The following is a 57,671-nucleotide window of genomic DNA, read 5'->3' on the forward strand; positions in this document are numbered from 1 at the left end:
CCGGCCGAGTACCGGCGCCGCGCCCGCGCCGCCCTCCGCGGAGCCGACGCGCCAGCCGCAACGGAGCGCCTGGTCACCGAGGCCGACCTCGCCGCGCTCCCCATCCCCGTCGCCGGCTACCTCCGCGCGACCGGCACCGTCGGGCGCCCCCGGGTCCGAGGTTTCCGCGCCACCATCCACGGCCGCATCCGCGCCACCGCCGACGAACTCTGGATGCCCTGGACCGGCGAGCAGGTCGACACCTTCGGCGAGCACCCGCACCGGTACTTCCGGATGGACGCGACCATGCGCGGGCTCCCCGTCGCCGTGCTGCACACGTATGCCGATGGCGCGGCCCGGATGCGCGTGCGCGCTGCCGGAGTCGTCCCGGTTGTCGACCAGGGCGGTGACATTCTGCTCGCCGCGGAGACCGTGACCGTGCTCAACGACCTGTGCGTGCTCGCCCCGGCCGCCATCCTCGACGCGCCCATCACCTGGTCCGACGTCCGCGACCGCAGCGTGGTGGCCAGGTACGCCACTGCCGACGCGACCGTGTCCGCGACCCTGGTCTTCGACGACCAGCACCGGCTCGTCGACTTCGTCTCGGAGGACCGCTACCGCGACCGGGCCGATCACTCCGGCTTCGACCGGGTCCGGTGGTCAACCCCCCTCGCCGACTACGCCGAGTTCGGCGGGCGCCGACTGAGCACCCGCGGCGCCGGCCGCTGGCACCCCGACGGCTCAGAGCCGCCGTACGACTACCTCGAGTTCCACGTGGACGACATCGCGTACGTCCCTGCGGGAGCGCAGGAACCGGCCGTCGCGGACCCCATGGCTGCCAGGATCGGCGCGTGACCCTGTTGGTGCTGGACGCCGCCGCCGTTCGCTCGGGCATCACCCCCGCCGCCGCGTACGCCGCGCTGCAGCAGCGGCTGCGCGCCGACCCCCCGCGCCCGGACCGTCCACTGCGCGCGCGGTACGACCTCGACGGCGGGTTGCTGCTGGTGATGCCGGACCAGTCGGCGACGTACGCGGGCGTCAAGCTCGTCACCGTCTCCCCCGACAACCCGGCCCGTGGGCTGCCGACCGTCCAGGGCACGTACGTCCTGATGGACGCTGCCACGCTGGAGCCGCTCGCCGTCCTCGACGCCGCCGAGCTCACGCTGGTGCGCACGGCCGCGGTGTCGATGCTCGCGGTTCGCGCGCTGGCACCGCCCGAGGACCCGGACGTCGTCGTCATCGGGTCCGGGCCGCAGGCGGTCGCCCACGCACTGGCCGCCCGCGCCCTGCTCGGTCCCGCCGAGGTGCGGCTCGTCGCCCGCACCGCCGCGTCCGCGGACCGGGCCCGCGCACTGGCGGCGGCGCGGGGCCTGGCCGACCTGCGCGTCGACGTCGGCGGCTCGCCGGCCGGCGCGGACGTGGTGCTGTGCTGCACGTCCAGCCACGTGCCGGTGCTGGCCTCCGCCGACGTCCCCGACCGCGCCGTTGTCGTCGCGATGGGTGCGCACACGCCTGACGCCCGGGAGGTCGGCACGGACCTGGTCGACCGGTCGTACGTCGCGGTCGAGTCCCGCGCCGCCGCCGCGGCGGAGTCCGGTGACGTCCGGCTGGCCGCGGCCGAGCTGGGTCGCGAGGTGGTGGCCGCGGAGCTCGGCGAGGTGGTCCGCGGCGAGGCCGCGGTCCCCCCGGACCGGCCTCGGCTGTTCGTGTCCCTCGGCGAGGCCTGGGAGGACCTGGCGGTCGCCTCCGTCCTCGCCCCGGGCTGACCCTTCGGGGGACAGGGCCCGGTCCGCGAGGCGCCGCCCGCCGGGGCCGTCGTCCACAGCCCACAGGCTTCGGCCCACCCCGTCCACAGCCGGCCGCGCCGGTGCGGCGCGCGGTCGGACCGGCTGCGTACGGTGGCCGCCATGACCGTCCGGGACGCCCGCCGCAGCGCGGTGTACGAGGCCGAGCGCGCGGTGGAGTCCGTCCTCGGCCGCGACCGGGTCGGACCGGTGACGGTGTCCCTGCACGGGTCGTCCCTCACGCTCCCGGTGGAGCGCCGGTTCGGCGACGCGGCCGGAGTGCAGCGGTACGTCGACGCGGTGCTGGACCTGGACTGGGTCACCGCGCGCTGGCCGGGGCAGCGGGTGGCGGTGCGCGCCCGCCGCGGCCAGCGGATGGCCCACTACGAGCCCGCCCCGGAGCCCGTGATCGCCGTACCGGTCGAGACCACGTGGGCGCTGCGGGAGCTCGTCGTCCTGCACGAGGTGGCCCACCACCTCGCGCGGGTCAGCGTCGGCGGTGCCGAGCCGTCCCACGGGCCCACCTGGGCCGGGGTCTACCTGAACCTGGCCGCGGTCTGCGTCGGTCCCGAGGTCGCGCTGCTGCTGCGGGCGTCGTTCGCCGACGCCGGCGTGCCCGCGGACGAGTCGTTGTCGTACGTCACCGAGGGGGCGGTGTGAGCAGTCTGGACCGGATCGCGGCGCTGCTGGCGAAGGCCGAGCGCAGCGACAACGAGCACGAGGCGGAGGCGTTCCTCGCCAAGGCGCAGAGCCTGGCGACGGTGCACTCGGTCGACCTCGCCGTCGCGCGTGCGCGGATCGCGCACCGCGAGCGCCGCGAGCAGCCGACCACCAAGGTGGTCCGCATCGGCGAGCCGGGCAAGCGGGCCAACCGCTGGCTGGTGATGCTGTTCCTGGCGATCGCCGACTGCAACGACGTGCGCTGCGACATCGCGCGCAACTCCACGTCGGTGTGGCCGTTCGGGTTCCCGTCCGACATCGAGGTCGTCGAGATGATGTGGGCCTCGGTGGCCACGCAGATGACCGTCGCGGCCAACGCATGGCTGGCGACCGGCGAGTGGCGCACGGAGACCTACCGCGCCCGGACCAAGGCCGGGTGGGACCGCTACGGCCGGACGGTGTGGGGCTACCAGACCAAGCCGCACACCGCGACCACCGCGCGGGCCGCGTTCTACCAGGCCTACATCCCCCGCATCCGGCAGCGGCTGATGGCCGCGCGGGAGGCGGCGATCGCCGCGGCCTCCGCCGTCGCGGTCGGCGCCGAGGACTCCTACCCCGACGTGCTGGACCTGCGGGACGGTGCGGACCGGCCGCGCGCGGTCTCCGCCGCCCTGGTGCTCAAGGGCAAGGCGGAGGAGGTGGCGGCCTACTACCGGCAGGCCTCCGAGGCGTCGGGGTCCTGGCGCGGCTACGGCGGGTCGGTGCTGGCCACCCCGGGCGCGGCGTCGCGGGCCGGCACGGCCGCGGCCGAACGGGCCCGCCTCACCTCGCAGCGGGGTATCGCCGGACCCGCCGGCGACCTGCCGGCCGGCTGAGCGTGCAGCCGGCACCGGGCCTCACGCGTCCCCTCGAACCGGGCCTCACGTGCGCCGCACGCACGGCCTCACGCTGGGCCTGCTGACGAACCTCACACGGTGCTGACGAAGGCCTCGACATCGCGCGGCCTGCCGACGATCAGGATGTCGTCGCCGTACGAGAGGACCGTGTCCGCGTCGGCGTGGGTGAACTCGTCCGCGCCCTCCTTGCGCACCGACACGATCGTCACGTGCTGGGACGCCCGCAGACCGGTCTCCCCCAGCGGGGTGCCGACCAGGTACTGCGGCGGGTGCGCCTTCGCCAGCACCCACCCGGAGTCGATCTCCACATAGTCGAGCATCCGCCCGGAGATCAGATGGGCCACCCGCACGCCCATCTCGGCCTCCGGGAAGATCACGTGATGGGCGCCGACCCGGGCCAGGATCCGCGCGTGCAGCTTGCTCATCGCCTTGGCCCAGATGTTCGGCACGCCCAGGTCCGCCAGCAGCGAGGTGGCCAGGATGCTCGGGGTCTGCTCACCCCCGATCGCCACGACCGCGTTGTGGAACTCGTCCAGACCGAGCTCCTCCAGCGCCTCCGGGTCGGTCGGGTCGGCGGTGACGACCCGCTCCAGCCGGCCGGCCATCTGCTGCACCAGCACCGGGTTGGGGTCGATCGCGAGCACCTCGGTGCCCAGGTGGGTGAGCTCCTCGGCCAGCGCGCGGCCGAAGCGACCCAGGCCGATGACGGCGACGGGTTCGGTGTTCCTAGCCAACGATCATCCTCTCCTCGGGCAGCCGGCGACGGCTGGCCCGCTCCCGCAGGGCCAGGCTGGTGGCCGCCGTCAGCGGCCCCACCCGGCCGATCAGCATCACCACGGCGAGCAGGGCCTGGGCCGGGTCGGACAGCTCCGGCGTCAGCCCCGTCGACAGCCCCACCGTGCCGAACGCCGACACGGTCTCGAACACCACCCGGTTGAACGCCACGTCGCTGAGCAGTAGCAGCCCGAACGCCGCCACCACCACGACCGACATGCCGAGCACGGCGACCGTGAGCGCCTGCCGCTGGTTGGCGGCCGAGACGCGTCGGTGGCCGACCTCCACGTCGTCGCGGCCGCGCATCTCCGACCACACCACGAAGGCCAGCAGGCCGATCGTGGTCACCTTCACGCCACCGGCCGTCCCGGCGCTGCCGCCGCCGATGAACATCAGCACGTCGGTGGCGAACAGGGACTCCTCGTCCATGGCGCCGATGTCCAGGACGTTGAACCCAGCGGTCCGCGCCATCGTGGACGTCGCGAAGGCCGCCAGCGATGCCGTACCTAGACCCTTGTCCTGCAACGTGTTCGGGTTGTTGATCTCTTCGAACATGAAGAACACCGTCCCGCCCACGAGCAGGACGACGGTCATCGCGACCGTGATGCGCGTCAGGATGGACCACGAGTGCGGGTGCCACGCGGAGCGCGCCAGCTCGAACACCACCGGGAAGCCGAGACCGCCCAGCACCACCGCCGCGCACACCGGCAGCAGGAACCACGGGTCGGCCACGAACCCCATCAGGCTGTCCGAGTAGATCGAGAAGCCGGCGTTGTTGAACGCCGACACCGCGTGGAACAGACCCGAGTACGCGGCGGCGCCCGGCGTCTGGTCGTACCCCAACCACAGTCGCAGCCCGAGCAGCACCGCGACCACGGCCTCGGCGACGAGGCTGAACGCCACGATCCGCAGCACCAGCCGCCGCAGCTGCCCGGGGCTGGTCGAGCGGGTCTCGGTCTGCAGGGCGAACCGCGCCCGCAGCCCCATCCGCCGGGCGAACGCCAGCGCCAACAGCGTCGCGACCACCATGATCCCCAGGCCGCCGACCTGGATCAGGACGAGGATCACGCCTTGGCCGAAGCCGGACCAGTACGACCCGGTGTCCACCGTCACCAGGCCGGTGACGCAGACCGCCGAAGTCGAGGTGAACGCGGCGTCGAGCAGCGGTGGCGAGGTGCCCGACGCGGTCGACCACGGGAGCATGAGCAGCCCGGTGCCCACGACGATGGTCCCGACGAAGGCCGCGAGGACCAGCTGGCCGGGGTGCCGGAAGCGTGCGAGCGGTGCCATGTCCCTCCGACGCCGGACGATCCAGCCCGTCGCGCGCAGCCTCCCACAGGGCACCGGTGGAGTGTCGAATGCTCGCCCGTGGGGGTTTCAGGACGGTCCTGCAACCCCCACGAGCGAGCACTCGCGGACGCTTACAGGGCGGGGAGGCCCATGGGGACGGCCACGTCGCGCTCCTCGGCGACCTGGCAGGCCAGGTCGTACCCGGCGTCCACGTGCCGGATCACGCCCATCCCCGGGTCGTTGGTGAGCACGCGGGCCAGCTTCTGCGCGGCCAGCGGGGTCCCGTCGGCGACCGACACCTGGCCGGCGTGGATCGAGCGGCCCATCCCGACGCCACCGCCGTGGTGGATCGACACCCAGGACGCGCCCGAGGACACGTTCACCATCGCGTTGAGCAGCGGCCAGTCCGCGATCGCGTCGGAGCCGTCGAGCATCGACTCGGTCTCGCGGTACGGGGAGGCCACCGAGCCGCAGTCCAGGTGGTCGCGGCCGATGACGATCGGCGCGGACACCTCGCCGGAGGCGACCAGGTCGTTGAACGCCAGCCCGGCCTTGTCGCGCTCGCCGTACCCGAGCCAGCAGATCCGCGCCGGCAGCCCCTGGAACGCCACCCGCTCCTGCGCCATCGTGATCCAGCGCCGCAGGTGGGTGTTGTCGGGGAACAGGTCGAGCACGGCCTGGTCGGTGCGCCGGATGTCCTTCGGGTCACCGGACAGCGCCACCCAGCGGAAGGGGCCCTTGCCCTCGCAGAACAGCGGGCGGATGTAGGCGGGGATGAACCCGGGGAAGTCGAAGGCCCGGTCGAAGCCGCCCTTGCGCGCCTCGTCCCTGATCGAGTTGCCGTAGTCGAAGACCTCCGCGCCCCCGTCCATGAAGCCGACCATGGCGGCGACGTGCTTGGCCATCGACGCCTGCGCGCGCTCGGTGAACTCCTCCGGCTTCTTGTCGGCGTAGTCCGGCGCGTCCTCGAGGTCGATGCCCTCGGGGATGTACGTCAACGGGTCGTGCGCGGAGGTCTGGTCGGTGACGATGTCGACCGGCACGCCGCGGCGCAGGATCTCGGGCACCAGGGTGGCCGCGTTGCCCACCAGCCCGACGGACAGCGCGCGACCGGCCTGCTTGGCCGCCACCACCCGCTCGATCGCGTCGTCGAGGTCGTTCGCGATCTCGTCCAGGTAGCGCGTCTCGACGCGCCGGACCAGCCGGGTGGGGTCGATGTCGATGATGAGGCAGACGCCCTCATTCATGGTGACCGCAAGCGGCTGGGCGCCGCCCATGCCCCCGCAGCCGGCCGTGAGCGTGAGCGTGCCGCGCAGCGTGCCCCCGAAGCGCCGCTCCGCGACCGCGGCGAACGTCTCGTACGTGCCCTGCAGGATCCCCTGCGTCCCGATGTAGATCCACGACCCGGCGGTCATCTGTCCGTACATCGTCAGCCCGAGGTGCTCCAGTCGGCGGAACTCCGGCCAGGTCGCCCAGTCCCCCACCAGGTTCGAGTTCGCGATCAGGACCCGCGGCGCCCACTCGTGGGTGCGCATGATGCCGACCGGCTTGCCGGACTGCACCAGCATCGTCTCGTCGTCGCGCAGGTCGGTGAGCGTACGGATCATCGCGTCGAACGCGGACCAGCTGCGGGCGGCGCGTCCGGTGCCGCCGTACACGACCAGGTCGTCGGGGTGCTCCGCCACCTCGGGGTCGAGGTTGTTCTGCAGCATCCGCAGCGCGGCCTCCTGCTGCCAGCCGCGGGCGGTGAGGGCGGTGCCGCGGGGCGCGCGGACCGGGCGGGGACCTGAGGGCGTCACGGGGGCGGTCGTCATGCGGACCATTGCAGCGCTCCGAGACCGTCCCGGCGATACCCTGCTCGCGGTCGGTGTCTCAGATACGAGACTCAGCGCCCGGCGAGTGGAGGGTTGGGGGGGGGGGGGGGGGGGGGGGGGCCCACCCCCCCCCCCCCCCCCCCCGGGGGGGGGGGGGGGGGGGGGGGGGGGGGGGGGACCCTCCACTCGGCGAATGTGCCGGCGGCGCGGCGGGCGCTGGCGATCCTGCGGACGCTGGCCGGCTCGCCGACCCCGGTCACGGCCGCGACTCTGGCCCGCGACCTCGGCCTGCCCCGCTCGTCCACGTACCACCTGCTCGCCGCGATGGCGGAGGACGGCTTCGTCGTCCACTACCCGGAGGAGCAGCGCTGGGGCATCGGGGTGTCCGCGTTCGAGCTGGGCACCGCGTACCTGCGGCACGACCCCCTGGAGCGGCAGGCCCGACCGGTGCTGCGCGCACTGGTGACCCGGCTGCCGCACGACCTGCCCGCGGTCGCGCACTGCGGCGTCCTGCGCGGCCGGGAGACGCTGTACGTGGCCACGGAGTCGACCGCGCTGCGGGTGAGCGTCGTCGCGGAGGTGGGCGTCCGCCTGCCCGCCAGCCTCACGGTGTCGGGACGCTGCATGCTCGCGGTGCTGCCTGCGGCCCAGGTCCGGGCGCTGTTCCCGGACCGCGACGCCTTCGTGGTGCGCACCGGCCGAGGGCCGTCCAGCCTGGCGCAGCTGCGCGCGCTGCTCGCCACCGAGCGACGGGCCGGCGTCGCGGTCGAGGACGGGATGGTGACCGAGGGGTACGCGTCGGTCGCCGCGGCTTCCGTCGACCGGGCGGGCCGGCCGGTGGCCTCGATCGGGGTGACCGTGCGCTCGGAGGACCTGGCGCCGCCGCTGCTGGCGCTGTGCAGCAGGGAGGTACGGCGCACCGCCGGCGCGCTGACCCGGCGGTGGGGCGCGGTCCCGGCGCCGACCTGAGCGGGCGCGCCATCCTGGGGTCATGCTGCCGCCCGAGGTGATCGTGTTCGACGTCAACGAGACCCTGTCCGACCTGAGCCCGTTGGCGGCTCGGTTCGCCGAGGTCGGGCTGTCTGCCGAGACGGCCCGGCTGTGGTTCGCCTCGGTCCTCAGGGAGGGGTTCGCGCTCACGGCCGTCGGCCAGCCCGCGTCCTTTGCGGGGATCGGGCGAGAGGTGCTGCGCGGGCTGCTGGTCGATGCGGGCGCGGTGCCGGCCGAGGAGTCGGTGGAGGCGGTGATGGCCGCGTTCCTGGACCTGGACGTGCACCCGGACGTGGCGACGGGGGTACGGCGGCTCGCGGCCGGCGGCACCCGCCTCGTCACGTTGAGCAACGGTGCCGCGGCGGTCGCCGAACGACTGCTGGACCGTGCCGGGCTCCGGGAGTCCTTCGAACACGTGTTGTCTGTGGACGACGCGGGCATCTGGAAGCCCGCGGTCGGTGCGTACCGCTACGCCGCGGACGTCTGCGGCACGACGCCGGACCGCATGCTCATGGTCGCGGTGCACCCCTGGGACCTGCACGGCGCCGGCCTCGCGGGTCTGCGCACCGCCTGGGTCCGGCGGCGCAGCGAGGAGGTGTACCCCTCCTACTTCCGGACTCCCGACCTGGCGGTGTCCGGGGTCGATGACCTCGCGCACCTCTTGGCGGCGGATCCCCCTCCTGGCCCGTCCTGAGAGGTCGCGCCCGCCTCCGACGCCACCGCCCTCGAGATCCCCTCCGCCCCGGGACGGAGTGGGCCGAGCCGAATCCGCCTCCCCGGCCGGCATCGCCGCTAGGCGACGGCGACCCACGCGGGCGTGGGGGCCCCGCTTCCACCGGGACCCCCACGTGGTTGTCGTACGCGAGGACTACTTCAGGGTGACCACCCCGTCGTGGTCCCCGTACACGTACCCCTGCAGGGAGGTGACGCGGACCTGGTACGTGCCCGGCTTCGCCGGAACGGTGATCACCAGGGACGCACCCTTCGACACGACCTTCGCGGCTGCCACGCTGACCCCGTTGCGCGTCAGGTGGATCGGGGTTCCTGGCGACCAGTTGCCGGTCGCCACGGTGAAGGCGGCCTGACCCGACGTCACCGCGGCCGGCGGCATGATGCCGAACGGCGCCAGGGAGAGCGAGAACGTCGCGCTGGTCGCCTGCGTCGGACCACAGGTACCGCCGCAGATCCGCACCGCACAGTCACCCGCCTCGGCGGGGATCCACTGCCCCCCGCCTCCTGACGTACCGTCGAACCGAACGCTCCCGTCGGCCCGGACGGTCGAGCTCGCCTTCGCCCGTCCGTCCAGCGTGGCGTAGGCCGTGGTCCCGGGCGCCACACCGGTCGTGGTGGCCGAGACACCGAACAGCCCGCCGGTGGTGATGGGCGACCCGTCGTGCGGCGACGTCACCGTCACGGTCGGCCCGCTCGGCGGGGATGTGGGTGGCGAGGTCGGCTCCGAGGTGTAGGTGACGGTCGCGATGGCCGCGATGCCCTGAGCGGTGAAGGTCACCGTGTCCGTCATCACCGTGGACGAGGACGGGGCGGTGTCCTTCAGCGCGTAGGCGACCGTGCCTGCGGCGGTCGTCGTACCTGCCGTGGTGGCGCCGAAGGCGTTGCGGCCGGCGGAGGACACCGTCACCGGCTCACCGGCGACCGGGGTCCCGTCCGTCGTCTTCAGGGTGACCGTGAATGCGGTGCTTCCGCCCACGGTCGTGGTTGCTGACGACGGGCTGACCGTGAGCAGGTACCCGGACCCGCCGGAGGGCAGCTGCACGACAGTGTGGCCGACCGACTTCGTGTCGAACGCACCGGTCGAGTCGGTGACCCGAACGGTCGCGGTGAACACCCCGGTGCTGCTATACGCGTGGGATGCCGCGCAGGTCGACCCGGTCACCGTTCCCGGCACCTGCGTCCCGTCACCGAAGTCCACCAGACAGGTGACCGGCACGTCGGGGTCGGTGAACTCCGCGGTGGCGCTGGCCATGGAGCCGATGAACGAGGTCGACGGGGTCACCCCGAACGACGCGATGACCGGCGGGTTGAACATCAGCCGGCCCTCGATCGCGGGGCTGATCGGTTCCGACTGGGCCTGTACGTGCTCGATCACCGCGTCGCGGACGTAGTACTGGGTGTCGGCCACGATCTGGCCCAGCGGCCACAGCGACGTGCCACCGTCGTTGAAGTTGCACGAGCCGGCCGCCAGGTAGTTCACCGTCGAGACCCGGTAGTACGTCGAGGCGTCGGTGAAGTCCACCTTCGTCCCGCCGATGAACAGTCCGGCGACGTTGTCACCGTCGGGCAGCGTCGGGAAGGTGTCGCGGTAGGCGATGTGGTTGCCTGCGTCGGTGTCGAGCATGCAGGTCGTGTAGTACGAGTAGCCGCCGTAGCCCGGCACATACTTGTAGTAGTAGTAGTTGCGGTAGGCCCGCTCGAGGACCGCCTTCAGTTGCGGTCCGTTCATGGTCATGACGACGAGCGAGTTCTCGTACGGCATGAGGGTGAACATGTCCGCGACCCTGAGGGTGAACGGCGTCCCCGGGGTCGCGCTCTCCGCGATCTTCCGGTTCGTCATGGCCCCGGACAGGTGGACGTCGACCGCGACATCCTCGGACTCCAGCTTCCAGACGGAGGCGTCGGCCTGCAGGTTCGCTGCGTTGGTCTCCTGCGTGAACGCCGACAGCGCGTCGACTGGAACCAGGGTGGAACCGATCACGGTGTCGTTGTAGGCCGCCAACAGTGTCGCGTACGGGTCGATCAGCGCCTTGATCGTCGGGTCCTCCGGAGTGCTCGCGGACACCGACGTATAGCGGCCGGCCCGCGACACGACGTCGTACCCCCCGCCGCCGTCCGGCAGGAGGCCGAGGACGACCTCGCCCAAGGTGTTGTTGTAGCGGTAGGCCTGGGTGACGAGGACGGCGTGGTCCGGTCCGGCGACCTGTGCCGGCAGGTACTTGTAGGCACCGAAGCCGTACGCCGGGTTGGTGTGGCTGTGGCCGCCGACGACCGCGTCGACACCGGGCACCACCGACGCGAAGTAGGTGTCGACGTTGTCGTCGACCTCCACGCTCGCCGGGTTGGTGGTGAAGCCGATGTGGGTCAGGGCGATCACCACGTCGTCGTTCGCCTGCAGCGTCGGGGCGTAGTCCTGCCCCGCCTGGATGGGGTCGGTGAACGTGAGCCCGGGGATGTTGCTGGGTAGCTCGTAGTTCGGGACCCGGTGGTTGCCGATCCCCAGGATCGCGACCTTGATGTTCTCCGGTCCGATCGTCTCCTCGACGTACGGCTCCACGGGCACGCTCGCCAGCCCGTACGCGCCGGTGTCGGCGATGTTCGCCTGCAGGATCGGGAAGGTGGCCTGCGCCAACGTGCCGAAGATCTGCGAGCCGAAGTTGAACTCGTGGTTGCCCAAGGTCATGGCGTCGTAGTCCATCGCGTTGAACGCCTTGATCAGGGGGTTGATCGACAGCTCGGGCGGGAGCGGTGTGCCGTCTGCTGCGTAGCCGAGCCCGGCCGACTTGAAGTAGTACATCATCGCGTCGCCCTGGATGTTGTCGCCCGCGGTCAGGAGCAGGGTCCGCTGCGGGTTGTGGGCGCGCGCCTGGTTGATCAGGGACGCCAGCTGGGTGTAGCCGACGTAGGTCCCCTTGAGCAGGTTGCCGTGCGAGTCGTTGTGGTGCAGCACCGTGACCGGCACGACCTCACCCGGGTCGTAGGTGTCGTCCCCGTTGCCGTTGCGGGTGATGCGCCCGTCCAGCGTCCCGTCGCCGTCCGGCCCCTTGTACGGGTCGGCGAAGGTGTAGTGCGCGGACACGTACGCGTTGACCGCGTTGAGCATGTCACCCCAGTACGTGATGTCGGTCATGTACTTGAACGGGGTGAACCCGTCCTGGCCCGCCGGGGCGAGGAACTCGTTGGTGCCGACCTTGTAGGTGGCCGCGGGGTCGATGGCCTCCCAGATTCCGCTGGACCTGTTGTAGAACTCGACGTCGTACGAGCCCCAGCCCCACGGCTGCGGCCCGGGCAGCAGGTCGGAGTACCGGAAGAACGTGTATCGGACGCCGGACGGCTGCAGTGCGCCCTTGAACAGCGTGGCCGACTGGTTGAGCAGGTCGATGATCTGCGCGCCTGTCATCGTTCCCACGATCGTGGCGTTGCCGAACGGCAGGATCTGGAACATCTGGCCGTACGTGAGCAGCATCGGGTCGTGCGCCCAGACCCCCGGTTGGCAGTCCGCCGCACTCGAGCTCCAGACGTAGGTGCCCGGGTTGAGCGGATCCTCCTTGTCGCACCAGTCGGTCCTGATCCCGCCGGGGTTGTTGAAGAACATGTCGACGTCGTTGGCCGGATTGGCGTCCTCGTTGAGTGCGCCGTAGATGGCATCGTCGACGAAATCGCCCATCATCGAGTCGCCGTTGTAGTTGCGCAGCAGGTCGGTCTGCGCGTATCCGATGGGCTCGTTGATCAGCGCCAGGTACGCCGGGTCGCTGGCGTACGACTGGACCAGGGCGTCGATCGGCGGGTACTGCGCGTCAGTCGTGCCGACGACGAGGGACTGCCAGGAGATGGAGGCGTTACCGGTGTCCGGGTCGAAGGTGACGTCGGCTCGTCCGACACGGCGCCCGGCGTAGTAGGCCTGGACCACGGTCGTGGAGCCGACCACGGTGGCCGTGGTCAGGTTCGTGTGGCTGTGACCACCGATGATCAGGTCGACCGGCTTGCCGGCGGAGTTCAGCATCGCCGCCAGGGTCTGGTCGCCGTAGACGGTGAAGCCGTAGCCGTAGCCCCCGTCGGTATACCCGTTGTGGCTCAGCACCACCATGACGTCGGACGCGGCGGCGAGCTCGTCGTAGTAGTGCAGGATCGTCTCCGCCGGATCGCGGAAGCACAGACCGGCCGTGGCTGAGGCCACCGTGATGTACGGGGTCTCGACCGAGCCGACGCCGATGACGCCGACCCGAACGGTGTTCGGCGCCGTGCCGACGGTGAACACCTCGTACGGCGCGACCGCCGGGTTGAAGGGATCCCAGGTGCAGGCGTCACCGGACTTGGTGGTGATGTTGGCGACCACCATGTCCATGGGAGTCTCGGTGGCCGTTGCCGGGGACTCGGCCTGGGCGATGCGGGCCGCCAGGACGGACTGCCCCCAGTCGAACTCATGGTTACCGAAAGTAGCGGCGTCGTAGCCCATGGCGCGGTAGGTGGCGATCGTGGGCACGCCCTGCTGGAGGTTCGACAACAGCGTGCCCTGCATGATGTCGCCCGCATCGAAGAGCAGAGTGTTGGCGTCACCGACCGCGGTGCGGACGTCCTGGATCTTCTGCGCGACCCGAGCGGCACCGGGGTTACTCCCCGCAGCCTCCAGGTTGCCGTGAAAGTCGTTGGTGTGCATGATCGTGAAGCTGATCGGCGCGGCCGCGGAGGCCGGCGCCGTCATGGTGAGCGGGCCAGCGAGGCCGACCACCAACGTCAGGGCCGCGAGCGCCGTGAGGCGCCTCCGCGGCCCGTGCCACACGTCGTTGAACTGACTCATCGTGACCACCCCCGAGTGGTGGCGGGCGCGAGGCGGACACCCCGCGCCGTCGCATCTCCACCCTCACGTTGAGTAGCGGTCTCCGCTAGGGCAGAGAGGCCGTTCGGGTGTGTTCCGCATCACCCGAGCGTTTCCGGCTCGCCCTCCTCCCGAGCCCGGGTCGCCGAGCCGGCCGCGGCCGCACGTGCGGAGTCAGCACACGGACCGGACCTGCCGTGGGGCGGCAGGCCCGGTCCGAAGGTGCGGCGACTGGGTCGGCTACAGCCGGGCGGTGATGCGGCAGGTGGTGCTGCCGCGTCGGGCCACCACGGTCACCGTGTCGGTCCCGCTGCCGTCCGCGGTCACGACCCGCCAGCCGAACGACCCGCTGGGGGCCCGGGTGGTGCGGGTTGCCGTGGCGGCGACGGTGCCGTTGTGGACCAGGCGCAGCCGCCAGCGCTGGTCGTTGCGGTTCTGGTCGAGCTCGTACTCGACCTGCAGGCCGTGGTCCTCGGCCGAGAGCTTGAGCTTCGTGGCGATGCTGCCGCACGAGGCGGTCTCGATGACGCGGGGGGACTTCGCCTGCGCCGCGGAGGGGAAGGCCACGGCGGAGGCGATCACGGCGGTCGAGGCGAGCAGGACGAGGGGGCGTCGCAGGGGGGTCATGGCAGGTCCTTCCGGGGGGAGGAGGAATGGGGCAGGGAGCACGGGACGGGGGGAGGCAGACGGGTCCAGTGCCTCACGAGTGGTTCGGGCCGTCGTCGTGCCCGCCGCCGTGACCCGAACCGGAGCCCGAGCCCGATCCGCCGTCGCCGCTGCCCTGGTCCGGGGTGCCGTCGTCATCTCCGGCGGTGGTGCCGGCGGTGGTGCCGGAGCCGGCGTCGCCGCTGCCCTGGTCGGGGGTGCCGTCGTCGTTCCCGGCGCTGGTGCCGCCCGTGGTGGTGTCGGTGGTGGTGCCGATGGCCACGTCGCCGGGGCCCTGGTCGGGGGTGCCGTCGTCGTTCCCGGCCGTCGCGACGCTGGCGGTCGGTCGCGGGGCGGAGTCGTCGAGCGCGGCACCCATGACGTCATCGGCTCCGTGCCGGTGGTGCTGGCCACGGTGCTGCCCGCGGTGGCGGTGACCGTGGTTGCGGTGCTTGCCCTTGCCCCGCGCCTTGTGCCGGCCGTGCTGGCCGTGGTCGTCGCGCGAGCTGGACGCGGACGACGAGCTGCCGGTGCTGCCGTCGTCCGCGCCCTGCCGGGCCTGCGCCACCGTGGCGCCGCTGACGGTGGCCAGCGCGATGCTGGTGACGAGGATGAGCGCGCGGGTCGCGGTCCGGCGGACGGACGAGGTCTGGTGCGCTGCCTGGGTCATCGGGACTCCTTGGTCGGGGGCCGGGGGTGGCCGTACCGCAAGGCTGCGAGGGGCCGCGTCGAGGTCGCAATGACACCTTGGTCGTACGACCGGTCAGGCCTGACCCGGCTCCGGCAGGTGCTCGCGCGCCCACAGGGCGGCGCTGGTGCGGTCGGTCACGCCGATGCGGCGGAAGATGTTGCCGACGTGGAGCTTCACGGTGCTCTCGCTGATCCCCAGAGACCGTGCGATCTGCTTGTTGGCCAGGCCTTTTCCGACGAGGTTCAGGACCTCGCGCTCGCGCCCGCTGAGCTCGTCCAGCGGCGACGGCGCCTGCTGGGACGGCAGCAGGGCCCGCGCCACCCTCGGGTCGATCGGGGCATGTCCCTGCGCCGCCGCGCGCACGGCCGCGAGCAGCTCGTCGGGTCGCAGTCCTTGAGCAGGTAGCCCACGGCACCGGCCCGCAGCGCCAGGTCGACCCGCTCGCGGTCGGAGAACGACGTCAGCACGACGACGTGCGTCTCGGGCAGCTGCGCCACCACCCGGCGGGTGGCCTCGACACCGTCCAGCACTGGCATGGACAGGTCCATCAGCACCACGTCGGGCCGCAGCTCGAGGGCCTGCGCGACGGCCTGCTCGCCGTCGGACGCCTGCCCGACCACGCGCAGGTCGTCGGTGGACTGCAGCAGGCTCACCAGTCCGGCCCGGACCAGGCCGTGGTCGTCGGCCAGCAGGATCGTGGTCACGACGCCGGCAGCCGCATCCGCCAGTGCGTCCCCGCACCGGGCCCCGTGCGGACGTCCAGCGTCGCCCCGGCGGACGCGGCCAGGTCGGCGAGGATGCGCAGGCCGAAGTGGCCCTCCTCCGGGTCCGCCAGCGCCCTCTCCGCATCGAACCCGACGCCGTCGTCGACGACGTCGAGCACGTGGTCGCGCCCGTCCCGCGTCAGCGACACCGTCACCCGTCGGGCGTGGGCGTGCCCCGCGACGTTGCGCAGGCACTCCTGAGCCACTCGGAACACCAGCTCCTCCGCGGCCGGGTCCAGGCCGGTCCGCCCGTACGGCGGGACGTCGAGATCGACCTCGACGCCGCGGGACCGCAGCGTCGCGGTGGTGTCCTCGAGTGCGGCGCGCAGCCCCGCGGTGCGCAGGCTGGCCGGGTAGATGTCGACGAGCAGGGACCGCAGCCCGCCGATGCTGGCGCGTACGGTCCCCAGGACCCCGCGCAGCTGGTCCGCCAGGCCGCGGTGTCCGAGGGTGTCGGCCTGCTCCGCGGCCCCGGCCACGGCGAACGACGACACGGCCAGCTCCTGCACGACCCCGTCGTGCAGGTGGGCGGCGATCCGCTGGCGCTCCTCCGCGGACGCGTCGACGGCCCGCTGCAGCAGCTGCTCGCGCTGCGACTGCGCCGTGCGCAGCCGGTCCGTCAGCCGCCAGATCACCGGCATCAGCAGGACGACGAGCAGCAGCATGCTGGACAGCGTGATCCCCGCGAAGCCCCGCCACAGCTCGCCGGTCCTGGCCGCGACCGAGTCATAGGGGGCGTACGTCTCGAACAGCAGCGGCTGGCCGGTGGGGGTCCACACCGGTTGGTAGACCTCGAGCAGCTTGTCCTGGCCGGCCTCGGACCGGTTCTCCGGCCGGGTCAGGTCGGAGACCTCCGCGTGGGTCATCGGCTCGAGCAACGCCTGCCGTTCCTCCTCGCCCAGGGCGAAGCGGTCGCCGATGGCCTCGGGGTCGTCGGAGTACACGATGACCCCGTCGGGGGTCCAGAGCTTGACCCGGGAGATCGACGTCCCCAGAACCCGTGACCGTACGACCGAGTCCAGCCGGGCGGTTGCCTCGGCGTCGAAGGTGAGCAGCGAGTCGTCGAGCGCCGGCATCACGACCGCCTCGGCCAGCAGGTCGGTGATGGTGGCGGCGTCGTTGACGGCCTGGCGCTCGGCGACGTTGCGGCTGGCGACGGCGCCCAGCACACCGACCACCACCACGACCACCGCGGCCGCCGCCGCCACCTGGGCCATGATCCGGCCCGTGCGGACCGGCCGGTACCCCGCGCTTCGCTCGCCCCCGGCCGACACGGTGACCCAGTCGGGCTGCGGCGGCCCGGCGACGGTCGGCTCGGACACCTCGTCGTCGGTGAGCGAGCCCGGACCGTCGGTGGCGGGGTCCTGCACCGCCCCAGTGTGGCTCATGGGGTCGGGAGGGGGCCGTCGCTCGGCTCGGATCGCGTGGTCGGCGAGGCATCGTCGCTGCCCGATCCATGCGACCCGCCCGAGCCGGACCCGGAGTCCGCGGACCCGCCGGAGCCGGACCTGCCGCCACCCGAGGCGCTAGAGCCGCCGCCCCCGGACCCGGGGTCGTCGGAGGGGCTGGGTCCGGGGGCGGGACTCCCGACCGCCTGGGGGGTGCGGGTCGGGGAGGGGACGTGCTGGTCGACTCCGTCGTCCGTGCCGTCGTGGGAGCCGGAGCCGCCGTCTTGCCCGGAGGCACCGCCCTGCCCGGAGCTACCGCCGTGGCCCGAGCCGGACGCGGATCCCGAGGCCGTCGCGTCGGTCGGCCGGGCCGTGTCGTCGATGGTCGGGCGCGGGCTGCGGGAGGGCGCGGGCTGCGGGTCTGCGCCGGAGCCGTGCGAGGAGCTGCCGGACGACCCGGACGACCCGGAGCCGGAGCCGGAGCCGGAGCCTGAGCCGGAGGACCCGGAGGTACCGGACGACCCGGACCGGGACCCCGCGGACGCATCGTCGCTGGTGCCGCTCCCGGACCGGCCGGGGCCCGACGACTGCGCGGCCGAGGCCGAGCGGTGCCCGTCGCCTGGGTCCGTGGCGGACGACACGGACCGAGGGCCACCGGACGCCGGGCCCGCGGGATCCTCGTCACCCGCGTCGTCACCCCGCGGGTCGTTGTCGCCGACATCGGAGCCGTCGTCGAACGAGGACGGGTCCAGCGTGCGCGCGCCCACGGGCACGGGTACCGGCACGCTCTGGGCGAAGGAGGGGTTCCCGCGCAGTCCGGTGAGCGCCGGTGCTGCCGCGAGCGCGAGCGCGGCGCACAGGATCAGCATGCGGCGCATCGGGCTCCTCACGGTGGTGGGCGGACCACCGTTGTCCCGCATCCCGGGTGCAGGTCGCCATTGGCCGATGGTCGTACTACCCCGGATGTCACACCGGACGCGGCGTGTCCCACACTGCGCACGTGCCCAGTCCCGAGGTGCCGGCCGACGGCATCGACGACCCCGCTCTCGGCTACCCCGAGGCGCCGCCGGCCCCGCGCACGGTGTGGGGCCGGCTGCGGCCGCTCGTCCGCCCGGCCGTCATCGTGGCCGTCTCGGTCGCCGTCGGCTGGATCATCGTCCAGTTCGTCGGCGCCATCGACTGGGGTGCGGTCGCCTCCGCGCTCGGCCGCATCAATCCGGTCCAGTTCGTCGTGCTGCTCGCGCTGCTCGGCGTGCGGCAGACGTTCAACGCCGTCCCCCTGACGCGGTTCGTCCCGGGCCTGACCCTGGGCCGGTCCGTCCAGAACGACCTGTCCGCCAACGTCGTGGGCACCTTCGCCCCGCCGCCGGGGGACGTGGTGATCCGGGTCGCCCAGTTCCGCTCCTGGGGTGTCAACCCGGTCGACGGCATGGCAGGGGTGACCCTGAACATGCTGGCCTTCTACAGCATCCGGTTCCTCGCGCCGACCGTCGGCGTGCTGGTGCTGGCGGTGCAGGAGGTGGACCGCGGCCAGGTCGTGGCCGCGGCCGGGTCGGCGCTGATCGCCGTCGCGGTCCTGGTCGGGCTGTGGCTGGTCGCGCGCGGCGACGCGCTCGCGGCGCTGCTCGGCCGCACCGCCGCGGTCGTCGTACGCCGCTTCAAGCCCACGGTCGACCCGCAGTCGTGGTCGGCGGCGGTCGTCGACTTCCGCGGGCGGATGGCCGACACGCTGCGCTCCGGCCTGCTCCCGTCGCTGGGGGCGCTGCTGCTGATGGTCCTGACGGACGGCGCGATCCTGCTGGCCGCTCTGCGGTTCGTCGGCGTCGGCCCCGACCTGCTGTCCGCCGTGGACGTGCTCGGCGCCTTCCTCATCGCCTACCCGCTGACGATCATGCCGCTGGCCGGCTTTGGCATCCTCGACGCCGCCCTGCTCGCGACCTTCGTGGAGATCGCCGGCCTGCAGTACGAGCCGGAGATCGTCGCCGGCCTCGGGGTCTGGCGGATCATCACGATCGGCGGACCGCTCGCCCTCGGCGGTGCCACAGTGCTGCTGTGGCGACGGCGCAACCCGGGCCGATCCCTCACCCACGCCGATGCCGACCCGGGCCCGGCCGACGTCGGCCCGACCCCCGCGGAGCAGGAGGAGTGACCATGGCGACCGAGGTGCTGCTGACCGGGCTGGGATTCGGCGAGGGGCCCCGGTGGCACCACGGCCGACTGTGGTTCAGCGACTTCTACCGGCACGGCGTCTACGCCGTGGACGAGTCCGGGAACGAGGAGCTCGTCGTCGAGGTCCCCACCCAGCCGTCCGGCCTGGGCTGGCTGCCCGACGGCTCCCTGCTGGTCGTGAGCATGCTCGACCGGAAGGTCCTGCGCCGTGACGCCGAGGGCACCGTCACCGAGTACGCCGACCTGTCCGGCCTGGCCGACTTCCACTGCAACGACATGCTCGTTGACGACGCCGGCCGCGCGTATGTCGGCAACTTCGGGTACGACCTGCATGCCGACATGCTGGCCCGCGAGATCCCGGTGATCCTCGCCGACGAGAGTGCCGGGCTGACCCGGATCGCCCGGGTCGACCCGGACCGGTCGGTGCACGTCGCCGCCGAGAACGTGCGCTTCCCCAACGGGATGGTGCTGCTCGACGACGGCCGCACCCTCGTCGTCGCCGAGACGCTGCGGCTGCAGCTGACCGCGTACGACGTCGCCGCCGACGGCTCGCTGTCGAACCCGCGGGTGTGGGCGAGCACCGCCGCGCAGGGGGTCGCGCCCGACGGCATCTGCACCGACGGGGAGGTCGTCTGGGTCGCCTCCGCGCTGGCGCCGGCCGTCGTCGGCTACCGCCAGGGCGGTGAGGTCGCGGGCACCGTGGAGACCCGGCAGATCGCCTACGCCTGCGCCCTCGGCGGGGCGGACGGGCGGACCATGTTCGTCATGACCGCGCCGTCGAGCCATCCGGCCGAGGTGGCCGATGCGCGGTCGGCGACAGTCGAGGTCGCCCGGCTCTGACGAGGTGCCGACCCGCCCCAGGGGTGGCAGCGTTCTCCCATTCGCTATCGATCGACGGACGGAGCACCCGTGAACCGCGGACTGATCAACGCCCTGGGTGACAAGGACCGGCTGCTCGTCGCGGAGACCGAGCCGGCCGCGTTGAAGCAGCTGGACGAGGACGAGCTGGTCGACCTGCACCTGCGGGTGCGACGGGTCCGGGACAAGTACGTGTCGGTCTACCGACGGGAGGCGTCGGCGAGGGTCCCGCAGTACGGCGCACGCGGTGCCTCGCGGCCCAAGAACCGGCGCAACGCGGACCGGGTCGAGGTGTTCGAGGACGCGTTGGCGCGGGTGAGCACCCGGCTGGCGGCGGTCGCGCGCCGAAGCGCGTCGGAGTTGCGCGCGGAGCGCATCGCGGCGGCCCGCGCGGACCGAGAGGCCAGCGCGGCGGCAGCCTCGGCGTCCACCCGCGGGTCGTCGACGAAGGGGTCCCCGCGGGCTCGGGCCTCGAAGCCGGCTCCCAACCGCAAGGTGGGTGACCGGTCGCTGGTGTCCCCGCGATCGGTGGCGAAGGGGGCCGACGTGCGGGCGACGGGGGCGCGCCGGCAGGCCAAGCGCGACGCCCGCTGAGGGCTCCGTCAGACCAGCGGCCAGGTCGGTCCGGCGCTACTCGAACCGGGTCGGGTCGCCGCTGCCGCGCCGGACGACGACGGGCTCGTCCCCGGACCAGTCCACGACCGTCGTCGGCAGCGACCCGCACTCCCCCGAGTCGAGGACCGCATCGACGTCGTGGTCCAGCCGCTCCTTGACCGCCCACCCGTCGGTGAGCGGGTCGTCCTCCCCCGGCAGCAGCAGCGTGCTCGACACCAGCGGCTCCCCCAGCTCGGCGAGCAGGGCCTGCGCCGCCGGGTGGTCGGGGATGCGTACGCCGACGGTGTGCTTGCGCGGGTGCAGCAGCCGACGCGGTACCTCGCGGGTGCCGGGCAGGATGAACGTGTAGCCGCCCGGCGTGCACGACTTCACCGCCCGGAACGCCGACGTGCTGATCCGCACCAGCGGGCCTAGTTGGGCCAGGTCGCTGCACACCAGGGTGAAGTGGTGCCGCTCGTCCAGGCCGCGGATGCGCCGGATGCGTTGCAGCGCATCGGCGTTGCCGACCCGGCACCCCAGCGCGAAGCCCGAGTCTGTCGGGTACACGACCAGGCCGCCCGAGCGCACCAGGTCGGCCACGGCCCGGATCGCCCGCGGCTGCGGGTCCACCGGGTGCACCTCGACGTAGCGGGCCACGGTCGGCCAGCGTAGGCGTACGGCGTCAGGTCTCGGCCAGCCCGGCGGTCCAGCGGGGGTCGTCGGGCTCGACCGGGCGGCCGAACAGGAACCCCTGCGCCTGATCGCAGCCGAGCGAGCGCAGCATCTCGGCCTGGCGCTCGGTCTCGACGCCCTCGGCGACCGTCGTGAGTCCGAGGTCGCCGGCGACGCCGAGGACAGCGGTCACCAGGGCCGTCGCCCCGCGGTCCTCGCCGAGCTGGCTGATGAAGGAGCGATCCACCTTGACCACGTCGACCGGGTACTGGACGAGCCAGGTCAGGCTGGAGTAGCCGGTGCCGAAGTCGTCCAGGGCGATGGCCATGCCCGCGTCGTGCAGCCGGGCCAGGTGGGAGGTCGTGGTGTCGGCCCGCTCGAGCAGGGCGGTCTCGGTGACCTCGACGCACACCCACGCCGGGTCGACCTCGGCCAGGGACGCCTGCTCCAGCAGGTAGTCGGGGAAGCCGGGGCGATGCAGCTGCACGGGGGACACGTTCACCGAGACGGTCAGGGCCACGCCCCGGTGCCGCCATCGGCGCAGGTCGTCGAACGCCGTCCGCAGCACCCACGCGCCGAGCGGGGCGATCAGCCCGGACGCCTCCGCCCGCGGGATGAAGCTGCCGGGCAGTTCCAACGTCCCGTCCGGCGCGCGCATCCGGACCAGGGCCTCCGCACCGACGGTGCGCCCGTCGGCCAGCAGCACGATCGGCTGGTAGCGCAGCACCAGCCCGTCGTGGTCCAGGGCGTCACGCAGCCGCTCCTGGGTGCGCTGCGCCTCGGCGACGACCGCATCCAGGGACTGGTCGTACACGGCGACCTGGTTGCGGCCGGCCTCCTTGGCCCGGTACATCGCCAAGTCGGCGCGCCGCAGCAGGTCGTCGGCGGAGTCGTTGGCCCCGCTCGTCGTGGCCACCCCGATGCTCACCGTGGGGGCGAAGACGTGGTCGCCGTACGTCCAGGGCTCGTCCAGCCGCTCCCGCAGCCGCAGCGCGACCAGCACGGCCTCGGTGGCGTCGGTGAGGTCCTCGCACAGGACGACGAACTCGTCCCCGCCGAGCCGGGCCACCGAGTCGCCGGGGCGGACCGCACCGGCGAGCCGGCGGGCCGCCTCGACCAGCATGCGGTCCCCGACCGGGTGCCCGAGGGTGTCGTTCACCAGCTTGAAGTGGTCGAGGTCGCAGAACAGCACGCCCACCAGGCCTCGGCGCCGGGACAGGCGGCCGAGCGCGGCGGCGAGCCGCTCGTGCAGGGCGAACCGGTTGGGCAGGCCGGTCACCGGGTCGGACAGCGCCTGCGTGGCCAGCGCCTCCTCGGCCGCGACCCGCGCGGTCACGTCCTCCATCTGGATGACGACCTCCTGGCTGCCGTCCTCGGCCCGCTCCCCGATCGGCCCCGCGCTGGCCAGCACGGACACCGCCCGCCCGTCCGCGGTCGTCAGCCGGATCAACCGTCGCGGCCGTGGGTGCGGTGACCGCAGCGGCGCGGTCACGCCGATGGCGAGCAGCTCCCGGACATCGTCGGCGCCCGCGTCGTCCACCATGCCGCGCAGTCGGGCCGAGTCCGCCCCGGTCAGGTCAACCCCGATCAGGCGGGTGAGTGCATCGTTGGCGGCGAGGGCGCGGGTGTTCCCCGGATCCGCCACCCGCAGGTGCAGGGTCGGCGTCGGGGAGTACGCGAACATCGCCTCGAGGCGCTCGCGCGCGTGGGTGATGTCGGTGACATCGGTGGAGATGCCGCCGACGCCCCACGCCCTGCCGTCCGCGTCGCGCAGGGGGAAGGTGGTGGTCTGGAAGGCCCGCGGCTCGGCCCGGCGGGGCTTCACCCGCTCGTCCACGGTGTGCGGCTCGCCGGAGCGCATCACCCGCAGGTCGTCCGCGCGGAGTGCCTCGGCGACGGCCGGGGGGAAGAGGGCGGCGTCGGTGAGCGGGACCGTCGCGTCCTCAGCGTCCGTCGTCTCGCGCCAGGCCTTGTTGACGAGGACGTACCGACCGGACTGACCGTCGTCGTCGTAGGCCTTGGCGAAGACGGGCGACGCTGCCGCGTCCACCACCTCCTGCAGCAACTGGCCGGAGCGCTCGGCCTCGCGGGCATACTCCTCCAGGTCCCGGGTACGTCGACGGGAGACGGCGGCGAGGGCCACGGCGAGGATCGTGAAGGCCGCCATGGCGCCCAGCCGGACCCAGTAGTCGGCGATGCCCAGCCGTTCGGTGACGTACCCGGCGAGCAGCGCCAGGGCCAGCGCCACGGAGCCCGTCACGGCGATGGCCCTCGGAGTCAGGAAGAACGCGGCGAAGAGCAGGACGGGGAACGCCGCCGGGAAGAGCACGGTGTCGCGCAGCGTGACATCGAGCGCGAAAGTGCCCGCGATGGCGGCGACCACCAGCGGCCACAGCCACGCGGGCTGACGTCGTTCGGCCGCACGCCGACCGGGCTGACGCCGCCCTGTCGGCGCACCCATGCACCCACTGTCACCAGCGGGTGGGCGGGAAGCAACCGGGCGGGGTGCGCGCCGCAGGTCACGTACGCACCTACTCGAGGACGACCGGTCCTCCGGTGCCCGTCGGCGCGGGCACGAATCGCACGTCGGCGTCGGTGAGCGCCAGCATCGACCAGGCCCGGCCGTCGTCGGCGCGGAGCAGGTACGCCGGCAGCAGCAGCAGGGTGCCGTCCGGCTGCCAGTACTGGGTCAGGTCCAGCCGCGCGGCGGTGATGGTCGCCTGCTCGACCGGTACCTCGACCGCGGGACGTCCGTCGGTGCCCGCAGCGGGGGCGGCACCGGCACCGTGCCCGGTGGCGTCGGTCCCGGAGCCTTCGGCGGACGAGACCGCGGTGTCGGCACCGGCACCCGCGCCGGCGTCGGCCGCCGCGAGCGGGCGGGGCTGGTCCTCGGGGTACACCGGGGTGGGACCCAGGACCGACCAGCGCGGGTCCAGCGAGCGCAGCACCGCGGTGCGTGCGCCGACGACGGGGTAGCCCGGCACCTCGACCGGGACGGCCAGCCAGCCGGAGGCGGAGTACGGTTGCGGTGCGGAGCCGAACTCCATCGACCACACCATCCCGCTCTCGCGTCCGGCGACCGTCGGCATCGCGGTCACCGAGGTGGTGCTCCCGTCCGTCGTCGACCGCCAGACCGCGGCGTCGACGTCCAGGCCGAGGTCGGCGAAGGTCCGTCGGGCGATCCGTTCCGCGTCCTCGGCCCCGAGGGCGGGCGCGGTCGTGGACGGGCACGCGGCGTCCGGGGCGGCGGGCTCCGAGCCGGCCCCGGACCCGGTCGCGGAGTCGGCACTGGAGTCGGTGCCGGGTTCGGTGCCGGGTTCGGTGCCGGGCTCGACCGGCGGCTCGGCGACGGGCTCGGGGCAGTACCACGGCGACCCCTGCGGGTCGCTGAACCACCACGACGCCAGCCCGTCGGTGCCGACCCAGACGTTCGGCTCGCTGCCGTCGACGGATCCGACGACCCAGGAGCCGTCCTGCGCGACCGGGTCGCCGGACACCCCGAACGCGGCCGCCAGCCGTGCCGCGGCCTGCCGCGGGTCCACCCCGGAGGTGTCGTACCGCCATCCGGACGCGACTCCGGCGTCGTCGGACAGGCCGGCGGCGGGCTCGAGCAGGACCCGGCCGCCGTACCAGGGCATCGACATCCGCGCGTCCTCCGCGCCGCCGGTCGTGGTCGCGACGTCGGTCCCCGCCCCGGTCTGCGGCGGCGCGGCCTGGGCGCCGACCGGTGATCCGGGGCCGGAGTTCAGTGCGGGGATCGGGTATCCGGCGGCGGCCACGGGAGCGTCGTCCGCGGTGGCCCTGCCGAGCGCGACGCCGGCGACCCCGACGCCGGCGAGCAGCGCGACCGAGGCCGCGACGGCGAGCAGCCGCCGGCCGGTCCCCGCACGCCGATGACGTGCTTCGGTCAGGTCCGCCACCGGCGCGTCCTCGCGGTCCCCGCCGGGCTCCGCGCCGGGGCCGCTCGCGACCGGCGCGATCGCGACCGGGGCAGTGCCGAGCGCCTCGTCGAGCACCCGGGTCCGTACGGCGGTCAGGTCCGGCTCCGGCTGCCCGGCCATCGGGTCGGCGGCTTCGAGGCGCTCCCAGGCGGCGTCCGGGTCGGAGCCGCCGGCCTCGGAGGTGCCGGCGTTCGAGGTCCCCATGTCCGCGGTCGAGGGGTCCGGGCTGGCGGGGTCCGGGCTGGCGGGGTCCGGGCTGGCGGGGTCCGGGCTGGCGGGGTCCGGGCTGCCTGGTTCGGGGGTCACCGCGTCCGGGGTGGTGGGGTCCGGGAGACGGGGGTCGAGCGGGTCGGACATGGTGTACCTCCGGGGTGCTCGCGCGGCCCGCGGCCGCTGCGCCTACCCGTTCTGTGTCGCGACCGCCCCCGGGCTTGCGCCACCGCCTGCCACCGGGGGCGCCGAGAGCTCGGGCGCGACCGCGGCGGACTCCGCCCACGCGGCCACCAGTCGCGCCCGGGCGCGGGACAGCGCTGCCGCGGCTCCCCCGACGGACAGCCCCAGGGCGGCGGCCAGGCCCCGCCCGTCGAGGCCCTCCCACGCGGCCAGCCGGAGCACCTCCCGGTCGCGGCCGCCGAGGGTGCCCCAGGCGTGGGCCAGGGCCAGGTCGTCGATCACCCGGTCCGCGACGTCGACGTCCGGATCGGGCTCGGGTACCTCGGCCACCGGCACCGCGCCGGCCCGCCGGCGGTGGTTGGCCAGCAGGTGCCATGCGGTGCGGTACAGCCACGGCAGCTCGGCCTCGGTCGGCACCTCGTCCAGCCGCCGCCACGCCACCACGAAGACGTCCGCCACCAGGTCCTCGGTGTCGTCGCCGGCGTGCCGACGGGCCAGGTAGCGGTGCACGGGGACGGCGTACGCGTCGAAGAGGCGCTCGAACCGCGCCCGCGCGTCGTCGCCCCGGCCGGTGTCGACCGGGTCGCTCACCACCGTCGCGTCGTCGGGCATCCGCACCTCCCTCCCCGTGATGTGCTCGGACGCCCGGATCTTGCACGTGGATCCCCCCGGCCCGGGGATTGGCCTGATGTGGATCTTCCGCGGAAGATCCACTTTCCCGGCGGGGCTCTCCGCGGAAGATCATCTTCGCCACGGGAGAGCGGCTTCGGGTGCCCGTAGAGCGACGTCGCCGACGAGAACGATCTTCCGCGGAAGATCGTTCTCGTGGTGGGAGTCCGCCGCCGTGGCCGTCGCCTGTCTCCGCGGATGCCTGACGGACGGATGACCCGCACGCTCGCGCGGTTGCCCGTTCGCCGCACCCGTGCCTACCGTGGATGCGGAGGACCGATCCCCACCAGGGGAGGTGAGGTCATGTCGCACAGCACCGCACAACGGATGACGGAGTCCGTCGGCTACTGGGTCCGCCGGGTCCTGCTCACCTTCTTCGGACCTGCTCGGCTCGATGCCGACCACGACCCGATCGAGCAGCTCAAGCGCGAGCACCGGGACTTCCACCGGGACGACTGACGCCAGGAGTCGCCAGGATCGCGACCGCGACCGGCCCGGTGGTGGTCCGGCTGCTAGGGGTCTGCTCGTCCGCGCCCGCGCGACCGCGGAGAAGTGGATCTTCCGCGGAAGATCGTTTAGCGGTCCGGGCCGCTCGCCGCACGGGCAGGCGAGCCGGGCAGGGTGAGGGTGAACGTCGCGCCGGTACCCGGCCCGTCGCTGGACGCGACCAGCGAGCCGCCGTGGTCGACCACGATGGCGCGGGCGATGGTGAGGCCCAGCCCGGTCCCGGACCCGTCGGCGTGCGTGCGTGCGGCGTCCACCCGGTGGAAGCGCTGGAACACCGCGTCCAGCTGGTCGACGGGAATGCCGTCGCCCCGGTCGGTCACGGTGACCCGGGCCGACCCGTCGCCGGCGGTCCCGACCTCGGCCAGCACCTCCTCCCCGGGTCCGCTGTGCCGCAGCGCGTTGTCCAGCAGGTTGCCCACGGCCTGCTGGATCCGCTGCACGTCGATCCGGACCCGCGGCGCCGGGGACACCGCGAGCCGCAGCGGTACGCCGGCCGCCGCGTACCGCGGCTGCGCCGCGGCCAGGCAGTCGCGGACGACGTCGGCGAGGTCCGCGGACACCGGGTGCAAGCGCAGCGCCCCCTCCTCGGCGTACGCGGTCTGGCGCAGGTCGTCGGCCAGCCGGCGCAGGCGGTCCACCTCGCCGCGCATGGTGGCGTACGCCGCATCGTCGGCGGGGACGACGCCGTCCTCCAGGCCGTCGACGTACGCCTCGAGGGTGGCCAGCGGGGTCCGGAGCTCGTGCGCGAGGTCCGACAGCAGCCCGGCGCGGGTGCGCTCGGTCTCCGCCAGCCGGCCGGCCATGTGCGCGAAGGAGTCCGACAGCCGGTGCAGCTCGCTGCTGAAGGCGGCGTCGGGTACGTCCACCGCGTAGTTGCCGGCCGCGACCGACTCGGCCGCGTCCGCGAGCTCCTCCACCGGCTGGGAGACCCGCCGCACCAGCAGCCACGACACCAGCCCGGCCCCGATCAGCGCGACCAGCGTGCCGACGGCGATCGCGATGGCGAAGGAGGACACGAACGCCTCCTCCGCGTGCAGCTGCACCTCCGGGGAGTCCTCCCCCGTGCGCGCCAGGTGCTCGTGGAAGAGCGAGGGGGCGACCAGCAGCGCGGTCACGACCAGCGTGACCGCACCGACCGCGATCACCAGCACCTGCGCCGCCATCAGCCGGGTAGCGAGACGGGCGCGCGGGCGGCGCTCGGACCCGTCCGTCCGCGCGGTCGCGGTCACGCTGGAACCACCATCCCGTAGCCCACGCCGCGGATCGTGCGGATGTAGCGGGGCACGTCCGCGTCGTCGCCGAGCTTGCGGCGCAGGTGGCCGATGTGGACGTCCACGACGTGCTCGTCGCCGAACCACTGTCCGCCCCACACCGCCTCGATCAGCTGCTGCCGGCTGAGGGCCGCGCGGGGCCGGGACACCATCGCGGCCAGCAGGTCGAACTCGGTGCGGGTCAGCTCGACCGGGCGCCCGTCGACGGAGACGGTCCGCGCCTCCACGTCGACGACCAGGTCGCCGAGCCGGGTGCCGGCGTCTCCGGCGGTGCCGGCGGAAGACCGCGTGGTCCGCGGCCTGCGCAGCAGGGCGTGCACCCGCGCGACCAGCTCGCGCGGCGAGAACGGCTTCACCAGGTAGTCGTCCGCGCCGACGGAGAGCCCGACGACCTTGTCCACCTCGTCGTCGCGGGCGGTGAGCATGAGCACGTACGCGTCGGTGAAGCGGCGCAGCTGGCGGCACACCTCGAACCCGTCGAACCCGGGCAGCATCAGGTCCAGCACCACGAGGTCCGGCTCGGTGTCCCGCGCGGCGGCGACGGCCGACGGACCGTCGTGGACGGCGCTGACGGCGAACCCCTCACGGCGGAGGTAGCCCGCCACGACCTCGGTGAGGGGCACCTCGTCGTCGACGACGAGCACGTGAGCCGCGGCCGGTACCACGGGATTCACGGGACCGGCCGGGTCCGCCGCGGTCATGCGTTCATCGCGTCCCGCCCGCGGCCACCCGCCGGCGACCCGCCGCGCTCGTCGAGCAGCGCCCGCATCCGGGCGTACTCCTCCGCGTCGATCTCGCCGCTGGCGAAGCGGCGGTCCAGGATCGCCCGGGGGCTCTCCACGGGTGCCGAGGTCCGGTCGGTCCGGGTCAGGTGCACCACGCCCCAGACCGCCAGCGCCACCACGGCGACCCAGAACAGCAGCATGACCAGCATCATCAGCCACCCGTTCCAGCCGGCTCCGACGGAGTACCAGTGCATCGATTCCTCCTCCGGTCGAGCGGGCGTCGGGCGGTGTGCCGTCGGCCCGCGCTCCCCACGCTGGACCGGGTTCATGGAGGTCGCGCCGACGGTTCCCTGAAGTCTTGCCGAAGCCGGCCGTGGTGGCCCAGCCGTCTTCACCGAACCTTCATGGTTCCTGGTCCGTCCGGCACCGGGTGGTCGCGCAGGCTGCTGGCATGGCACTCCTGCCGACGCCGACGACCCTGCTGAGCCGGCGTCGCCTGCTGGCCCTGACCGGCGCGGTGGCGGCGGGTACGGGGGTCGCGGCCTGTGGCCTGCGCTCGGGGTCCGACGGGGTGGCCGGGACAGGCGTGGGCCGGGACGCGGTGCGTGCGGCGGAGGCGGCCCGCCCGAGCAGCGGCACCGTGCGGGCACTGTCCCTGCGGGCCCGCCCCGTCGAGGTGGACCTTGGCGGCCGGGTGGTGCCGACGTGGGCCTATGGCGACACCGTCCCCGGGGCGCCGCTGCGCTGCACCGCCGGCGACCGCGTCCGGGTGAACTTCGCCAACGACCTGCCGGTCGCCACCAGCGTGCACTGGCACGGCCTGGCCATCCGCAACGACATGGACGGCGTTCCCGGCGTGACCACGCCGGAGACGCCCGCCGGGGGCACGTTCGACTTCGACTTCGTCGTCCCCGATCCCGGCACCCACTGGCTGCACCCGCACCACGGCCTGCAGCTCGACCGTGGTCTGTACGCGCCGTTCGTGGTGGACGACCCGGCCGAGCCCGGGGCGTACGACGCGGAGTGGCTGGTCGTCCTCGACGACTGGACCGACGGCGTGGGCCCCTCCCCCGAGCAGATCCTGGCCGACCTGCGCGCCGGGTCCGGGGGCGGCATGGGGATGGGCGGCATGGGCATGGACGGCATGGGAGGTATGGCCGGGTCCGGGTCGGAGGGCATGCACGGCGGCGGGATGCACGGCGGTGCCGGTGACGTGGACTACCCGCTGTACCTGGTCAACGGCCGGGTTCCGGCGGACCCCGACGTGCTGAGCGCCCGCCCCGGCGACCGGGTGCGGCTGCGGGTGGTCAACGCCTCCGCCGACACGGTGTTCGTGGTTGCGCTAGACCGGCACCGGCTGACGGTCACCCACTCCGACGGATACCCGGTCGCGCCGCAGGCCGCCGATGCCGTGGTGGTCGGGATGGGTGAGCGGTACGACGCCGTGGTGACGCTGTCCGACGGGGCGTTCGTGCTGGCCGCCGAACCGGTGGGCAAGTTCGGCTCGGCCCGCGCGCTCGTACGGACGGGGTCGGGCGCGGTGCCGCCGGAGTCCTACCGTCCCGCGGAGCTCGACGGGGATGTGCTCAGCGCCGACCGGCTCCGTGCGGCCGACGGTGCGGCCCTGGAGCCGAGAGAACCGGACAGCGTCCAGGACGTGGTGCTCTCCGGCGGCATGCGCGACTACGTGTGGACCATCAACGGTCGTACGTACGCCGAAACCGTCCCGCTGACTGTCGAGTCAGGACAGGCGGCGCGGCTGCGGATCCGCAACATGTCGATGATGCCGCACCCGCTGCACGTGCACGGGCACACGTTCCAGCTCGGGCCGGCCGGCGGGCGGGGTCCGCGCAAGGACACGGTCCTCGTACCCGCGATGGGCGGCATCGACGTCGACCTCGTCGCCGACAACCCTGGCCGGTGGATGGTGCACTGCCACAACGGATATCACGTCGAGGTGGGGATGATGACCCGCCTCGACTACGTCGCCTGAGCGGTCAGGCGACGCACGAGAGGGAGGACATGGTGCTCGTACAGGCGCGTCGGAGGCTCACCGGTGTCGCTGCTGTGGCGGTCGCTGCCGCGCTGCTGCTGTCCGGCTGCGCGTCGGGCGACCACGGTGCGTCGACGGCGGAGACTGCGACGTTCGAGCCCGGCCGGGCCGGTGACGTCGCGTTCGCGCAGCTGATGATCCCGCACCACGAGCAGGCGGTGGAGATGGCGGAGCTCGCGCTGGCCGCGGACGCCGACGCCTCGGGCGACGTGCGCGCGCTGGCGACGGCAATCCAGGCCGCGCAGGACCCCGAGATCGCGCTGATGACCCAGTGGCTGACGCAGTGGGGCGAGCCGGTGGCGATGCCCGGCTCCGACGAGTCCGGCGTGCCGGACGACCACTCCGGTCACGACATGGGTGGCATGAGCATGGCCGGGATGATGTCCGCGGAGGACATGGGCGAGCTCGGCGAAGCCACCGGCACCGACTTCGACCGGATGTGGCTCGCGATGATGATCGCCCACCACGAGGGCGCGGTGGACATGGCCGAGCAGGTGCTCACCACGACCGAGGACCCGGCGGTGCGCACCCTGGCGGAGGAGATTGTGGCGGCGCAGCAGGCCGAGATCGCCACGATGCGGGGGCTGCTCGGCGGAGAGACCACGAGTGACGCCACCGAGGGCGCCGGCGCCGGGGGCGCGTCCGGCGACGGGGGTCCGGCGGCCGGTGCCCAGGGCCCGCCCGTCGCCGCGGGCGACGACTGGGGCCACGTGCACAACCTGGCCTGGGACGGCGGCGCGCTGCTGCTGGGGACGCACGACGGGCTCTGGCGGCAGGAGCCGGGGCAGGCGGCGACGCTGGTCAGCGAGCAGCCGTTCGACGTGATGGGTCTGGCGCGGAACGGCTCCCGCTGGCTGGCGTCGGGGCACCCCGGTCCCGGCCAGGACCTGCCAGCGGACCTCGGGCTGCGGGCGTCCACCGACGGCGGTCGGACGTGGGCAGCGGTGTCGCTGGAGGGCGACGTCGACTTCCACCGACTCGTCGCCGTCGGCGACGTCGTCCTGGGGGTGTCCGCCCACGACAACGTGCTGCTGCGCTCGGAGGACGGGGGTGCGAGCTGGGCCGACCTCGGCGCGATCGGGGTCTTCGACCTTGCGGTGGACCCCGCGGACCCGTCCGTGGTCGTGGCGACCACGCAGGACGGGCCGCGGCGCAGCACCGACGGGGGCTGGACGTGGGAGCCGATCAGTGGGGCCCCGCTGATCGCCTTCGTCGCCTGGTCCGGGGACACGCTCACCGGTGTGGATCCCGAGGGCGGCGTGCTGAGGTCCACCGACTCCGGCCGCACCTGGTCCCCCGTCGGGGAGGTCGGCGGGCAGCCGGGGGCGCTCGCGGTGGATGTCGACACGGTGGCGGTACTGGTCGGCGACACGGTGGTCACCTCGACCGACGGGGGCGTGACGTTCGCCCCCCGGATCACCGGGATCGGCGGCTGAGCCCGCCGTCCGGTCCCGGATCCGCCGAGGTCGATCTTCCGCGGAAGATCGACCTCTGGTCGGCTCCGCGCAGCAGGTCGTCCACGGTCAGCGGCTCGTCCTCCAGCAGACGCAGCACGGGTGATCGCTGAGGCTGGAGCAGGGTCGCCAGCCGGTCGCGCCACTGCCGCGCCGACCGCCGGATCCGGTCGGCGCGGGGCGAGCGCGCAGCAGCCATGCCACCCACCCTGCTGCCGCCCGGTGAGGCCGGGCCGACGCCCGGGTGCCGCGCGGGTGAACTCGCGGTGACGCGTGCCGGACCGCCGGGGTAGGTCGCGGCCGCCCTGGAGAGTCGCGGTCCGCCAGCGCTGGCAGGCCGTGTCGACGACCGTGCGGAGGCCGCGCCGTGGCAGTGGGACAGTCCGATGGGGGGTCCAGTCGCGAGGGCGGGGCCGTTCCGGCGCGGCGTGCTGCGTCCGTGTCCACAAGTGGGGTCGGGGTCAGCGGCCCATCGCGGCGCAGCCGCCGGTGATGACCCGCCACATCCGCGGCTGCACCTCAGGCGGGACCACGACGGTCGCGGGGGCAACGGCGCCGTCGACGTCGACGAGGACGTCGAGCTCGTAGGTCTTCTTGCTCTCGCCCAGCGAGTGCCCGTCGCACCGGCCGGCCGTGCGCAGGTCGACGGGCAGGACCAGTTCCGCGGTCCCGGCGTCCAGCGTCTCGGGCAGCGTGGCGCCGTCGGCGGGTGCCCAGTCGATGAGCACGCTTCCGTCCAGGCCTGTCACTCGCACCGGGCCGTCCGCGTTCCGCCGCGTGACGACAAGGTCGGTGCGCAGCACGGGGATGCCCTCCACCTCGCGCTCCTCGTACGCATCCGCCAGACGCACGTCGACCGCGTACGCCAGCGCCTGCGCCCGGCACGAGCGCGCGACCAGCCGGCCGGTGGTGTCCTCGGACCCGGACAGGAGCACGTCGGCGGTCGCGGTGGCACCGGACGGGTCGCGGGTCGTGACGACCGCGACCGGAGGGCCGTCCGGAGGGGGCGGGGACGGCAGCGGCGGATCGCCGCACGCGGCGGGCACCAGGGGCAGGGCGAGGTCCGCCGGCACCCCGGCCGCCAGCGGGTAGTCCGGCGTCACGGGCCCGGCCGTCGACGCGAACCCGGGCCAGCGGACCTCCAGCCCCTTCACGGTGACCGGGTCCTCGGACACCAGCCGGACCCGCATCACGCCGGCCGCCTCGTCGTTGCGGTTCTGCACCAGGGTCCCGCTGAGTGCCGCCGGCGGCGCCGTCGTGGCCGCCCCGCCGCTGGTCCGGTCCGGGGCGGGGACCGTGCACGCCGCGGCCGTCAGGGCCGCGACGGCGGCCGCGGCCACGAGCGCGCCGCGACGGCCGTAGCGCCCGCTGCGTCCCCGCCCGCTGCCGGCCACGGGTGCAGTGTCGGCCACGCGCGCAGTCCCGATCACGCGTCCAGTCCCGGCCACGGGTGCAGTCTCCCCGCCCCTGGCCTCGGACGTCACCCGCCCGGCCGTCGCTGGCAGGACACCCCTGGGGCGCCTCCCTAGCCTGGAGAGGTGATCAGGGACGTGGGTTCCCTGCCCACGCCGGCCGACCGCGCCGGGGCGTTCCCGGCGGGTGGGGGTCGTGCGTCCGGGATCGACCTCGACGAGCCGGGCACCGCCTCGCGGGTGCTGGTCGTCACCGTCGCGATCAGCACCGCCGTGATCGTGGTCGTGGGCGTCCTGACGCTGCTGCGCAGCTCGGTGCAGTGGCCGACGCTGCCGGGCTTCACCTGGGCCTACGTGATGGCGTTCCTGTTCGCGGACGCCATCACCGCCGTGCTGCTGCTGAGGTTCGAGCGGGTGCAGCGGTCCCGGTCGCTGGCGGTGCTGGCCGCCGCGTACGTCTTCTCCGCCCTGGTGTCCGTCTCGTTCTTCCTGGCCTTCCCGGGCAGCGTCACCGACGGCGTCCTCCTCGGCGGCGCGCAGTCGGCGATCTGGCAGTACTACCTGTGGCGCACCGGCTTCGCCCTGCTGGTGACCGCATCGTCGCTCCTGCTGGCGGTCGACGTGCGCCGAGCTCGGGCGGCCCGGTGGTGGCCGTGGGCCGCACCGCTCGCCGGGGGCGTGCTGGCCGGCGGCGTCGCGCTGGTCGCCCTCGGGCTGCCGGAGTCGCTGCCCGTGCTGATCAGGCCGGGCCAGCCGGAGCCGCTCACCACCGGCTTCTACCTGGTGTCCCTGGCCAGCCTCGCCGCGTGCCTGGCGGCGCTGGCCTCGACGCTGTGGGCGGCGCGGCACGGGTCCCGGTTGCGGGTCTGGCTGGTCCTCGTCAGCGTGCTCATCACCGCGGACGTCGCCATCCAGATGGCTGCCGGGGACCGCTACACCGTGGGCTGGTACGTCCCCCGGATCCTCGGCATCGCGGCGAACGCGGTCCTGCTGGTCCTGCTCGTGGCCGAGGTGGCGCGGCAGTCGCGCACGTTGGCGGACTCGTTGGACCGGCAGGACGAGATGTGGGAGCTCGTGCAGGCCGCCCCCGACGGCTTCCTCGTGGTGGACGCCGCGGGGCGCATCACCTGGGCCAACGGCAGGGCGGAGGAGCTGTTCGGGTTCCCCGGCGGGCTCACCGGTCACGCGGTCGAGGAGCTCGTCCCCGAGCAGAGACGCAGGGACCACCGAGCCCACCGGGAGGCGTTCCAGTCCGCAGCGCACCGGGGCGAGACACGGGCCATGAGCCCGCGCGAGGTCGTGGCCCGCCGGGGGGACGGGACCCGCTTCCCCGTCCGGATCGGCCTCACGACCGTCGTGACGCGGTCCGGCCCGGTGACCGCCGTCAACGCCCAGGAGCCGGTCCCCGCGGCCGTGGACGACCCGCAGGGGGCGCGGGAGCGCGCCCGGCTGGAGGAGGTCGTCGACAGCGCCGGGATCGGGTACCTCACCTTCGGACCCGACCTGAGGATCCTCGCCGCCAACCGGGCCCTCGCCGAGATGACCGGGTACGGGCACGACGAGCTGCTGGGGCTGCCGGTGCTCGCCCTGCAGGGCGACGACCGCGACACCCGCACGAGCGAGTCCCTGCGCCAGATCCTGGACGGGTCGCAGCCCCGGCTCGCCCTGCGGGTGGCCTGCCGTCGCAAGGACGGGGACCTGTTGTGGGTGGACGCGACGGCGCACGCCCTGACCGACGCCCACGGACACGTGGCAGGGGTCTCGGTCAGCCTCGTGGACGTGACCGTGGAGGTCGCCGCCGAGGCCACCGAGCACGCGTCGATCGGGGTCGCGGTCACCGACCTCGACGGGACGGTGGTGCACCTCAACGAGGCGCTGTCGGAGATGCTCGGCCGGTCCCGGGTCGACCTCGTCGGCCGGGTCTTCGCGGACCTGCTCGACCCCGACGACCGCCCGGTCGAGGCCCTGCAGCGCGCCCAGCTGGTCGAGGGCGTGGTGCCCGCCGTCGCCCTGGAGTGCCAGATCGCGGTCCCGGGCCGGGGGCGGATCTGGGTGAACGTCCACCGCGGGCTGATGCGCGACGGCGAGTCGGTGACCGGGCTCAGTCTGCAGGTGATCGACGTGACGGCCCAGAAGGACGCCGAGGCCGCCGTCCGCGAGGTGATGGCGGACCTGGACTACCGGTCCCGCCACGACGTGCTCACCGGGCTGCTCAACCGCGGCGCGTTCCACGCGCGGCTCGAGGAACTGGTCGCGGACTGCCCGCCGGGCCTGCTGGTGGGGGTCCTGTTCGCCGACGTCGACGCGTTCAAGCAGATCAACGACGCTGTCTCCCACAGTCAGGGCGACGCGGTACTCCAGCAGGTGGCGCACGTCCTGCGCCGCTGCGTACGGACCACCGACGTGGTGGCCCGCCTGGGCGGCGACGAATTCGCGGTGGCGCTGCCCGGGCTGCACGACGTCGCCGCCGCGGGCGCGGTGGCGGACAAGATCGTCCGCGCGGTGGCGGCCTCGTCGATGGGCGGGTCCGACCGACCGCTCCCGGTCACGCTCAGCATCGGGGTCACCGTCTCGCACGGGGACCGCGGTGCGGACGAGCTGCTCCAGGAGGCGGACGTCGCGATGTACCGGGCCAAGCAGGAGGGGCGCAATCGCTGGCAGCTGTTCAGCCGGGCGATGCGTACCGACCTGGTCCGCCGGCTGGAGCTGGCGCAGCGGATGCGGGAGGGGATCGAGGCCGGGGAGTTCCGGGCGTGGTACCAGCCGGTCGTCGACCTCGCGTCGGGCGACGTGGTCGGGTACGAGGCCCTGGCCCGCTGGCTCCCGCGCACCGGGGAGCCCGTGCCCGCGGAGGCGGAGACGTTCATCGACGTGGCGGAGGAGACCGGCCTGGTCGTCCCCCTGGGCCGGGCGGTGATCCGCGATGCGCTGAGGACGCTGACGGCGCTGCCGGGTCCGCTCACGATGGCGGTGAACGTCTCCCCCACCCAGCTGCTGGCGGAGGACTTCGTGCCGGAGTTCCTGGCCGACGTCGAGGCCAGCGGCGCGGACCCGTCCCGGCTGGTCGTCGAGATCACCGAGCAGGCCCTGCTGCGCGCCGGCGCGCTCACCCGCGACACGCTCGCCGAACTGGTGGGGTGGGGGATCGGCCTGCACGTCGACGACTTCGGCACCGGCTTCTCGTCGCTGTCCCACCTGCGCGACCACCCGGTGACCGGCATCAAGCTCGACCGCTCGTTCACCGCGCTGCAGACCACCCCGCACGACCGGGTCGCCGAGCTGGCCGCGGGGATCGCGGGCCTGGCCCGCCGGCTCGGCCTGGCCCGCGTCGCCGAAGGGGTGGAGACGGAGGCCCAGCGACGGATGCTGGTCGACCTCGGCTGGTCACAGGCGCAGGGCTACCTGTTCGGCGCCGCCGCCGCCGAGCCGGCGCGGGTGGCGCCGGTGCAGGCGATCCCCGACGTGTCCTGAGGCCCCCCGGGGCGATGACACCCCCGGACGTGAACCCCCGGCGAGCGGCCGGCTGAGGTCAGCCCGGCTCCGGGGCCGCGGCGCCGTCGTCCGGCGTGGCCAGCTCGACCCGGTCCCGGCCGTCCTCCTTGGCCCGGTAGAGCGCATCGTCGGCGCGGGCGAACGCCCGGGCGAACGCCTGCGGGTCCCTCGCCTCCGCGGCGGTGACGACGGCGACGCCAGCGCTGGCGGTGACCCGGTCGCCGGGGGCGAGCCCGCGCACGTCCAGCGCCCGGATCGACGTACGGATCCGCTCCGCGGCGTAGCGGCCCTGCTCGGCGCCGGCATCGACCACGACCGCGACCAGCTCCTCGCCGCCGATCCGCGCGACGATGTCCTGCTGGCGCACCGCGCGACGCAGCGCACCCGCGGTCCGCCGCAGCACCTCGTCGCCCGCGTCGTGCCCGAAGGTGTCGTTGACGTCCTTGAACCGGTCCAGGTCGAGCAGGACCAGCGCGTAGCGGCCGGTCGGCAGCGATCGCTCCAGCCCGCGTCGGTTCAGCAGGCCGGTCAGCGGGTCGACCCGGGACTCCTCCTCGAGCCGGGCGATGGCGGCCTCGTCGGCGCGCTCGTCGAGGAACCGGTCCAGGGCGATCCGCATGCTGGGGGCCAGGTCGCGCAGCGTCTCCACCAGGCTCGGGTCGAGCTCGGTGGGCTCGGACAGCCACAAGCCGGCGAGCGCGACCGGGTCGCCGGCCAGCTCCATCAGCAGGCTCGACGGCGACGGCCCCGGGGGCGCCGGGACGTGCACGCCGGCGAACCCGGAGGAGGCGTCCAGCCGTACCCACCCCTCGTCGGGCAGGTCGACGAACACCGCGAGACCGTCGACGGGCAGCACCGCCGCCAGCAGGGCCCGCACCGCGGTGAACATGGTGGGCGCGGACACCCCGCCGAGCAGAACCTCGCTGACCTGCCGTCGCACCTCGGAGACCCGCAGCAGCCAGGCCAGGTCCAGGTCCTCCTCGGCGAACCGGAAGACCCCGCACTCCAGCCGCTCCAGCCGGGCGAACGTCGGCTCCACCAGCGGCTCGGGCAGCACGTGCCCGTGCTGCGGGGCGATCATCGTGATCCGTGGGAAGCGGCGCCGGATCCGGTGCAGGCCGGCCGCCAGCAGCTCCCGGCTGGGCATGTAGTGCTCGTGGAACGGCCGGATCGCCTCGAACGCCTCGTCCGCATCGTGCATGACCAGACGCGTCGGGTCGGGGACGAAGCCGCCGAACAGGTCCGCCGAGAACAGCACCCCGGTCTGCTCCTCGTACGACACCAGGGCGCCGGGGAAGTGCAGGTACGGCGTGAGCTGGAACTGCAGCCGGCGGCCGTCGTCCAGCGGTATCTGCCAGTCGTGCTGCTCCACCTTGAGGATCGGCAGCGACGAGCCGTAGTGCACCAGCAGCGCCGCCGCCCGCCACTCGCTCACGACCGTCACGTCCGGGTGGGTGAGGACCTCGTCGAGCAGGGGCAGAGCGGCGACCACGTCGGGGTCCGCGTGGTGGCACACGACCCAGCGGATCGCCTCCAGCGGGACGACCTCGCGCACCTTGCGCAGCGTCTCGTCGATGGTCAGCGGCGAGCCTGGGTCGACCAGGGCGCTGTGGTTGCCGGCCTCGACCAGGTAGGCGTGGCTCTGGAAGTCGTCGTCCTCCAGCACGCTGCCGACCCACCAGATCCGCGGGGCGATCTCGACCGCATGGTCGAGGTCGGGCCGGTCGAGGTGGGGTCGGCCGTTCGCGGGGGCGGTCATGGTCGGGGCCGTCGCTGTCGCCGGTGCGGTCGCCGTGTCGTGGCCGTCGGTGCCGTGGCCGTCAGTGGTCGGCGTCCACGCCGGCCATGGTCCAGGGCACCTCGGTCCCCTGCAGCGGTGGCTCGGCGCCGCGGGGCCGCACCCCGTCGTCCGTCGTCACCAGGTTGCGACCGGACTCCTTGCTCACGTACATCAGCCGGTCGGCCCGGTCGAGCACGGTCTCCGCACCCTCGCCGGGCTGCGCGAGCGTGGCGCCGATGGACACGGTGACCCGGACCTGCTCGTCGGCCTCCTGGATCCAGGAGTGCTCGACCAGCATGCGCAGCCGCTCGGCGGACTGCTCCAGCGTGTTCGCGTCGGCGCCGGGGAGCAGCGCGACGAACTCCTCACCGCCCCAGCGGACCGGGAAGTCGGTGGAGCGCAGGCCGTTCGCGATGTTCTGGCCGACCATGCGCAGCACGGCGTCGCCCATCCGGTGTCCGCGGGTGTCGTTGACCGACTTGAAGTGGTCGACGTCGAGGAACAGCACCCCGAGGCTGGTCACCCCGGCATCGACGGCGGCGACCATCGGCTTGAGGTTGAGCATCCCGTAGCGGCGGTTGCCGATGCCGGTGAGCTCGTCGACGTACGCGTCCTCGTCCCGGTCGCTGGGAGCGTCCTCGGAGAACCGGGTCGCGCTGCGCTTGTGGAACAGCTCGATCGAGCCGACGATCTCGCCGGCCGGGTTGCGGATGGCGCGGCCCCTGACGGTGACCGGGACCCGGTGGCCCTCCTTGTGGTGCAGGTAGACGTGCGCCTCGCGCGACTTCCCGTCGCGCATCACCCCGAGGAGCGGGCAGCCGTGCAGGCACAGCTGGGCGCCGTTCTCGCTGACGTGCCGCAGGATCCCCTCGGAGCAGGAGTGGTTGAGCACCTCGTCGGCGGTGTAGCCGGTGAGCCGCTCCGCGCCTGAGTTCCAGTAGGTGATGACCCGCTCGCGGTCGACGAAGTACACGCCGTCGGTCAGCTGGTCCAGGATCTCCTGGTAGACCTGCTCGTCCACCACTCGCCTCCGTACCCCCGAGACGCCCTACGCCGGCAGCCACCCGGCCCTGGCGGCGCCGCCACCATCTTGCCCCGCCGTGGGGGGCTGATGCCCGGGGACGCCGCAGGTTCGCGGTCGGGGCCGGGGCCGGTGACAATGTCGCTCGTGCCCGAGCGACCCGACCTGAGCTGCGACGTCCTCGTCGTCGGCGCGGGTCCGGCCGGGTCGGCGGCCGCGGCGTGGGCCGCGCGGGCCGGCCTGGACGTGCTGCTGGCGGACAAGGCGGTGTTCCCGCGGGACAAGCCGTGCGGCGACGGGCTGACCCCCCGCGCCGTGCACGAGCTGGATGCGCTCGGGCTGTCGTCGTGGGTGTCGGGTCAGGCGCGCAACTGGGGGCTGCGGGCGGCCGGCTTCGGGCAGGAGCTGTACCTGCCGTGGCCCGGTGGCGCCCTGCCGTCGTACGGCGCGGCCTCCCCGCGGACGGAGCTGGACGCCCGGGTGCTGCAGGTCGCGGTCGAGTCCGGCGCGCGGCTGCTGGACGGGGCGCGCGCGGTGGCGGTGTCGTACGACGGCTCCCGGGTGGGGGCGGTGTCGTTCCGGCGCGGCAACGTGACGACGACGGTGGGCTGCCGGTGGCTTGTCGTGGCGGACGGCGCGCGCTCGCAGCTGGGCAGGCTGCTCGGCCGGGAGTGGCACCGAGACACGGCGTATGGCGTGGCCGCCCGGGCGTACGTGAAGAGCGGGCGCAGCGACGACCCGTGGATCTCCTCGCACCTGGAGCTGCGGGGCGCGGCGGGCGAGGTGCTGTCGGGCTACGGCTGGCTGTTCCCGCTCGGCTCCGGCGAGCTGAACATCGGCGTCGGCACGCTGGCGACCGCCCGGCACCCCGCGGACGTGAACCTGCGGGCCCTGCTGGACCAGTACGCCCGAGAGCAGCGCGAGGACTGGCAGCTGTCCGGTGACGTGCGGGCGCCGTGGTCGGCGCTGCTGCCGATGGGCGGTGCCGTGTCCGGGGTGGCCGGGCCGAACTGGGTGCTGGTCGGCGATGCCGCGGGGTGCGTGAACCCGCTGAACGGTGAGGGCATCGACTACGGCCTGGAGACCGGGCACCTGGCGGGGGACCTGTTGGCGTCCGTGGCCGCCGGTCGCGCGGTGGGCGTGGGCGGGCGGTACGGCGCGGACCTGACCTCGGCCTGGCCGGCGCTGCTGCGGGAGCGGTACGGCGAGGCGTTCTCGATCGCGCGGCGGCTGGCCGGGCTGCTCACCGTGCCGGGGTTCCTGCCCACCTTCGGACCGGTGGGGATGCGCTCGCGGGTGCTGATGACGGTCGCGCTGCGGGTGATGGGCAACCTGGTCACCCCGGAGGACCGCGACACCGTGGCCCGGGTCTGGCGCGCCGCCGGCCGCGCCTCGATCACCCTGGACACCCGCCCCCCGTTCTCCTGACCCGGGTCCCTGAGTTGGGCACACGATCCGCTTAGCGGATCGTGTGCCCAACTCACGCGGCGTGTCGCGGGCGAAACTGGCAACACGGACCGGGTGACGTGACGGGTGGGACGTACGGGACCCGCGCGACCCGCGCCCGGGCGGCCGCCGGGTGCCAGGATGGACGGGTGGATGACCTCGTCGAGCCTCCGGTCAACGCGCTGCTGGCCGGTCGCGAGGGCCTGCTGGTCCGGCTGAACTGCAAGCCCGGCATGCGGCCGGCGCTGCTGGACGCCCTCAACCGCTACGCCGACGGCCTCGAGGAGGAGCCGGGCACCGAGATGTACGTGGTCGCCCTGGACCCCGACGACGCGGACATCGTGTGGCTGTTCGAGATCTTCAAGGACGAGCAGGCCCAGGTCGACCACCGGTCCGCGCCCGGGTTCGCGCGGATGCTGGAGGAGATGGGCACGCTGCTGTCCCAGGGCCCGGGGGTGCTGCGGATGAACCCGCTGCGGATGCACTTGCAGCGCGCCGTGCTGGACGACGACCTGTCGCTGTAGCCGCTGTCCCAGTAGCCCGGCCGGCCCTGAGTCGGCCCTCAGCCGGGAACCAGGCCGTCAGCCGGGCAGCAGGCCCTCCGTACGCAGCCAGGCCGCCGTCCGCTCGATCCCCTCGTCGAGGTCCACCCGCGGCTGCCAGCCCAGCGACCGGATCGCGGCGGAGCTGTACGCCGCCCGCCGGCGCAGGTAGCGGATCGTCTGCCGGTCCAGGTCCAGCGCCCGCGCCCACGACTGCGGCAGCACGGCGGCCACGGATCCCACCAGCGGCTCGGCCAGCCAGCCCGGCAGCGACGGCGCCCACCGCAGCCCGGCCAGCTCGGCGAACCGGCCCCAGAACTCCCGCGACAGCGTCCGCGGCCCGTCGGTCACGATCCACGGGCGACCGCCGGCGACCGCTCCCCCGGCGGCCAGCAGCGCGTCGACCGCGTCCACCAGGTTGTCCACGTACACGTGGTTGAGCACCGCGTCGCGCGGATCGACGTACAGGAACGTCCCGTTGCGCATGTGCTCCACCGGCCGTCGCACCCACGGCACCGACCCCGGCCCGTACACGTCGCCCGGACGCACCACGTACACGTCGAACGTGCCCGGGTCGTGCAGGTCGCGCAGCAGGTACTCCGACCGGATCTTGCTGGCGCAGTAGGGGTTCGACGCCGGGTCCAGCGGACCGTCCTCGGCGCAGCCCTCCGGGAAGGAGAAGCCGTGCACCATCACCGAGGACAGATGGACGTACGACGCGGCGCCGGCCTCCCGCGCCGCCAGCGCGACGGTTCGCGGCGCCACCGCGTTGACCCGGTCGAACGCGACCCACGACCCGGACTCCGCGACGATCGCCGCGGTGTGGAGGACCAGGTCCGCGCCGGCGACCAGCTGCCGTACGTCGGACTCAGCTGTCACGTCCCCGACGACGAGCCCGCCGCCCGGTCCGGTCGCCTCGAGCTCGGCGGCCAGCCCCGGGTCCGCGGCGGCCACGGAGGGAAGGTCCAGCCCGCGCACCACGGCTCCGCGGGCCGCGTGGTGCCGGGCGAAGGCCCGGCCGAGGAAGCCGCCCACCCCGGTGATCGCGACCACCGGGTGCGGGCCGCCTGCACCCGCGCCGCCGCCCGCCCGGGAGCCCGTGTCCACCGTCATGGGCCCATCGTCGTACGCGACGCCGGTCACCGTCCGGCGGACCCGGTCGCGCGCGGTGGCCGGGGCGCGGAAGGATGGCCACCGTGAAGAAGGTGACCCTGGAGCAGCTGGCCGGCGTCCTGTCCGACCTCCCGCCCAATCCCCGCGTCGTCGCGTCCGGCAACTTCGCCGCCCCGAAGTCCCTGCTGGACGTGCTGGACCGGACCGTCCCGGAGTACCGCCTCAACGTGCTCAACGCCCAGCCCGGGCTGCCCGAGCGCGACGGCGTCATCCACGAGACGTCCTTCGTCGGCCCCGGGGTGCGCCGCAGCCCGCGGCTGGACTACGTACCGTGCCGGCTGAGCATGGTGCCGGTGCTGTGGCGCCGGGCGCTGCCGCCGGACGTCGTCCTGCTGCACACCAGCGCCCCTCGGCACGACACGGTCAGCCTCGGCACCGAGGTCAACGTGCTGCCCGCGGCCATCGAGGCGGCCCGGGAGCGCGGCGGCCTGGTGATCGTGCAGTCCAACCCGCAGATGCCCTACACGTACGGCGACGCGCAGATCTACGACCACGAGATCGACTACCTGGTCGAGGTGGACGAGCCGCTGGCCACGCACAACCCGCTGGACCCCGGCGAGATCGCCACCCAGATCGGCGCCCGGATCGCCGCACGCGTGGAGGACGGGTCGACCTTGCAGCTGGGCATCGGCGCGGTCCCTGATGCGGTGCTGGCCGCCCTGATCGAGCGCAAGGGCCTGCGGATCTGGACCGAGATGTTCAGCGACGGCGTGCTGCCGTTGAAGGAGCGCGGCTGCTTCGACGAGGACGTGCCGCTGACGGCGTCGTTCGTGTTCGGCTCCCGCGATCTGTACGACTGGATCCACCTGAACAAGCGGGTCCGGATGATGCGGACGGAGCGCACGAACGACCCCGGCCAGATCGCCCGCCAGCCGAAGATGACCTCGGTCAACGCAGCGCTGCAGGTGGACCTGTTCGACCAGGCCAACGCCAGCCGGATCAAGGGCCGGATCTTCTCCGGCTTCGGCGGCTCGACCGACTTCATCGTCGGCGCGCTGCACTCCCGCGGCGGCCAGTCGTTCATCGCGCTGGCGTCGTGGCATCCCAAGGCGCAGGTGTCGACGATCGTGCCGCTCATCGACGAGCCGGTGACGTCGTTCCAGCACAGCGCCGTGGTCACGGAGAACGGCGTGGCGGAGGTGTTCGGCCGCAGCCAGACCGAGCAGGCCCGCAACATCATCGAGCAGGCCGCGCACCCGCAGGTCCGTGAGGAGCTGTGGGAGGAGGCCGCCGCGCTCGGCCTCACCTGATCCCGGAGGTCGGGGACAGCCCTGGAGATTCGGCGCCAGTGGCGCCAGAATGGCGCCATGCCGAGTATCCAGGTCAAGGACGTCCCCGAGGAGACCCACCGGGTCCTGCGGCAGCGAGCCGCCGCGGCGCACCAGTCGTTGCAGGAGTACCTGCTGGCGCACCTGATCGCGGAGGCGTCGCGCCCCACTCTGGACGAGGTGCTCGACCGGGCCGGAGGGCGGTCCGGCGGACATCTGCCCCTGCGCGACTCTGTCGACTGGGTCCACGGCGACCGTGCTCGTCGTTGACGCCAGCGTCCTGGTCACCGCGCTGGCCGATGACGGTGCCGACGGTGACCGGGTCCGCGCCCGCCTTCGTGGCGAGGAGCTCGCGGCGCCGGAGCTCGTCGACCTGGAGGTCCTGTCGGTCCTGCGCAGGGCCGTGCAACGCGGGGCGCTGGACGACCGTCGGGCGCTGCTCGCGCTGGCCGACCTCATCGACCTGCCGATGTACCGAGCACGGCACACGCCCTTGGCGGCCGCGGTGTGGGAGCTGCGCGACGACGTGACCTCGTACGACGCGGCCTACGTCGCGCTCGCCGCCGTGCTGGAATGCCCGCTGCTGACCGGCGACCGCCGCCTGGCGCGTGCGGTCGGTTCCCGCTGCGATGTCGAGGTGCTGTGACATGCTCGCGCCGTGCCCGAGCTGCCCGAGGTGCAGGCCCTGGCGGCGTACGTCGCCGAGCGGGCCACCGGGCTGCTCGTCGCCCGGGTCGAGCTGGCCGCGATCAACGCGCTGAAGACGTACGACCCCCCGATCACGGCGCTGCAGGGCGCACACGTGGTGGGGGCGAGTCGGCGGGGGAAGTTCCTCGACGTCGCGCTGGTCACCGAGGACGGCGAGCCGGTGCACCTGGTCGTCCACCTGTCCCGCGCCGGCTGGCTGCAGTGGCGGGAGGAGGTGCCGTCCGCGCGCCCGCGCCCGGGCAAGGGGCCGCTGGCGCTGCGGCTGGCCTTCGTCAATGACGACGGCGAGCCCGCGGGCGGCGTCGACGTGACGGAGGCGGGCACCCGGAAGGGCCTGGCGGTGTACGTGGTGCGCGACCCGTCGGTCGAGGTCCCGGGGATCGCGCGACTCGGCCCGGACCCGCTGGACGACGCGTTCACGTTCGACGCACTGCGATCGATCCTCGCGTCGGCCGGGGGGAAGCAGGTCAAGGGCGTGCTGCGCGACCAGTCGGTGATCGCGGGCATCGGCAACGCGTACTCCGACGAGATCCTGCACGTCGCGAAGCTGTCCCCGTACGCGCCCGCCGGCCGGCTGTCCGACGAGGAGACGGCCGCGTTGTACGAGGCGATCCGGGCGACGCTCACCGACGCGGTCGCGCGGTCGGTGGGTCAGGGCACCGGCACGCTGAAGTCGGAGAAGAAGGCCGGGATGCGGGTGCACGGCCGCACCGGCGAGGCCTGCCCGGTGTGCGGCGACACGGTCCGCGAGGTGTCGTTCGCGGACTCGTCCCTGCAGTACTGCGCGACCTGTCAGACCGGCGGAAAGCCGTTGGCGGACAGGCGGATGTCCCGCCTGCTGAAGTAGGTCCGGGTCGCCGCGCCGTCAGCGCACGCGGCGCAGGTAGCCGCGCGGGTTCTGCGTCACGTAGTACTTCTCCCGCGACTCGTCCGGCTCGAACCGGTCGGTCTCCGCGAGGAACGCGTCGACGGCCTCCATCGGGCCGGGACCGAACTTCGGCAGCACCGGGTGTCCGTTGATGTCGGTGTCCTCGACGATGACGTACGACCCGGTGGTGACCAGCTCCGACAGCACGCGCAGCTCCCCCAGCACGTGGTCGCGGGAGTGGTCGCTGTCCAGCACGACCAGCACGTGCCCGCCGTCGTCAGGCATCAGCTCGCGGACGCGGTCGACGATGCCGGGGTCGGTGGACGAGCCGAGCAGGTACGTGATCCGGTCGTGCTCCGGGCGCCCCTGCAGGTCATCGATGTCGACGGTGACCACCCGGCCGTGCCCGATCAGGTCCAGCTGGTCGGCGAACCACAGCGCGGACCCGCCGTACCGCGTCCCGGTCTCCACGACCAGCGACGGCTTGAGGTCCCACAGGATCTCGCCGTAGACCCACATGTCCAGCGGCAGCTTGAGGATGCGGTTGCCGCGGTAGAACGTGTTGCGCCAGGTGCGCGGGGCCCGGTGGTAGTAGAGCCGGTGGTACTGGTCCGCGATCGCCTGGACGATCGGCGCCGGCGGCTCCGGCGAGGGGTCCTTGACCGGCTGGTACAGCGCGGTGAACGCCTGCGCGATCGGCTCGACCAGGTCCTCGGGGACGGCGCGGTGCTCCTCGCCCTCGGCGGTGGCGGCGGCGGCGATCTCGTGCAGGTACGCGGCTACCAGCGGTGCCAGCTTGGCCCGGTCGGCGGGGCTCAGTTGGCCCTTGCGCGCGGCCTTCGCGAGCTCGTCGACCACGGTCTCCTCGACCGGTGACGGCCGGCCCCGGCGACGGCCCCGGCGTACCAGGGTGGTGACCCGGCCGGTCGAGGCGGCGTCCCAGCGGCGCGCGGCCTCGCGGCGCAGCGGATCGGGCACCCACGACGCGCTCGGCATGCCGACGAGCCTAGTGCCCCCTCGCCGTGGCCCCCCAAGCCCACACGGTCGCGGCCCACGGGGTCCTGGCAGGCACGGTCCCGCGGGCTCCTCCCCCTTCCGACGGAATGAGTCCAGGCGTTGCTTAGCGGCCCGAAACCGGGGCACAAGCAACGCCTGGACTCATTCGGCCGCGGCGGGTGCGGCGTGGGAGCGCGTCAGGCGAGGGAGTCGCGGAGGGCGTCGAAGAGGACCTGGTCCCGGTCGGAAGTCACCTCCCACACCATGGCGCCGCCGAGCCCGTGCTCGGTGATGAAGGCGCCCTTGGCGCGGATGGACTGCGGGTCGTCGTACGAGATCCACAGCCCGGTGGTCGGGTCATAGAGGTACCTCGCCATCACGTTGACGACGCTGACGTCGACGCCGTTGTCCAGGAACCGCTGCCGCCGGCGGACGACGTACCCGCTCGACGGCGCTGGCTGGTCGCCGAGCTCGACGCTGCCAGCGGCTCGGCCGGCTCGACCGGCGAGCACGACCTGCCCGACCCGCACGTGGTCGGCATCGACCGGTACCCGGTGGTCTTCGCCCGCATCGCGACCGCCGTCGACGCCCTCACCCGCGCCGCCGCAGCCGTCACCGCCCGCCGGGTACCGACGGAATGAGTCTGGGCGTTGCTTTCGGGCCGATGTCGGGCCTCCAAGCAACGCCCAGACTCATTCGGCCGAAGAGGGGCCGGGGGGTCGGTGGCGAAGCAGGAGGGTGCGGCGGTAGGAGCGGCAGACGTCGTAGGACGGGAGCGCGCCGGCGTCGGCGGCGTCCGCGAGCGTCGGGGCGGCGGCGTCCTTGTCGGACAGCAGCAGCTCCAGCCCTTCGGGCCAGGGCAGCGCCAGGGCGGGGTCCAGCGGGTGCACCCCGTGCTCGCGGCCGGGGGCGTACGGCTCCGAGCACGCGTACAGCACCGCTGCGTCGTCGGTGAGCGCGCAGAACGCGTGCCCGAGCCCCTCGGACACGTACACCGCCCGCCGCGTCTCGCCGTCCAGCAGCACCGCCTCGTGCGCGCCGTACGTCGGCGACCCCACCCGGATGTCGACGACCACGTCGAGCACCGCGCCGTGGACGCACTGCACGTACTTGGCCTGGCTCGGCGGCACGTCGGCGTAGTGGACGCCGCGGATCGTGCCGCGCCGCGACACCGACAGGTTCATCTGCGCCAGGTCCAGCCCGTGCCCGACCGCCTCGGCGAACGACGAGGCCGTGAACGCCTCCAGGAACACCCCTCGGTCGTCGGAGTGCTGGCGCGGCGTGAACTCCCACGCGCCCTCGATGCCCAGCTCGCGCACGTCCACGGGCGGCGACGCTAGCAGCGCCGCGCGGGGAACCCCTCCGTACACTCGCCGCGTCCCACGTCCGGCGAGCCGCACTCGCACGCCGCATCCCGTCCCCCACGAAGTCGAGAGCCGCGTGATCGACGTCCAGCCGCCGCAGCCGGCCGACCGGCGCACCCGCGTCGTTGCGGCCTCCGTCGGCGGCGCCCTGGGGGCGATCATCCTCATCCTGGCTGTCTGGTGGGTCGGTGCGGCTGACGCTGCCTGGGACCGCATCTCCGCCGCAGAGGAGTCCGTGGCTCAGGCGCAGGACGCCCTTGACGCAGACGGCCCGAGCGCGGCCCTCCCGCCCCTCGACGTAGCCGTCGAGGCTGCCAGTGCTGCCCGCACGGCTGCGCTGGCCCCCCCGGTCGTCGTGGGCGCCCTGGCGGGTGGGCCGGATGGCTGGGGCACCGACGTGGTGCGTGCCGTCTCGGCCGCGAACGATCTCGTCACGGCCGCGAGCGGCGTCGCTCGCTCGTATGAGGAGGCGGCGGGCGGTGCCACTGGCGATTCAGGCCTCTTCGTCGATGGCCGCGTCGACCTCGATCGGCTGGACGAGACCGTCGCGAGGGTGGAGCAGGCCCGCGACCTGGCGGCCCGAGGTACCGCCACCGTGGGCCGGCTCGGCACCTGGTTCCCGGGTGTGGCGTCGGTGCAGCGGGCGAAGCGGGAAGCGCTGGACCAAGCGGAGGCCCTCGAGGGTGCGCTGGACGACGCGGTTCCGCTGCTCCAGCGACTCCCCGACGCGCTGGGTGCCGAGGGGCAGCGTCGCTACCTGGTGGCACTCCTCAACCCGGCGGAGCTCCGGGCCACCGGGGGGGCGCCGCTCACGGTCGCGGTCATCGCAGCCGACGACGGTCGGGTGTCCATTCCGATCAGCGGGACGTTCTCCGAGCTGCGCCCAGAGGACGAGTTGCACACCTGGGACCGCGTTGCACAGCAGCCGTTCGCACGACTCCCCGACAGGCCGGACAAGTTCGCGAACTCCAACAACCACCCGGACTTCCCCACATCGGCCCAGGACATGATGCGGTCGTGGGCCGCGTACGGGCTTCCACCGGTCGACGGAGTCATCGCCCTGGACATGACCGCGGTGGAGGCGATGCTGCGGGCTACCGGGCCAGTCGACTCCCCCTTCGGCCCCATCACCGCCGATAACGTCGTCCAACGGCTGCTGATCGACGCCTACGCTGATTTCGGCAACGAGGGCAGGGAGACACGTCGCGCCCTCAACCAGCAGCTCCTGGAGACGGTCCTCGACAAGCTCACGTCAGGCAAGGACTTGCTGTCAGTGACACGGCAGATCCTGACGACCGCTGAGGGGCGGCACGTGCAGGTCTACGTGGATGACCCGGCGTTGCAGGCCGCCGTCACCCGCTCGGGGTTGGATGGTGGCCTCCATCCCGAAGTGGGTCAGGACCGCATTGCGGCGTACACCACCAATACGACGGGGTCCAAGCTGGACGTGTTCCAGGCGCGGGCCATCGATCAGGTGGTGCGGTTGAAGGCTGATGGCGGCGCCGATGTTGTGCGCAATGTCATCGTTCGCAACGATGCCCCGCCCTTCGACCCTGGGTCCGCAGCTGGAACGCCGAACCCGGAGGACCTCGGGGACGGTCGCTACTACGAGGAGCGAGACGCCCGGAACCAGTTCTTCGTCTACCTGCCGGAGGCAGGCACGGTGACCGGAACCGGAGGCACTTGGCAGGTGAACCCGCGCGTGTGGGACGACGGTGTGGGCGGTCGCCTCATCCGCGCGTTCGGCACCGTCAACCAGGGGGCGGAGGCCATCGTTCGAGTCGACTACTCGCTGCCCGCGGGGACCTTCGGGTCCGGAGGTGCGATCACCTATCGGGCGCTGGTCGAGCCGCAGGCTGTCTGGCGCAATCCGGTCGTGAAGATCACCGTGGTCCCTCCACCCGGCTGGCGGATGACGACGGAGGGCTCCACGCCCGACGGCTGGACGCTGCAGCCTGACTCCTCGGCGGTCCTGGAGATTCCGCTGACCTCCCGGTTCGACGCCGCCGTCTCCGCGGTGCGGTGAGCCCGGCGCACGCCGCGCCGTAGGCTGCGGGCTCGTGGCGAACGGAGCGTCGAAGCTGGTCGGTCGGGTCCGCGGCCTCGCGGGCCGCGGGAGCGTCCCGGAGGCACCGCAGACCCCGGTCGACGTGTGGATGGCCGAGACCCGGCGCCGCACCGACTCGGTCGCCCGGACCGACCTCCTGGTCGAGCTGCCCGCGGCGCTGCCCGACCCCGACGCTGGACCGGACGGACCGGACTACTCCCGACCCGACCTGACCCTGGTGCTGCTGCTGTCGGACGGGGAGAACGCCCCGGAGACGCTGCGCGAGCTGGTCCGCGACCTCGCGGGAGAGGACGTCGAGGAGTTCATCGACGAGCTCACCGTCGACGTCGTCGCGGTGCTGCGCGGGATGACCGGGGAGAAGGCGGCCGCGGTGGCCCGGCGGTACGCCGAGAACCCGCAGGTGCGACTGGGTGCGGCCGGGCGGGACGCGAGTGACGGCGCCTGCTGGGACCTGGCCCTGGGCCTGGTGCGGGCGCCGGTCGCCGTGTTCGCCCAGGGCCTGGCGCCCACGGTCAACGGGCACTGGCTGCCCGACCTGGTGAAGCCGCTGGAGGACCCGGACGTCCGGGTCACCGAGCCCAGCATGCGGGTGGTGTCCGTACGCCGGCGCGAGGTGCCCCCGCCGCGGCCGTTCGGCATGTGCCTGGCCGCCCGGACCGAGGAGGTCCGCGGGGCGGGCGGGTTCGACCCGGAGTCGCCGCAGCCCGTCGCCGACCTGGTGGCGCGGCTGCGGGAGACGTACGGCGGGGGTCCGGCGGTCTCGAACCTCACCGTCGAGTCCCGGGCGTACGCGGTGGCCCCGGCGCCCGGGCGGCGCCCGCCCCGGCGTGACCCGGTTGTGCCGCCCAAGCCGCGCGGGCGGGGGGCCTGGGGCGGTCCGGCGCTGCCGGAGGAGATCCCCTCGCTGGCGTGGTCGATCTGGACCCCGGTCCCCTACGGGCGGCAGCGGCTGCGGTGGGGCGACTACTACTTTGCGCTGTCGTTGGCCGACGCGCTGCGGCGGCTGGGCCAGCAGGTCTCGGTCGACTTCGTGGAGTCGATGTACCGGCGCGCCAACGACGTGGCGGACGTGGTCCTGGCGCTGCGCGGGCTGCAGCGGTACGAGCTCCCGCCCGAGTCGGCGGTGTCGATGATGTGGGTGATCTCGCACCCGGAGCTGGTCGACGTCGCGCACGAGCTGGCCGGCTGGGACGCGGTTTTCGCGGCCGGGCCGTCGTGGGCCCGATCGGCGGCCCGCAAGTCCGGCCGTCCGGTGGAGACGCTGCTGCAGTGCACCGACGCGACTCGCTTCCACCCGGGTGCGGAGGCCCGCGAGCAGGACGCCGGCTCGGTGCTGTTCGTCGGCAACGCCCGGGGGGTGCGGCCCGCGGTCGCCTCGGCGCTCGAGGCCGGGCTCGGTGAGCCGGGTCCGGACGGCGCGCCGCCGGCGCTGGCGGTGTACGGCCAGGAGTGGGAGGGCCTGCTGCCCGACGGCGTACTCCGCGGTCGGCTGGTGGCCAACGAGGACCTGCCGGGTGCGTACGCGGCTGCCCGCGTGGTGCTCGCGGACCACCAGGAGGACATGCGTCGGCTGGGGTTCGTGAACAACCGGCTCTTCGATGCGGCGGCGACCGGGGCCCGCGTGGTGTGCGACGAGGTGCCGGGGGCGGCCGACGCCTTCGGCGGACTGGTGCGCCCGTACGCCTCCGACGCGGAGTTCGCCGCCCTCGTGGCGCCCGACGCCGAGGGCTGGCCGGATCCCGACGCGGCCCGCGCCGCCGCGGAGGCCGTGGTGGCCGAGCACTCCTTCGACGCCCGCGCCACCCGCCTGCTCGCGGACGCCCTCACCCGCCGCGCTCTCCTGCGCGGCTGACCCGGGGCCCGGGGGTCCACCGGCGGACCCGGTCCGCCCGAAATCCCCGCGAGTGACCAGAAAGGGCCTGCCCGGGCCGCGGAACCTGGGCCCCTTCTGGAGTCTCGCGGCGATCTTGCGGGAGCCGGGGGGGCGCGACGCGCGTCCGAGCGAGGGTTTTCGGGATGCGGGGCCGCCCGGGTTAGCCTGGACCGACGACGAGGCTGGGTTCGCCGCATCCCCTGTTGCCCTGGAGCGAGCCGGCACCGACGGGTGGGCACGTCCGCCTACCCCACCGAGGAGGACGTGGATGCGCTTCGCGCGGACGCTGATCACTGTGACCGCCGCCACCGCCGTGGCGTTCGGCGCCCTTGCCGCCGTGCCTGCGGGAGCCGTCCCCGTCCCGACGACGGCCGGAGCGCCCGCTGCGGTCGCCGTCCCGGACGCGACCGACGTCGTCGCGAAGAAGAAGGCGACGAAGAAGCCCAAGGAAACGAAGAAGCCGTCGACCTACAAGGTGTATCCGGCGCAGTTCGGCCTGCACGTGTCTGGTGTGAACCAGGGTGCGGACTGGCCGACCGTCCGGGTCGGCAGCCTGCGGCTGTGGGACACGAGCACCGGCTGGGCCCAGGTGGAGAAGAAGCCCGGTGAGTACGACTGGACGAGCCTCGACGCCGCCCTGGCCGCGGCGAAGAAGGCAGGCACCAAGGACATCCTGCTGGTTCTCGGAACCACTCCGGAGTGGGCCGCGACGAAGATCGTCGAGGGCTACGACTACCCGCTGCCCGGCTCCGCCTCGGCGCCGAAGAACTTCGACGACTGGGACACCTGGGTCCGCACGGTGGCTACCCGCTACCAGGGCCAGATCCGGGCGTACCAGGTCTGGAACGAGGCCAGCCTGCTCAACTTCTGGAACGGGACCCCCGACCAGATGGGCGAGCTCACCGAGCGCGCGTACAAGATCATCAAGTCCATCGACCCCAAGGCGATCGTGGTCGCGGCCAGCACCACGACCCGGCTCGAGGGCTCCTACCTCCGCTTCTTCCCGCCGTACCTACAGAGCCTCAAGGAGCGGGGCTGGCCCGTTGACGCCTTCGCCGGGCACTTCTACCCGCCGGGCGACGGCACCCCGAACGACCGCGTCGCGCTGATCCAGCTGGTGCAGAACGAGCTGAAGAAGGCGGGGGCTCCCAAGAAGCCGCTGTGGGACACCGAGTCCAACTTCGGTCTGGCCGGACCTGGTGACATCCCCAAGCAGGAGCTCACCGGGAGCAAGGCAGCCGCGTGGGTCTCGCGCGCGCTTCTCGACTCGGTGCGCACAGGGCTCGCCCGCACCTACTGGTACCTGTGGTCGCCCCCGTACCCGCTGCTCGGGATCCAGCTGAACTCGCAGACCACCTCCGCCAAGGCGTGGCAGACGACGTACGACTGGGTCGCGGGCGGCAAGGTCGCCTGCACCACGTACAAGAACCTGGTCCGCTGCACCGTGACCAAGGGCGGTAAGACGTCGACGATCGCCTTCGCGACGACGGGCACGCGCACGATCCTGTCCCCGACCGGGACGGACCAGCGCTGCAACGTGCTCGGATCCTGCGTGTCCGCCAAGGCGCGGGCGAAGGTCAAGGTGGGCGGCTCGCCGGTCTGGTTCGGTCCGGCCACGTCCTGAGCCACGTCCCCCGGGAGATCTCTGCTGTGCGAGGCCGGGTGAGTGTCGCCGTCTGTCTGGCAGTCATGACGGTGGCAGCAACGCTGCTGGCAGCGACGCCTGCCCAGGCCGCGCAACGTGTCGACCCGGGCTTCTTGGGCATCCATGTGCCGGGTGTGCAGGGAGGGCTCTGGCCCACGGTCGGCGTCGGCAGCGTGCGGCTGTGGGACACCGACACGGCGTGGGCCCAGGTCGAGCGACGCCCCGGTCGCTACGACTGGAGAGCGCTGGACTCGGCAGTGGCAACGGCCAGAAGGAATCGGGCCTCGATCCTTCTCGTCCTGGGACCGACTCCCACGTGGGCGGCGTCCCGCAAGGCGCCCGGGTACGACTACCCGGTGCCCGGGGCCGCGTCGCCTCCGCGAAACGTCACGTGGTGGGACCGGTACGTCACCAAGGTGGTCACCCGCTACAAGGGCCGCATCCAGGCGTACCAGGTCTGGAACGAGGCCAGCCTGCTCAACTTCTGGAACGGCACCCCCGCCCAGATGGCCGATCTCACCGCCCGTGCGTACAAGATCGTCAAGAAGATCGATCCGAAGGCCAAGGTCGTCGGGGCCAGCACGACCACGCGGCTGGTCGGGTCCTACCAGCGCTTCTTCCCGCCGTACTTGCGCGCTCTCAGATCCCGCGGCTGGCCGGTGGACGTGTTCGCCGGGCACTTCTACCCGCCGGGGACCGGAGATCCCGCCGACCGCGCCGCGCTGATCCAGCTGGTGCAGCGGGAGCTGCGTCGCGCGGGTGCGCCGAAGCGGCCGCTGTGGGACACCGAGTCCAACTTCGGGCTCGCCGGACCGGGCACGGTGCCGTACCGGAGCATCACCGGGGCCAAGGCGGCGGCGTGGACCGGGGCCGCGTACATGGACTCGCTGCGGCTGGGGGTGTCCCGGACCTACTGGTACGCGTGGACGTCGGGCCCCTACGACCTGCTCGGGGTCCAGGCCTACCCGGGCACGCCGGCAGCGAAGGCGATGGGGACGCTGGACCGGTGGCTGCGCGGGGCCCGCGTCCAGCGCTGCTCGTCCCGGGGAGCAGTCCGGGCCTGTGACGTCGTGAAGTCCGGTCGTCGTGCCACGATCATGTGGACGTCCGGATCACGGGTCGTCGTGGCGGCCCCTGCGGGCACGAAGAAGCGATGCACGGTGCGCCGTTGGTGCCGAGCGACGAAGCCGGGGGCCTCGGTTCGCCTCACCACGTCACCCGTATGGTTTGGCCGGTGACCGCCCGTCACGAGGTGATCGGTGCCACCATGATCACGGACCCGGGGACCTCCCGGGTGCTCGGTCGGGGGACGACCCAGGAGGCGCCGTGCGCATCGCGATGATCGGGACCCGGGGGGTCCCGGCTCGCTACGGCGGCTTCGAGACGGCGGTCGAGGAGATCGGCAAGCGGCTGGTCAAGCTCGGGCACGAGGTCACGGTCTACTGCCGCAACCCCGGGCAGCACGAGACCGAGTACCTCGGCATGCGCCTCGTCAACCTCCCCGCGCTGCGGACCAAGACCACCGAGACGCTGTCGCACACCGCGGTGTCCAGCGTGCACGCGGTCACCCGGGACCACCCGGACGTGGCGTTCGTGTTCAACGCCGCCAACGCGCCGCTGGTGCCGATGCTGCGGGCGGCGCGGATCCCGACCGCGGTGCACCTCGACGGCCTGGAGTCGTTGCGGGAGAAGTGGCGCGGCATGGGCGCGCGCTACTACACCTGGGCCGAGGGCGCCTCGGTGCGCTGGGCCGACGCCGTCATCGCCGACGCGTGGGCGATCGCCGCGCACGTGCAGGAGCGGTACGGCCGCGACAGCGTCTACATCCCGTACGGCGCCCCCATCATCGAGCCCGGGTCGGATCGGCTGTCCGAGCTCGGGCTGTCCGCGGACGGCTACCACCTGGTGGTCGCGCGGTACGAGCCGGAGAACCACGTGCTCGACGCCGTGCAGGGCTACCGGGCGTCTTCGGCGTCGGCGCCGCTGGTCGTGGTCGGGGACTCGCCGTACTCGAAGTGGTACGTGGAGTCGGTCCGTGAGGCGGCTGCCGGTGACCCTCGGGTCCGCCTGGTGGGCAGCGTCTACGACCAGGAGCTGCTGGACCAGCTGTACGGGCACTGCACGACGTACGTGCACGGGCACTCGGTCGGCGGCACGAACCCGTCGCTGCTGCGCGCCATGGGCGCGGGTGCTCCCGTGCTGGCGTGGGACGTGGACTTCAACCACGAGGTCACCAACGAGCACGCACTGTTCTGGGACTCCCCGTCCACGCTCGCGCTCCTGCTGGACGGCCTGGAGGCCGAGCCGGACCCCGCGGACCTCGGGTCGCCGGGCCTGGCCGACGAGGTGGCCGCGGCCTCCCGCAGCGGCCGGCGGCACGCGGCAAAGGCGTACCGCTGGGACGACGTCGCCGACGACTACGAGCGACTGGCCGAACGGCTGCCGGTGCTGCACGCGGAGCACCGCGAGGCGCGCGCCCGAGCGGGCCGCGCCCGGTCCGCACGTCGCCGGTCCGCGCGGGCCGACCGGCGCCGGGCCGATGTCGACCGAGCCGGCGCCGACCGGGCCGCGACTGGTCGTGCCTGAGGGCTCGCTCGTCCCTGGCAGTCCGCGACCCCCGGTCGCGTCGGACGTCACTGCCCTCGTCGTCACGCACGACGGCGAGCGGCACATCGAGGAGCAGCTGGACTCGATCCTCACCCAGACCGTGCTGCCCGGCGTCGTGCTCGTGGTGGATGACGCCTCGCTGGACGGGACCCGGGCGATCGTGGCGGAGGTGGCCCGCTCCTCTCCGGTGCCGATCGAGTTGGTGCCGACGGACGGGTCGGGGGCGCCGGACCTGAAGACTCGGGTCGCGGGCAACGTGCAGTTCGGGCTGGCGATGACTGCGTCCTGCCCGGTGACGATGCTCGCGGACCAGGACGACGTGTGGCTGCCGGACCGGCTGGAGACGCAGCGGGCGCTGCTGCTGGGGACGCCGGGGGCGTTGGTGGTCGCCGGCGACGGGGTCCTGGTGGACGAGAACGGCGCGGTCCTCGGGGGACGGCTCCGCGACCGGTTCCCGGTGCCGGACGACTGGGGGCTCATGGCGCCGGCGGCTCGGATGCGGATGTCGCTGCGGATGCCGTTCGTGACCGGCGCCGCGATGGCGGTGACGTCGGAGTGCGTCGAACTGATGACGCCGATCCCGGCCGGGTGGCTGCACGACCGGTGGGCGACGCTGGTGGCCGCGGCCCGGGACGGGCTGGTGCTGCAGATCGACCCGGTGGTGCGCTACCGGGTGCACGAGGGCCAGGCACTGGGCGACCGGCAGATGGCGCTGGGGGCTGATGGCCCGAGGTGGCGGCAGGTGCTGGCCCGGGGGGCGTCGCCGGTCCAGGCCGTGCAGCGGGCCCGGCACGTGGTCTCGCGGATCCGCCCGCTCGCGCTGGACGACTCCGTGGCGGAGGAGCTCGGCTGGCCCGCCCTCCTCCGCTCCGCCCGCGC

General features: G+C 73.5%; 49 protein-coding genes (2 of these 49 cut by a window edge). 25 read left to right on the top strand and 24 right to left on the bottom strand.

The genetic code is table 11. From position 1 onward, the window contains the following. The 4 genes from R2737_14560 to R2737_14575 all read left to right on the top strand — a co-directional run. Positions 1 to 834, top strand: the 3' portion of a protein-coding gene (locus tag R2737_14560) for a DUF6544 family protein (GenBank protein MEZ5117479.1). The gene continues 303 nt to the left of window position 1, outside the view; 834 of the gene's 1,137 nt are visible here — the last part of the coding sequence; the start codon falls outside the window, past its left edge; its stop codon occupies positions 832 to 834. Beyond that, positions 831 to 1,745: a hypothetical protein gene (locus tag R2737_14565; GenBank protein MEZ5117480.1), complete on the top strand. Its 915-nt coding sequence runs from the start codon at positions 831 to 833 to the stop codon at positions 1,743 to 1,745. Before R2737_14560 ends, R2737_14565 begins: the two co-directional genes overlap by 4 nt. A 141-nt stretch (positions 1,746 to 1,886) precedes the next feature. Beyond that, complete coding sequence (locus R2737_14570) at positions 1,887 to 2,423, top strand: TIGR04338 family metallohydrolase (protein ID MEZ5117481.1); 537 nt, start codon at positions 1,887 to 1,889, stop codon at positions 2,421 to 2,423. Then, entirely contained in the window at positions 2,420 to 3,298 is an 879-nt protein-coding gene (locus tag R2737_14575) for a DUF2786 domain-containing protein (GenBank protein ID MEZ5117482.1), read from the top strand. Before R2737_14570 ends, R2737_14575 begins: the two co-directional genes overlap by 4 nt. Before the next feature lie 92 nt (positions 3,299 to 3,390). Here R2737_14575 and R2737_14580 read toward each other — a convergent pair whose 3' ends face one another. The 3 genes from R2737_14580 to hutU all read right to left on the bottom strand — a co-directional run bounded on the left by R2737_14580 (position 3,391) and on the right by hutU (position 7,197). Further along, positions 3,391 to 4,053, bottom strand: a complete 663-nt coding sequence (locus R2737_14580) for a TrkA family potassium uptake protein (GenBank protein ID MEZ5117483.1) — start codon at positions 4,051 to 4,053, stop codon at positions 3,391 to 3,393. Beyond that, positions 4,046 to 5,383: a potassium transporter TrkG gene (locus R2737_14585; GenBank protein ID MEZ5117484.1), complete on the bottom strand. Its 1,338-nt coding sequence runs from the start codon at positions 5,381 to 5,383 to the stop codon at positions 4,046 to 4,048. Before R2737_14585 ends, R2737_14580 begins: the two co-directional genes overlap by 8 nt. A gap of 131 nt (positions 5,384 to 5,514) precedes the next feature. Further along, a complete protein-coding gene (hutU, locus tag R2737_14590; protein MEZ5117485.1) occupies positions 5,515 to 7,197 on the bottom strand; it encodes a urocanate hydratase in 1,683 nt (560 codons plus the stop codon). 195 nt (positions 7,198 to 7,392) lie between these two features. Here hutU and R2737_14595 point away from each other — a divergent pair, with 195 nt between their 5' ends. Together R2737_14595 and R2737_14600 are read left to right on the top strand one after the other, a co-directional pair. After that, positions 7,393 to 8,166, top strand: coding sequence for an IclR family transcriptional regulator (locus R2737_14595; protein MEZ5117486.1), 774 nt, complete (start codon positions 7,393 to 7,395; stop codon positions 8,164 to 8,166). Between the two features lie 22 nt (positions 8,167 to 8,188). Then, complete coding sequence (locus tag R2737_14600; protein MEZ5117487.1) at positions 8,189 to 8,881, top strand: haloacid dehalogenase type II; 693 nt, start codon at positions 8,189 to 8,191, stop codon at positions 8,879 to 8,881. A gap of 174 nt (positions 8,882 to 9,055) precedes the next feature. Here the strand turns inward: R2737_14600 and R2737_14605 are convergent, their stop codons facing one another. The 6 genes from R2737_14605 to R2737_14630 form a co-directional block, all read right to left on the bottom strand. Then, positions 9,056 to 13,717, bottom strand: coding sequence for a 5'-nucleotidase C-terminal domain-containing protein (locus R2737_14605; GenBank protein MEZ5117488.1), 4,662 nt, complete (start codon positions 13,715 to 13,717; stop codon positions 9,056 to 9,058). Positions 13,718 to 13,975: 258 nt separating this feature from the next. After that, positions 13,976 to 14,362, bottom strand: a complete 387-nt coding sequence (locus R2737_14610; GenBank protein MEZ5117489.1) for a hypothetical protein — start codon at positions 14,360 to 14,362, stop codon at positions 13,976 to 13,978. Between the two features lie 73 nt (positions 14,363 to 14,435). Then, a complete protein-coding gene (locus R2737_14615; protein ID MEZ5117490.1) occupies positions 14,436 to 15,050 on the bottom strand; it encodes a hypothetical protein in 615 nt (204 codons plus the stop codon). 93 nt (positions 15,051 to 15,143) lie between these two features. After that, positions 15,144 to 15,392, bottom strand: coding sequence for a response regulator transcription factor (locus tag R2737_14620; GenBank protein ID MEZ5117491.1), 249 nt, complete (start codon positions 15,390 to 15,392; stop codon positions 15,144 to 15,146). Next, on the bottom strand, positions 15,314 to 15,775 hold the full coding sequence (locus tag R2737_14625; protein MEZ5117492.1) for a response regulator transcription factor: 462 nt from the start codon (positions 15,773 to 15,775) through the stop codon (positions 15,314 to 15,316). The genes R2737_14620 and R2737_14625 overlap by 79 nt, the downstream gene beginning before the upstream one ends. Further along, entirely contained in the window at positions 15,772 to 17,205 is a 1,434-nt protein-coding gene (locus R2737_14630; protein ID MEZ5117493.1) for a sensor histidine kinase, read from the bottom strand. The genes R2737_14625 and R2737_14630 overlap by 4 nt, the downstream gene beginning before the upstream one ends. A 1,018-nt stretch (positions 17,206 to 18,223) precedes the next feature. Between R2737_14630 and R2737_14635 the strand changes: the two genes are divergently transcribed. From R2737_14635 to R2737_14645, 3 genes are all read left to right on the top strand, one after another. After that, the gene (locus R2737_14635) at positions 18,224 to 19,372 is read left to right on the top strand and encodes a hypothetical protein (protein MEZ5117494.1); all 1,149 of its coding nucleotides are present in this window, start codon (positions 18,224 to 18,226) and stop codon (positions 19,370 to 19,372) included. A 2-nt stretch (positions 19,373 to 19,374) separates the two neighbouring features. Further along, positions 19,375 to 20,232 carry an SMP-30/gluconolactonase/LRE family protein gene (locus tag R2737_14640; protein ID MEZ5117495.1) on the top strand — a complete coding sequence of 286 codons (858 nt, stop codon included), beginning with the start codon at positions 19,375 to 19,377 and terminating at the stop codon, positions 20,230 to 20,232. A 69-nt stretch (positions 20,233 to 20,301) separates the two neighbouring features. Further along, positions 20,302 to 20,844 carry a hypothetical protein gene (locus tag R2737_14645; GenBank protein MEZ5117496.1) on the top strand — a complete coding sequence of 181 codons (543 nt, stop codon included), beginning with the start codon at positions 20,302 to 20,304 and terminating at the stop codon, positions 20,842 to 20,844. 36 nt (positions 20,845 to 20,880) lie between these two features. Here the strand turns inward: R2737_14645 and R2737_14650 are convergent, their stop codons facing one another. The 4 genes from R2737_14650 to R2737_14665 all read right to left on the bottom strand — a co-directional run bounded on the left by R2737_14650 (position 20,881) and on the right by R2737_14665 (position 26,462). Then, complete coding sequence (locus R2737_14650) at positions 20,881 to 21,501, bottom strand: L-threonylcarbamoyladenylate synthase (GenBank protein MEZ5117497.1); 621 nt, start codon at positions 21,499 to 21,501, stop codon at positions 20,881 to 20,883. Positions 21,502 to 21,526: 25 nt separating this feature from the next. Beyond that, on the bottom strand, positions 21,527 to 23,977 hold the full coding sequence (locus R2737_14655) for an EAL domain-containing protein (protein ID MEZ5117498.1): 2,451 nt from the start codon (positions 23,975 to 23,977) through the stop codon (positions 21,527 to 21,529). Positions 23,978 to 24,047: 70 nt separating this feature from the next. Continuing rightward, positions 24,048 to 25,814, bottom strand: a complete 1,767-nt coding sequence (locus R2737_14660) for a hypothetical protein (protein MEZ5117499.1) — start codon at positions 25,812 to 25,814, stop codon at positions 24,048 to 24,050. A 42-nt stretch (positions 25,815 to 25,856) separates the two neighbouring features. Further along, positions 25,857 to 26,462 (bottom strand): sigma-70 family RNA polymerase sigma factor, encoded by a 606-nt coding sequence (locus R2737_14665; GenBank protein ID MEZ5117500.1) that lies wholly within the window; start codon positions 26,460 to 26,462, stop codon positions 25,857 to 25,859. Between the two features lie 360 nt (positions 26,463 to 26,822). Between R2737_14665 and R2737_14670 the strand changes: the two genes are divergently transcribed. Then, the gene (locus R2737_14670; protein ID MEZ5117501.1) at positions 26,823 to 26,978 is read left to right on the top strand and encodes a hypothetical protein; all 156 of its coding nucleotides are present in this window, start codon (positions 26,823 to 26,825) and stop codon (positions 26,976 to 26,978) included. A gap of 116 nt (positions 26,979 to 27,094) precedes the next feature. On the opposite strand, the gene R2737_14675 is transcribed toward R2737_14670, so the two are convergent. The 3 genes from R2737_14675 to R2737_14685 are packed head-to-tail and all read right to left on the bottom strand — an operon-like array spanning position 27,095 to position 29,276. Next, on the bottom strand, positions 27,095 to 28,255 hold the full coding sequence (locus tag R2737_14675) for a HAMP domain-containing sensor histidine kinase (protein ID MEZ5117502.1): 1,161 nt from the start codon (positions 28,253 to 28,255) through the stop codon (positions 27,095 to 27,097). Further along, entirely contained in the window at positions 28,252 to 28,962 is a 711-nt protein-coding gene (locus tag R2737_14680; GenBank protein ID MEZ5117503.1) for a response regulator transcription factor, read from the bottom strand. The genes R2737_14675 and R2737_14680 overlap by 4 nt, the downstream gene beginning before the upstream one ends. Positions 28,963 to 28,994: 32 nt before the next feature. Next, positions 28,995 to 29,276: an SHOCT domain-containing protein gene (locus R2737_14685; GenBank protein MEZ5117504.1), complete on the bottom strand. Its 282-nt coding sequence runs from the start codon at positions 29,274 to 29,276 to the stop codon at positions 28,995 to 28,997. Positions 29,277 to 29,473: 197 nt separating this feature from the next. On the opposite strand from R2737_14685, the gene R2737_14690 reads away from it, so the two are divergent. Together R2737_14690 and R2737_14695 are read left to right on the top strand one after the other, a co-directional pair. Then, positions 29,474 to 31,015 (top strand): multicopper oxidase family protein, encoded by a 1,542-nt coding sequence (locus R2737_14690; GenBank protein ID MEZ5117505.1) that lies wholly within the window; start codon positions 29,474 to 29,476, stop codon positions 31,013 to 31,015. Positions 31,016 to 31,044: 29 nt separating this feature from the next. Beyond that, complete coding sequence (locus R2737_14695; GenBank protein ID MEZ5117506.1) at positions 31,045 to 32,511, top strand: DUF305 domain-containing protein; 1,467 nt, start codon at positions 31,045 to 31,047, stop codon at positions 32,509 to 32,511. Here the strand turns inward: R2737_14695 and R2737_14700 are convergent. Together R2737_14700 and R2737_14705 are read right to left on the bottom strand one after the other, a co-directional pair. Beyond that, the gene (locus tag R2737_14700; protein ID MEZ5117507.1) at positions 32,492 to 32,728 is read right to left on the bottom strand and encodes a hypothetical protein; all 237 of its coding nucleotides are present in this window, start codon (positions 32,726 to 32,728) and stop codon (positions 32,492 to 32,494) included. The genes R2737_14695 and R2737_14700 overlap by 20 nt on opposite strands. A gap of 262 nt (positions 32,729 to 32,990) precedes the next feature. After that, entirely contained in the window at positions 32,991 to 33,923 is a 933-nt protein-coding gene (locus R2737_14705) for a hypothetical protein (protein ID MEZ5117508.1), read from the bottom strand. 144 nt (positions 33,924 to 34,067) lie between these two features. Here R2737_14705 and R2737_14710 point away from each other — a divergent pair, with 144 nt between their 5' ends. After that, the gene (locus R2737_14710; protein ID MEZ5117509.1) at positions 34,068 to 37,412 is read left to right on the top strand and encodes an EAL domain-containing protein; all 3,345 of its coding nucleotides are present in this window, start codon (positions 34,068 to 34,070) and stop codon (positions 37,410 to 37,412) included. Positions 37,413 to 37,470: 58 nt separating this feature from the next. On the opposite strand, the gene R2737_14715 is transcribed toward R2737_14710, so the two are convergent. Beyond that, positions 37,471 to 39,192, bottom strand: coding sequence for a diguanylate cyclase (locus tag R2737_14715; protein MEZ5117510.1), 1,722 nt, complete (start codon positions 39,190 to 39,192; stop codon positions 37,471 to 37,473). 61 nt (positions 39,193 to 39,253) lie between these two features. After that, a complete protein-coding gene (locus R2737_14720; GenBank protein ID MEZ5117511.1) occupies positions 39,254 to 40,234 on the bottom strand; it encodes a GGDEF domain-containing protein in 981 nt (326 codons plus the stop codon). 147 nt (positions 40,235 to 40,381) lie between these two features. Between R2737_14720 and R2737_14725 the strand changes: the two genes are divergently transcribed. After that, entirely contained in the window at positions 40,382 to 41,662 is a 1,281-nt protein-coding gene (locus R2737_14725) for a geranylgeranyl reductase family protein (GenBank protein ID MEZ5117512.1), read from the top strand. A gap of 167 nt (positions 41,663 to 41,829) precedes the next feature. Next, positions 41,830 to 42,204, top strand: coding sequence for an antibiotic biosynthesis monooxygenase family protein (locus tag R2737_14730; protein MEZ5117513.1), 375 nt, complete (start codon positions 41,830 to 41,832; stop codon positions 42,202 to 42,204). A 57-nt stretch (positions 42,205 to 42,261) separates the two neighbouring features. Here the strand turns inward: R2737_14730 and R2737_14735 are convergent, their stop codons facing one another. Beyond that, positions 42,262 to 43,335: an NAD(P)-dependent oxidoreductase gene (locus tag R2737_14735; GenBank protein MEZ5117514.1), complete on the bottom strand. Its 1,074-nt coding sequence runs from the start codon at positions 43,333 to 43,335 to the stop codon at positions 42,262 to 42,264. A gap of 83 nt (positions 43,336 to 43,418) precedes the next feature. Here R2737_14735 and R2737_14740 point away from each other — a divergent pair, with 83 nt between their 5' ends. Genes R2737_14740 through R2737_14755 form a run of 4 tightly spaced genes read left to right on the top strand, consistent with a single transcriptional unit; the run spans position 43,419 to position 46,218 of the window. Continuing rightward, entirely contained in the window at positions 43,419 to 44,645 is a 1,227-nt protein-coding gene (locus tag R2737_14740; protein ID MEZ5117515.1) for an acetyl-CoA hydrolase/transferase C-terminal domain-containing protein, read from the top strand. 57 nt (positions 44,646 to 44,702) lie between these two features. Continuing rightward, positions 44,703 to 44,933: a hypothetical protein gene (locus R2737_14745; protein ID MEZ5117516.1), complete on the top strand. Its 231-nt coding sequence runs from the start codon at positions 44,703 to 44,705 to the stop codon at positions 44,931 to 44,933. Further along, entirely contained in the window at positions 44,920 to 45,309 is a 390-nt protein-coding gene (locus R2737_14750; GenBank protein ID MEZ5117517.1) for a PIN domain-containing protein, read from the top strand. Before R2737_14745 ends, R2737_14750 begins: the two co-directional genes overlap by 14 nt. A gap of 12 nt (positions 45,310 to 45,321) precedes the next feature. Further along, a complete protein-coding gene (locus R2737_14755; GenBank protein ID MEZ5117518.1) occupies positions 45,322 to 46,218 on the top strand; it encodes a DNA-formamidopyrimidine glycosylase family protein in 897 nt (298 codons plus the stop codon). An 18-nt stretch (positions 46,219 to 46,236) separates the two neighbouring features. On the opposite strand, the gene R2737_14760 is transcribed toward R2737_14755, so the two are convergent. The 3 genes from R2737_14760 to R2737_14770 form a co-directional block, all read right to left on the bottom strand. Next, a complete protein-coding gene (locus R2737_14760; GenBank protein ID MEZ5117519.1) occupies positions 46,237 to 47,235 on the bottom strand; it encodes a CmcI family methyltransferase in 999 nt (332 codons plus the stop codon). 197 nt (positions 47,236 to 47,432) lie between these two features. Beyond that, positions 47,433 to 47,765: a glycosyl hydrolase family 18 protein gene (locus R2737_14765; GenBank protein MEZ5117520.1), complete on the bottom strand. Its 333-nt coding sequence runs from the start codon at positions 47,763 to 47,765 to the stop codon at positions 47,433 to 47,435. A gap of 162 nt (positions 47,766 to 47,927) precedes the next feature. Continuing rightward, positions 47,928 to 48,560 carry a dTDP-4-dehydrorhamnose 3,5-epimerase family protein gene (locus R2737_14770; protein ID MEZ5117521.1) on the bottom strand — a complete coding sequence of 211 codons (633 nt, stop codon included), beginning with the start codon at positions 48,558 to 48,560 and terminating at the stop codon, positions 47,928 to 47,930. A 115-nt stretch (positions 48,561 to 48,675) separates the two neighbouring features. Between R2737_14770 and R2737_14775 the strand changes: the two genes are divergently transcribed. The 6 genes from R2737_14775 to R2737_14800 all read left to right on the top strand — a co-directional run. Beyond that, the gene (locus R2737_14775; GenBank protein ID MEZ5117522.1) at positions 48,676 to 50,625 is read left to right on the top strand and encodes a DUF4012 domain-containing protein; all 1,950 of its coding nucleotides are present in this window, start codon (positions 48,676 to 48,678) and stop codon (positions 50,623 to 50,625) included. A gap of 34 nt (positions 50,626 to 50,659) precedes the next feature. Continuing rightward, positions 50,660 to 52,519 (top strand): hypothetical protein, encoded by a 1,860-nt coding sequence (locus R2737_14780; protein ID MEZ5117523.1) that lies wholly within the window; start codon positions 50,660 to 50,662, stop codon positions 52,517 to 52,519. A gap of 289 nt (positions 52,520 to 52,808) precedes the next feature. After that, entirely contained in the window at positions 52,809 to 54,164 is a 1,356-nt protein-coding gene (locus R2737_14785) for a hypothetical protein (protein MEZ5117524.1), read from the top strand. A 65-nt stretch (positions 54,165 to 54,229) separates the two neighbouring features. Next, positions 54,230 to 55,423, top strand: coding sequence for a hypothetical protein (locus R2737_14790; GenBank protein ID MEZ5117525.1), 1,194 nt, complete (start codon positions 54,230 to 54,232; stop codon positions 55,421 to 55,423). An 88-nt stretch (positions 55,424 to 55,511) separates the two neighbouring features. Next, on the top strand, positions 55,512 to 56,771 hold the full coding sequence (locus tag R2737_14795; protein ID MEZ5117526.1) for a glycosyltransferase: 1,260 nt from the start codon (positions 55,512 to 55,514) through the stop codon (positions 56,769 to 56,771). After that, positions 56,725 to 57,671, top strand: partial view of a glycosyltransferase gene (locus R2737_14800; protein MEZ5117527.1) — the 5' portion only. 10 nt of this gene lie beyond the right edge of the window; the window shows 947 of its 957 coding nt (coding positions 1-947); its start codon is at positions 56,725 to 56,727; its stop codon lies off the right edge, out of view. Before R2737_14795 ends, R2737_14800 begins: the two co-directional genes overlap by 47 nt.

Source organism: Candidatus Nanopelagicales bacterium (assembly GCA_041393815.1).
In the GTDB taxonomy this organism is placed as follows: domain Bacteria; phylum Actinomycetota; class Actinomycetes; order S36-B12; family JAWKJK01; genus JAWKJK01.

Bases quoted from the DNA above. Each gene is read 5' to 3' on its own strand.
- R2737_14660 (MEZ5117499.1), bottom strand. From the start codon at position 25,814: ATGTCCGACCCGCTCGACCCCCGTCTCCCGGACCCCACCACCCCGGAC.
- R2737_14785 (MEZ5117524.1), top strand. From the start codon at position 52,809: ATGCGCTTCGCGCGGACGCTGATCACTGTGACCGCCGCCACCGCCGTG.
- hutU (MEZ5117485.1), bottom strand. From the start codon at position 7,197: ATGACGACCGCCCCCGTGACGCCCTCAGGTCCCCGCCCGGTCCGCGCG.
- R2737_14605 (MEZ5117488.1), bottom strand. From the start codon at position 13,717: ATGAGTCAGTTCAACGACGTGTGGCACGGGCCGCGGAGGCGCCTCACG.
- R2737_14615 (MEZ5117490.1), bottom strand. From the start codon at position 15,050: ATGACCCAGGCAGCGCACCAGACCTCGTCCGTCCGCCGGACCGCGACC.
- R2737_14715 (MEZ5117510.1), bottom strand. From the start codon at position 39,192: ATGACCGCCCCCGCGAACGGCCGACCCCACCTCGACCGGCCCGACCTC.
- R2737_14640 (MEZ5117495.1), top strand. From the start codon at position 19,375: ATGGCGACCGAGGTGCTGCTGACCGGGCTGGGATTCGGCGAGGGGCCC.
- R2737_14745 (MEZ5117516.1), top strand. From the start codon at position 44,703: ATGCCGAGTATCCAGGTCAAGGACGTCCCCGAGGAGACCCACCGGGTC.
- R2737_14600 (MEZ5117487.1), top strand. From the start codon at position 8,189: ATGCTGCCGCCCGAGGTGATCGTGTTCGACGTCAACGAGACCCTGTCC.
- R2737_14695 (MEZ5117506.1), top strand. From the start codon at position 31,045: ATGGTGCTCGTACAGGCGCGTCGGAGGCTCACCGGTGTCGCTGCTGTG.
- R2737_14610 (MEZ5117489.1), bottom strand. From the start codon at position 14,362: ATGACCCCCCTGCGACGCCCCCTCGTCCTGCTCGCCTCGACCGCCGTG.
- R2737_14670 (MEZ5117501.1), top strand. From the start codon at position 26,823: ATGTCGCACAGCACCGCACAACGGATGACGGAGTCCGTCGGCTACTGG.
- R2737_14665 (MEZ5117500.1), bottom strand. From the start codon at position 26,462: ATGCCCGACGACGCGACGGTGGTGAGCGACCCGGTCGACACCGGCCGG.
- R2737_14735 (MEZ5117514.1), bottom strand. From the start codon at position 43,335: ATGACGGTGGACACGGGCTCCCGGGCGGGCGGCGGCGCGGGTGCAGGC.
- R2737_14760 (MEZ5117519.1), bottom strand. From the start codon at position 47,235: ATGCCGAGCGCGTCGTGGGTGCCCGATCCGCTGCGCCGCGAGGCCGCG.
- R2737_14690 (MEZ5117505.1), top strand. From the start codon at position 29,474: ATGGCACTCCTGCCGACGCCGACGACCCTGCTGAGCCGGCGTCGCCTG.
- R2737_14585 (MEZ5117484.1), bottom strand. From the start codon at position 5,383: ATGGCACCGCTCGCACGCTTCCGGCACCCCGGCCAGCTGGTCCTCGCG.
- R2737_14570 (MEZ5117481.1), top strand. From the start codon at position 1,887: ATGACCGTCCGGGACGCCCGCCGCAGCGCGGTGTACGAGGCCGAGCGC.
- R2737_14790 (MEZ5117525.1), top strand. From the start codon at position 54,230: ATGACGGTGGCAGCAACGCTGCTGGCAGCGACGCCTGCCCAGGCCGCG.
- R2737_14700 (MEZ5117507.1), bottom strand. From the start codon at position 32,728: ATGGCTGCTGCGCGCTCGCCCCGCGCCGACCGGATCCGGCGGTCGGCG.
- R2737_14685 (MEZ5117504.1), bottom strand. From the start codon at position 29,276: ATGCACTGGTACTCCGTCGGAGCCGGCTGGAACGGGTGGCTGATGATG.
- R2737_14655 (MEZ5117498.1), bottom strand. From the start codon at position 23,977: ATGGGTGCGCCGACAGGGCGGCGTCAGCCCGGTCGGCGTGCGGCCGAA.